Below are 57,671 nucleotides of genomic sequence, written 5' to 3' on the forward strand. Positions count from 1 at the left end.
ACAAGAATTGGTAAGACAAATCAATCGAATGAAATTCATACCGGTCAAGCTTCGTGATAGCTTGGCAAATAAACTGTATCAAAACGAGTTTTTAAACCTGCCTATGTAACTCTGTTTTGCAACTTTATTGCTGTCATTAAAACCGGACAGCGACCTAACCCGTTGAGCTTCATTGCAGCAGTCGTTTGTTCAAGGTGTTGAGCTAACTCTGCTTTATTTAACCCAAGCCCTCTAGTTAAACACCTAGATCCATATAAAAAAAACCATTAAATCATACTGTTACGTATTGGGGGCGATAAACATCCCCCCTGACTCTATAGCTTGTGATGCCATATTTTATGGCAAGCAGTTGAAATTGTTCTAGAAAATGACTAAAACTTAATAGTAGTTAGGCGATTAAACTCAATAAGATAGTTTGAATGGCAACTTAACAAAAGGACGTCTGTGAATGAATCCAACGGTAGCGCCACAAACACCAGAAAATACAGGTAGACCCGCAAATCATGAGCTTGTCGACGAACGTATTCTAGAGCAAATAATTCGTGATACCAGTACGGACATCATCCCAATTTTGATTGGCCATTATGTTGAAGAATCACAAACACGCTTGGTCGCCATCAAACAGGCAGCCGCTCAGAAAGACGCCCAGACTCTTGAGTTCGAGGTCCACACCCTTGGCAGTGCAGCGCTTTCATTAGGGAATCGCCCTTTGGGGGAGTTATCTCGAGCTCTGGAAAAGCAATGTTTAGAACAGAGCCATGATGCCGCATTTCAACGAGTTGATGAATTACTGGAACTCGCAGAGCGTTCGATCAAAGCCTTGCTTGAAAGGAACGAGGTCGGCTTCAGTTAACTTTGGAGGTTCATCATCAGTATCAGTATCAGTATCAGATAAAAACTCAACACAGTCGTTATTACGATACGTTCATCATGATCACCACCGTGACAACTGATATCGGCTGCTTGTTAAAAGATTCCATGCGGTAGATAACAAATACACACGACTCGTATTGATGGTTACAAATCACTATGTTATTGGTTAGTTAGGATAATGTTTCAAAAGGAATTGTACAATGCGTCCTAAAGTATTGTTAGTTGAAGACTCCACCTCCCTTGCCGTACTTTACAAACAGTACGTCAAAGACGAACCCTACGATATTTTCCACGTTGAAACTGGCGCGGAAGCCAAGACATTTATAGAAAGGCACAGCCCACAACTCGTTATCCTAGATTTAAAACTGCCCGATATGCCGGGTGAAGAGGTTTTGGATTGGATCAGTGACAACGATATTCCAACGGCAGTCATTATCGCCACTGCTCATGGCTCCGTAAACATTGCGGTCGACCTTATCCAACGTGGTGCGGAAGATTTCTTAGAGAAACCGATTCAAGCGGATCGACTCAAAACCTCTGTTAGCTTGCATCTAAAAAGAGCAAAACTTGAAAACCTGGTCGATGACATGCAAAGCAAGTTCGATCGTGATCGCTTTCATAATTTCATCGGCTCTTGCCTACCCATGCAGGCGGTTTACAAGATCATTGATTCTGTCGCCCCAACGACGGCCAGTGTTTTTATCAATGGTGAAAGTGGAACCGGTAAAGAAGTCTGCGCGGAAGCGATACACAGAGAAAGTCAACGCCGTGATAAACCGTTCGTTGCGATTAACTGTGGTGCTATCCCTCGAGATCTAATGGAAAGTGAAATCTTCGGCCACGTTAAAGGTGCCTTTACGGGCGCCACGACCGACCGAAAAGGTTCAGCAATGCAGGCGCATGGTGGTACCTTATTTCTCGATGAGCTTTGTGAAATGGAGCTAGAGATGCAGAAAAAGCTTCTGCGATTCTTACAGACAGGCACCTTCACCCCACTCGGCGGTAACCGAGAAATTAAAGTAGATGTCAGAATTATTTGTGCGACCAACCGCGATCCCTTAGTTGAAGTGGAAGAAGGTCGGTTCCGAGAAGATCTTTATTATCGTGTCCATGTCGTGCCTATCGAGATGCCACCACTCAGAGAGCGTGGAAGTGACATCGTCACCTTGGCTAACCACTTTTTGAAACTGTACGCGAAACAAGATAAGAAGAAATTCAAGTCAATCGATAAAGAGACACAGACACTGTTTAGACGTTACCCGTGGCCTGGCAACGTGCGCCAATTACAAAACGTCATTAGAAATATAGTGGTGTTAAACAATGAAACCACAATGACGAAAGAGATGGTGCCGCCACCAATCAACAAAACAGACATCGCCACACCGAATCGTGTTAGCCCAATACGGAATATAACATCGGAAACCGTGCCCCAACCTACCGCGATTCCAGAAGCGAAGTTGCCCCCCTTAACTCCGGAAGAGCTCGAACACGAGAGCCGTCCGCATAGCCCGGCTCAGCAAGCCCCTATCACTCCTCCCTTGACAACCAGCGATGGGGCGATTCGTCCAATGTGGCAAATAGAACGCGAAGCCATTCAACACGCCATCAACCATTGCGATGGAAATGTGTTAAACGCGGCTGTATTGTTAGAACTGAGCCCTTCTACTGTTTATCGTAAGAAACAGGCTTGGGAATCGGAAGATGAGTACAATCAAGCCTAATCAAGGTGTGCTCAACATAAACCTTCATGAGATTTGGCTGTTAATCGACAGCCAAACTTTTGGAGGTATAGAAACGCATGTTTTAGAGTTAGCACAAGGCCTGAGATCGGAAAGTGCTCTGTATTCAGAGGCTATTCGAGTCGTTCTTTTAACGAAATTTACCCCTGAGCCGATCATCGTTGAAAAATTGCATGCGCTGAACATCCCTTTTAGTTACCTCTCCGATTTAGCTTCATGCTCTGGTGGTTCAAACGTCAATAGTGCCGTGCAGCTTAAACGTGCGGTTGAACATTATCAGCCAAGGCTTATACACGCTCATGGTTACAAAGCCAGTTTGGTCAGTAAGCTAATCAAGCTCTCACCGCGTTTAAATCACACCAAACAAATCACTACTTATCACGCAGGTGAAACGCCAACAGGCAAAGTATGGGTGTATGACTGGCTCGACCGTTACAGCAGCTTCCTTTCAGATCAGTCGCTTGTGGTCAGTGAGAAGATTAAAGCGAAAGTACCGAGTAAAACCCATCAATTGAATAATTTTGTAAAAGTGCCCATCGGATTAACAAACGTCTCTTCATCCAGTCCATTCCATGTTGGTTTTGTGGGACGATTAAGCCATGAAAAAGCGCCGGACAGATTTGTAGCATTGGCTAAACAGTTTGCCGATGTTCAGTTTGAACTTTTTGGTGATGGGCCTGAAATGGGAGCGTTAGTTAAATCACCATCTGATAATGTTATCTTTCATGGGCATCAGACCAATATGGACGACGTCTGGAGCCAAATCGATCTGTTAATCATCCCTTCCCGCTTCGAAGGCTTACCTATGGCGGCATTAGAAGCCATGATTCGCGGCATTCCCGTCCTCGCCACCTCGGTTGGTAACTTGCCTCAGCTCATCGATCACCAAGTTAACGGCTACCTCGCGAATACAGAAGCCGAGCTAGCACAGTTTTTATCTGTGTGGATGTCATTGTCGAACGAGCAACGTGACTCTCTCAAGAGTAACGCGATAAAAACCGTCAAAAACCAATACTCGCCACAAGCGGTTGTGCCGCAGTTGTTGGAAATCTATCAACTCGACCGTGAATCCTAGCCTTAGTCAATAACTGATTATTTTAACTTGATAATTTAGCCGTTCCCGTCAGTGTTATAGTGATTCTCAAAATGCCAAAATTCACCCAAGGCTAAAACCTCTTTTAATAATCCAACAGTAAATCAGTCAGTTAAACAAAATGCATAACTGGCACTCACTTTGCAATCTTTAACATCAGGCGTAACGACGTCTTAAAAGATTGCGAGCGAGTCATAAAGCGTTTATTTGCCAATAGAGGTCACAATGGTCAACCCTGAAGCCAACAGATTACCAGTCATCATCACGATCAGCACCTTGTGTGTTGGGCTTGGTGTTGTTTGGTACTTTGTGCCGCATCCTGTTGTCATTGTGGCGCTCGCTCTTGTGCCATTGGCCGGGTTATTCGTGTTAAACAAGACATTCTGGCTAGTGCTACTGTTCGTTGTTTTTTCATTTTTCCGAATTCACGAAGCCATACCTCAGCTTTATTCGTTAAAAATACCGCTGATGCTCTCATTAGGTGCGCTGTCAGCTCTGCTTTGGCATGCATTCATCAGTAAAGAGCTTAAAATCTTCTGGCACCCTTGTTTACATTGGCTCGCCATATTTTGGGTCTTGGTATTCATTGGTATTATCTTCGCGTCTAACAGACCCATAGCACTTGCTGAATTCAAAGGCGTTTATTGGAAAATCATCGTCATGACGCTGGCGATTACATGGCTAGTTAACACCACGGAAAATCTCGCAAAAACCGCGATGACGATTATCTACGCGGGCGCATTAGTCAGTGCTATTGCGGTGTACAACTCAATCAATGGTATTGGGCTTGTCGAGGGCTCACGCGTGACGATTGGCCGCGATTTTGGTTCGATGCTGGGGGACCCAAACGACCTCGCTTTGGTGTTACTTTTCCCACTCGCCTTTGCGATTAGTCAAACCACGACGCCTGGTATCAGCTATTTTAAACGGATAATAAGTGCACTAATTTGCATTTTATTGTTGGCCGCCATTATCGCCACTCAAAGTCGAGGCGGATTACTGGGGTGTATTGCGGTTATTGGTATTTTTGCATGGAAATTAGTTCGTTCTAAAGTTCTCTTAATCTCGGTAGGCACTATCGCCGCCGTGGTACTCTATTTGGTCGCCGGAATATCAGACAGAGCTTCAGGTGGTGCTGCTGAACAAGGTATCGATGAATCGGCCATGGGGCGCATTTATGCATGGGAAGCGGCTGTAAAAATGGCCATAGAAAACCCATTAACTGGCGTCGGGCTGAACAACTTCTTCTCAAACTACTTCTTTTATAGCTCACACTGGGACGGACTGAATCACGCCGTTCACAGCACTTGGTTTGGTGTATTGGCAGAGACCGGATTTATTGGTTTGATCATTTTTGTCTGCCTTATTGTTTCTTTGATCAAAACCGCTCGCGCAACCCTAACGAGGCTAACAAACACGACCACACAAATCGCGCCTGAACTAAACGCGGTCGCCTACGCGATCTATGCAGGTCTGATTGGCACCATCGTGTCGGGGACATTTTTGACTCAAGGCTTCAACTGGCCAATTTATATCCTTGCAGCACTCACAGTTTGCGTTTCAAACGTATCTCAAACTGCCTGTCAAAATGAGAAAATCTAAAAACCATTTTTTAAGTCATTGAATATAATAAGTTTACTTACTGGCACGCAATATGAAAGTAGATCTGTATAACAACAGAGAAGGAATTTCATTATGACGTCAGCATCCATCCATCAATTCAAACATTGGCTTAAGTTTCATCCTAACTCTCGAATTCGGAATGTGTTTTTCATTTTAAAAAATATCAGAAGCGCAGAGCTGCCAACCCCTCAAGTCCTTAATCGCTGCCTATATCAAGTGCACAAGCTTGTGGTGAATTTGGTTTCTGGTTTTACACGGTTCTTCTACTGGACGCCGGCTTTCAAAGGTCGTGTGGCCCAATGTGGCAAACGCTTGTACCTGTATGGTGGTCTTCCTTTTGTCAGTGGCCCGCTACAAATTACGATTGGCGACAACTGCCGCATCTCGGGACACACGACATTTTCAGGCTGTACACAACCTCTCGACGGCTTAGAGCATCCATTACTGTCGATTGGTAACAATGTCGACATCGGTTGGCAATCGACTATTGCCGTTGGAGGTAAAGTCGTTATCTCCGATAATGTACGCATCGCAGGGGGCGCTTTCCTATTTGGTTATTCTGGACACCCGCTTGACGCAAAACGCAGAGCGGCAGGTGAAGGCGATGACCCTCAGCAAATCGGTGACATCATTCTTGAGCAAGATGTTTGGTTAGGCACCAACGTCACGGTTAAAGGCGGGGTAACCATCGGCGAAGGCGCCGTGATTGCCGCAGGCAGCGTTGTAACCAAAAACATAGCACCGTTTTCTATTGCAGCGGGTAATCCGGCTCGAGTGGTGGGTCACATCAAATCCGTGGAAGTCACAGAGTCGGATGTATTTGATTCATTGGAAACTCATGGAGGTGACCATGCGTGATTTGATCGTATTTGGTGAAGACTTCGGTGGGCTTCCCTCTTCAACCCAACACTTAGTGCGTCACCTTGCTAAAAAACATAAAGTACTTTGGGTCAATTCCATTGGCCTTAGACAACCACGATTGAGTGTTAAAGATGCGGCTCGTGCGTTCAATAAGTTGTTTGGCAAAACCAAAGCCGTCACTCAAAACCTGCTCGACTCTGACGGGCTCGACAACATTACCATCGTTAACTTGAAGACCATTCCTGCGCCCGCTTCTAAATTATCTCGCAAACTGGCTCAGCAAATGATGTTACGTCAATTAAAACCGGTTATAGCGGAACTAAATCTCAATGCGCCTATTCTCTGGACTTCCCTTCCGACCGCTGCTGATTTATGCGGACACTTAGGTGAATCCTCAGTGGTTTATTACTGTGGCGATGATTTCAGCGCTTTAGCTGGGGTTGATCATGACACGGTAGCGCAACACGAGTCTGAGTTGATCGATAAAGCGACGCTCATATTCGCGGCTAGTAACAAGCTGATGGATAAATTTCCAAAGCATAAAGCACACTTACTGCCACACGGTGTTGACGTAAACCTATTTTCGACACCGACACCAAGAGCAAAAGATTTACCCAGTCACCATCGCCCTATTGCTGGTTTTTATGGCAGCCTTTCTCAATGGCTTGATTATGAAATGATTGATCACGTTGCGAATGCGATGCCGGAATGGGATTTTGTTTTTATTGGCCCAAACGAGCTTGATACATTCATGCTGCCTAAGTTGAGTAACGTCCATTACCTTGGCCCTCGTCCACATCACTCATTGCCAAGCTATTCTCAACACTGGGATGTCAGTCTATTGCCATTTGTTGATAACGAACAGATCCGAGCGTGTAGTCCGCTCAAGCTAATGGAATACCTTGCGGCAGGCACACCCATTATTACAACGCCTTTTCCGGCTTTGGCTCCCTATCAAAAGCACGTCACGACTGTCAGCAGTGCAAACCAAATGATTTGGGCGCTTAACCATGCGCGCCAACTGAGCAATTCATCGATTTCTGTCGTCGAACAAGACAGCTGGCAGAACCGTGGTAACTTCGTGCATTGGATGTTGGAATTATTATGAATAATCTGAAATTGCGGTTACTAGTCATCATCAATGCGATGTGGCGTCAACGCTACGTTATCGCTCTACCAATGCTTATTTTGCCATTTGTAGGCTTTGGTGTGAGCAAGTTGGCGCCGACTAAATATGACGCGCATACCAGTATGTTGATCCAAGAAACGGCGAAAATGAACCCTTTCTTGGAAGACATCGCTGTTTCAACCATGCTAAAAGATAGGATCAGTGCGCTTCGTACACTGCTTCATAGCCGTCATGTGCTTTATTCAGTCGCTGATGAGCTGCAATTAACTATACCTGATATGCCCGAGGTTAAGAAGCAAGAGATCATCACCGACTTGTCTGAGCGTTTATCGGTGACTCAACTCGGAAAAGACTTTCTAAAAATTAGCTTAACGTCCAACACGCCAACAGGAATGGAAGCCACGCTTCGCTCAGTGAGTGAACATTTCATTGAACAGTTGCTCGCGCCGGAACGTTCGTCGATTGCAGACTCAAGCGACTTCTTGAAAATTCATATCGACAAGCGGAGGGCAGAACTAGAAGAAGCGGAAGAAGCGTTAGCTTTGTACATGAACGAAAACATGCAGTCGACACCTGAAGTTCAAAGTCAAAGTTTAAATCGCTTAGCTTCACTTAAGCAAACACTGGCGGAAAAAGAAGCCGAGTTATCTGGTGTCGAAAAAAGCTTAGGGTCAATCGATCAACAACTTTCAAAAACCAATCCAGTCATTGGCCGATTAGAAGACCAGATCATCGATATCCGCAGTGAACTCACCCTACTTCAAGCCAAATACACAAACAAACACAGTGCTGTACAAGCTAGAGTTCGAGAACTAGACAGACTCGAAAATGAGAGAAAGAGTTTGCTTGAGGTAACCCAGCCAACGATGAACAGCGACCAACTTTGGGATATTGCAAGTAGCACAACATTGAACAAACTTTCAGATACTCAACCTCTTTTAGTCACTCAACTGCACAGCTTACAACTGGTTCGTGCACGCTTTGAGTCTTTAAGTGAAGAGACAAAAAGCCTTCGTACTATGATTTTCGAATTGGAAAACAAAGCAAACAACTTTGGTGAAAATGCAAAAGAGATGTTCCGCCTTAAACGTCAAGTTGAAATCAAACGTCAGCTATCCGATGAGCTGACCGAGCGTTATGAAATGGCTCAACTAACGGGATCGCTTGGTGTATTCGAACAAAACAAGCGAGTTAAAATTATTGATTTACCCTTTACACCGAGTATCAAATCAAACATGCCGACTGTCGTCTTTATTCTTGCCGGTTTGGTCGCTGGGGTTGGTTTAGGCATAGGTTTAGCGGTGTTATTGGAATTGTTCGACTCTTCAATCAAACGCAAAGACGAAATCGAAGATATCTTAGGCGTACCCGTGATTACCGTCATTCCAAAAATGAGCTAATCCGATTTCATTTTTAACCAAGACACCAGCCTAGTGCTGGTGTTTTACTCTGAAGCAGCGTCTTTCGGCGTGTGTCCAATGAAAGCGACGCTTTAGCGGCTTAATTTCCCCCATCATTTCTATTTGACTCCCATTTTGAGAATGTCCCCAAGAGAACGTTTAAAAATCCATAAATTACTGATAAGTAACACTTAATTAGTTGGCATAACTCGTGCAAACATGTGACTAGAAGAAAAAAGTAAAACAACGACGAGCGTTTTATCTCAGGGAGAACATGATGGAAAACCAACTCACAACACATAGAAAAAAGGTCATACATGTTGTTCAGCATCTTGCACCCGGCGGTCTAGAGACACTCACCTTAGACTTACTTCGTCTTGCTAAACCTAGCGATCAAGTATTGATCGTGAGCTTAGAGGGAACAAAGCAACAGGCGATTAAAAACTGGCCTAGGCTAGAACCTTTCCAAAACCAAATTGTGTTTTTGAATAAAGCTCCTGGCGTACAATTCAATATCATTCTCAAATTGATCAAAGCGTTTCAGGGGGTTCAACCGGATGTGGTTCATACCCATCATATTGGTCCGCTGCTCTACGCTGGCTATGCCGCTCGCGTAACGGGGGTGCCAACTCGAATCCATACCGAACATGACGCTTGGCATCTCAACAACAGCAAACGTCGTCGCTTACAAGCGCTTGCTCTAAAGGCTGCTCAACCCACGTTAGTTGCCGATGCGACTCGAGTTTACAATCAACTGCGTTGTGCTTTTTCATACAAAAACATCATTACCATCAAAAATGGCGTGGATTGTGAAAAATTTCAGCCAATGTCGAAAGACCATGCGAGAGCAAATCTAAACCTGCCGACAGACAAACACATCATCGGTTGTGCAGGCCGACTCGAGCATGTGAAGGGCCAAGACCAACTCATTAAAGCACTGACTCTGCTACCTGAAAACATGGTTGTCGCATTGGCTGGCAGCGGTAGCAAACGCAATCAACTCGAACAATTGACTCGCCGCTTGCATTTGAGTGACCGAGTCATCTTTCTTGGCCTCGTTGAAGACATGACCACGTTTTACGGAGCGTTAGATACCTTCTGCCTACCTTCGCGCCACGAAGGGTTACCTCTTTCAACACTTGAAGCTCAAGCGTGCAATATTCCAACCGTCGCGATGGACGTTGGTGCTGTCGATGAAACCTTATGCCCAGTCAGTGGAACACTCGTCAAAAACGGCAGTATCACCGGGTTGGCTAGCGCCTTGCTAGAAAAACAACATCAAGACTCTTCCTCTCCTCGTACTTACGTGCTGGAAAACTTCGATATTGTAAAAATGGTTGCCTCATACAACGACATTTCTGAAGGAGCGTACGTATGATCGATTGGATACTTGCTGGTCTCTGTTTATTGTCGGGCGCTTTGATTGTTTATCATCACGCAGCGTACCCTTTATTGTTACGTTGGTATGCAAAACGCCACCCAACGAGTACCGTGCGCGAAAGCGCTCGTTGCTATAAAGCCGAACAACAAGATTGCACCCTACCCACTATCTCTATCCTTGTCCCTGCGTTTAACGAAGAGCAATGGATTGCTGACAAGATACGCAACCTCTCGGCTCTGAATTACCCAAAGAAAAAACTGCATGTCATTTTGGCCTGTGACGGTTGCACCGACAACACAGTAGAGATCGCTCAAATGACCATTCAAGAAGCTATCTGTAGCGATATTCACTTTGAGATACACGATTATGCGCAAAATAGGGGCAAGGTTGCCGTGCTCAATGACGAAATGGCCCGTATCTCTAGCGATGTTACGGCACTTAGTGATGTTTCAGCCCTGATTTCATTAGATGCACTGTTAATTGCAGCCGCTCACTTTGAAAGAGACACGGTAGGTGTTGTCAATGCCGCTTATCAACTCTGCCCAACAGGAAACGAGGGAGAAAATACCTATTGGCAATATCAAACAGCAGTAAAGCAGTGTGAAGCGTCATTGGGTTCCAGTTTAGGTTCTCACGGTGCGTTCTATCTGTTCAGAACAGCACTGTTTACCCCACTGCCCCTGAACACCATCAATGATGACTTCATTTTACCCATGCAGATCGTCAAACAAGGTTACATCGCTGAATACGAAACACAGATGGTGGCGTTAGAACTTGAGGCGTCAAACCTAAAAAGCGATTTCAAACGCCGCTTAAGAATTTCTGCTGGCAACATGCAGCAAGCGATTCGACTATTTGGGCTATTCAACCCTAAATTTAAAGGCATCGCTTTTGCTTTCTTCTCAGGAAAAGGCTTAAGGCTGTTAACCCCCTACTTAATGATTGTGTGTCTTGTTTGTTCCATTCTTTTGAAAGAACACTTAGCGTTCGAGATCTTGCTTTGGACACAAGTTGCGGTTTATAGCATAGCCGTGTGTGGTTGCATCATGCCTCAATACCTAATCAATAAGCCTATTTCGTTAATCTCCTATTTAATCATTGGTCATTATGCCAACTTCATTGGTGGCATACGTTACCTACTGGGATTTGAAAACATCCCTTGGACTCGCTCGAATCGTTAAGGACTCACCATCATGAACATTAACCAAACTTCAAATCAAAACTTATACCAAAGCAAGATCTCCCGCGCGAAACGCACGTTCGATGTTGTCTGCTCTCTATTGGCGATTGTGATCTTGTCTCCGGTGTTTCCATTTATCGCGCTGGCCATCGCATTAACGTCTCGTGGCCCGATCCTCTATCGCCAACTTCGCGTTGGAAAATCAACGCCGGACAAGATGGAGATCTTCGAAATCATGAAGTTCCGCAGTATGTATGAAGACGCTGAAGCGCGTTCTGGTGCGGTGTGGGCGACGAAAAATGATCCACGAATCACACCGGTTGGTCGCTTTTTGCGAAAAACACGACTTGATGAACTCCCACAACTGTTCAATGTACTAAAAGGTGACATGTCTTTGATCGGCCCTCGCCCTGAGCGCCCAACGTTTTACAGCAAATTAGAAAATGAAATTCCTTACTTTGCTGACCGCACCTATGGGGTTATGCCTGGTATTACAGGGCTTGCACAAGTGAATCAAGGTTACGACACCTGTATTGATGATGTACGTCGTAAAGTCGGTTTCGACCACAGTTATGCATTAAGCCTTTGCTCTATGAAATCATGGATTACCGCGGACCTAAGCATTATAACCAAAACGATTGCGGTCATGGTCGATGGGCGTGGACGCTAATGTAAGATCACGTCGCCGATGGAACGAAACCGAGATCGCTTTGCAGTCAAGTCAGGGTAAAGCGTTAAAGCGCTAGCGTGCATCTTGGTGATACTTCGAACATTCACTCGCATGGCCAATAAAAAATACCGCCGATATTTTCGGCGGTATTTCAGTAAGCGTTGAGAGCGTTCGTTATTGACGAGCGATAAACCAATCCGCAACCTTTGACATCAAAAAGTAGAACGGAATAAATAACAGTAGGTATAACCCTAAATCCATCAAGAATGACAACGCTTGTAAATCAGGGAAACGACTTTCTAACGTTTGCTTCATCAAAGTCGCAAACACAACGGTTATAAATATCACCACATAACGGGAAAGCTGATTACGTTGTTTCGGTTGTACTGGTTCGCGCACCGTATGTTCTCCTGGATAGCTCACGATTAAGTATGAGTTGGTTATCGGTTTTTATCCTATCACCAAAAACACAAAAACCTGCAATGTATGCGCACATAAATTGCAGGTTTATTAAGATTTTCAAATCACTCGCAGTATTACGCCACTTCGAACGCGAGTGCTTTCTTCTCTACCTGACGGAAGATCAGCGTCAGTAAACCATTAACCGCTAGGTAGAATGCACCGGCAATCCCGAACACGGTCAGTGTGTCGTAAGTTTGGCCGTTAATCCGTTGAGCATAGCCCATCAGATCCATGATGGTGATGGTACTGGCCAGTGACGTACCTTTAAACACGAGAATCACTTCGTTCGAATAAGCGGGAACTGCACGACGCAGCGCATAAGGCAATAACACTTTCAGCGTGGCGACTTTGTCCATACCCAGCGCGCGGCAGGCTTCCCATTGTCCGGATGGAATCGCGTTGAATGCGCCCTTGAATAACAGCGTACTGTATGCAGCGGTATTCAGTGCTAAGGCTAACATTGCACAGAACCAAGGTTGGCTTAACCAAGCCCATAGAAAGCTTTCACGAATCCAATCAAATTGACCAGGACCGTAATACACCAAGAAGATCTGCACCAATAACGGTGTGCCAGTGAATAAGGTGATGATGCCACGGGTCAACCAATGTATCGCGGGCAGTCTTAATATCAGAGTGACCGTCATCAACAAAGACAAGATACAACCGACAATGAGAGATGCTCCGGTCAGTTGAAGACTGGTCGCTAAACCGTCAAGCATTTGAGAGAGATATTGTTGATTCATGCCATCGCCCCTTTATTACCCAAACCTTGAATTGAGAACTTACCGTCAATCACTTTAACCAATTTTTGGGTAATTAACGTGATGACTAAGTAGATAGCGGCGGCTGTTGCGTACCATGTAAACGCCTCATGGGTGGCTGCCGATGTTAATTGCGCTTGTTTCAATAGATCGGTTACACCAATCAGTGAAACCAGTGCCGTATCTTTAAGTAGCACTAACCATTGATTGGTCAAACCGGGTAGCGCGTGTCTTACGGCTTGCGGCAATACAATTCTGAAAAAAGCGTACGATTGAGGAATACCTAAAGCCGTCGCGGCTTCTCTCTGCCCTCTACTTACGGCTTTTAATGCACCACGAATGGTTTGCGAAGCGTAAGAAGCGAAAATAAGAGATAAGGCAATAACACCCGATATGAACGGGCTGACTTCAACAAAGTCCCCCGTGAGCATAAACAGTACTTGTGTCGAGCCAAAGTAGATAAACAATACAACCAAAATTTCGGGTAGCCCACGAACGATAGTCACGAACATGGTCGTCGGCCATTTGATCGCAATGTGGCGAGACATTTCACCACCCGCAAATAGGACAGCTAACACCAATCCAACCAATAGACTAACGAACGCAAGCTGAACGGTCATCCAGCTTGCTTCGACGAGTCCTAAAGAGTAACCCGTTAACTGCATATTACTTACCAAAGTACTTATTGAAGATCTTATCGTATTCGCCGTTTGCTTTTACCGTCGCAAGCGCAGTATTCAACTGTTTCACTAACTCTGGGTTACTCTTATTGACAGCAATACCGAACCCGTTACCAAAGTATTCTGGATTGGTGATTTGCTTGCCAACGTACGTTAGATTGTCTTGCTTCTTGAACCATTCCGCCACAACAGCAGTATCACCGAATACCGCATCGATACGACCATTTTTCATATCAATAAAGGCATCTTGGTAGCTTGAGTAAGGCACTGCCGTTACGCCCTTCATTTGTTCAATTATGTAACTTTGGTGAGTCGAACCGTTCTGTACACCAACGCGCTTACCGTTAAGTGACGCTTGGTCTGCAACTTTACCTTCGATTGAGATGAAAGCGGCAGCATTGTCGTAATAAGCGTTCGAAAAGCTCACTTGTTGAAGACGCGCGTTAGTGATATCAATTCCCGAGATGGCCGCATCGTAACGCTTAAATTTCAGCGCAGGGATCAAGCTATCGAATGCTTGATTGTGGAAAGTACAAGTCACTTTCATCTCTTCACATAGCGCGCTTGCTAAATCAACGTCAAAACCTTGGATTTGATTGTTCTCGTCCATGAACTCAAATGGTGCGTAAGTCGCTTCCATTGCAAATTTAATTTCTTCTTGAGCCGCCGCGTTCGCTGACATCAATCCAATAAGTGAAGCTAGTAGAATCTTTTTCATTTTGTTACTCCGAATACAGTGTGATAGCGGCCTGTGGCCATTCTTATAATTTGGTTGTTTTAATCGATGTTGTGTTTAACTAAATCTAGTGAGTCAGATACTCAGCAAACTCAGGTGTCTTAGGATTAACGAATGAATCGCGGGTGCCGTGTTCAACGATGTACCCTTTCTCTAGGTACAGAACGTGGCTAGCAATCTTCTTCGCGAAATCCACTTCGTGCGTCACAACCACTTGAGTGATACCCGTACCGCTCAAATCTTTAATGATGCTAACAACTTGATTGGTGATCTCAGGATCAAGCGCCGCTGTTGGCTCATCAAACAACAACACATCCGGTTTCATCATTAATGCACGCGCAATAGCAACACGCTGTTGTTGTCCGCCAGACAGTTGAAGTGGCCAAGCGTCTGCTTTGTCGGCAAGTTGAAGAGTCTTAAGTACGTCTTGAGCTTGCTTAATCGCTTCTTGCTTATCCAAACCCGCTACTTTTGTTGGGGCTTCAATCAAGTTTTCCATCACCGTCATATGTGGCCATAAGTTGTATTGCTGGAACACCATGCCAACTTTGCGACGGAGTTTAAGACCCTGCTTCTCTTTAATTGGGCTTGAAAAATCGAATTGCTCGTTCGCAATATCCAATTCACCGTTATCCGCAATTTCCAATAGGTTCAAAACACGCAGCAGTGAACTCTTGCCTGCACCACTAGGACCAAGCAACACCAAGGTTTCGCCACTCTCACAGTTAAAACTGATGTCGTGAAGAACTTGGGTATCACCGTATGATTTATTGATGCTCTTTACTTGAATACTCATGCCACAATACTGCATTAATTGTCATTTGTTGGTTATTCTATTCAAGTTGAAAGTTTATGCAAGATAAATGTATAAAAAACTAATTTGTTGAATTTATGTAATAAATATTGCACAAAAAACAGCCGCAATAACTGGTCTTACATCAAAAATTGCAAGTCACTGATAAAAAAGAGCTATAGACAACAAGCAAACGTTTACCTATGAATTCACACATTAAAGACACATTGACCAACGCCCAATTTATGCACTAGCAAACGCTCATCCATATGCATAAAAAGGAAGTGACTCGCCAATTTAAAGCACCAACTTAACACGCTGAGAGTGCGTAATTTCTCTTTTGAACGTTTGGGATCTATTCCATTAGTATTAAAAGCGATTTTGTATATTGAACTTCCTATAGAGCGTCACGCTGCAATTAATGCATCAATGTATTGTTATTCGTAAAGATTGCTTCGCGTCAACGATGCTTGTTCAGCGATTACTGATGAGAGTAACGGTGCCTTCCAAAAGCAAGCATCCAAAACCAATAGTAAACCACCAATAGCTGTTAATTAGTTTCCATAAAAAGCAAACGGGCCGACTTGATTCAGTAGTGTTAATGATTATAGTTATCATTAACACTACTGAATATGGAATCTTGAATAATGAAATTAACGCCACTTATTTTGACGACAACATCCCTTGCACTATTTTCAGGTGCTGTGCTTGCTCAAGAATACCCTGTTGGTCAACCTGTGATTAAGAATGGAATGGAAATACAAGGAGTCTATCTCCAATCTATCACGATGGATTCCCAAGGCATGGAAAATGGACATAGTGTGTCATCTCAAGATTCTGATGTGCATTTAGAGGCCGATATTCACGCAGTAGAAGAAAACTCAAATGGTTTTGCTGAAGGAGCTTGGATGCCCTATCTCACGATAAAATATTCCATCAATAAACTGGGGGATGATACCACCGTACAAACAGGCGAATTCATGCCAATGGTGGCGAGTGACGGACCTCACTACGGTAAGAACATTAAACTCAATGGCCATGGTAAATATAAAGTTACTTTTACTATCTATCCGCCTTCCTATAACCAGAACGCACCGTTTGGGCGTCATATAGATAAAGAAACAGGTGTCGCACCATGGTTTAAACCATTTGACGTGTCTTGGGAGTTTAACTATGCCGGTGTCGGCCGAAAAGGCAGTTACTAAGATTATCTATTCTAGGGGATCTTATGGTTCCCTTTTCTATACTTAATACACTGATACTAAATATGAAAATAAACTCTCCATATCTACTTTTGCTTTTGTTTTTCTCTTTTTACGCGACATCAGCAGAAAAGTTCACCATCGATCTTGCAATAAACAATGGTGTATTTACGCCTCAAGTGCTGAACGTACCAACAAAAAAAATTATCCGTATTAAAGTGTCCAACATTGGCGATCAACCGGCTGAATTTGAAAGCACTCAGTTACGTAAAGAAAAAGTCTTAGCGCCCGGCGCAAAATCTGTTGTGGTTATTGCTCCATTAAGGGAAGGATCGTATGTGTTTTTTGATGACTTTCATCTCGACCTGCCGAAAGGAAAAATCATAGCAAGGGAGCATGAATAGCCATGGGGCAAGTGACCTTTGTTATTTGGCGCGAGAGTATCGAAGCGCTACTTCTTATCAGTATTATTTACGCTTGGCTCAAACAAGGCACAGACACCCACCATGGATTAAAATATTTATGGTTTGGTGTTGTTATTGGGTGTGCAACATCCGTGATGCTCGCATTACTCATTTACGGTGTGTTTAATGTTCTTAACGATACTGAGCAATCTATATTCATGATCGGAATGGAGATAGCAGCCTGCCTATTAATCGTTCAAATGGTTTATTGGATGAATGGACACAGTCAATCAATAAAATCTAACATAGAGTCAGGTTTAACAGCACAAATCGAAAAGCAAAGCTGGTGGGGTGTGACCTTCATCATTGCGATTGCAATTACACGAGAAGGCAGTGAAATCGTAGTTTTCTTATCCAGCTTCATCATGGCATTAAATAAGAATAATGCCGCCGAATTTTTCATGTCGGTATTCAGTGGTATTTCCATAGCTGTATTGACTATTTATTTGTTCTCACTATGTAATCGCTTCATTCCATGGCGCATTTTTTTCAACGTTACCGGCGTAATATTATTATTCCTAGCGGTTTCATTACTACTCAAAGGTATGGAAGAGAGCATTAACCTATTACTCGAAAATGACTATTCAATACCTGAGTTTCTATATTTCACCGCATGGGATACATCAGGGATCATTGATGACTCCAATTTATTCGGTAATTTACTGTTCTCGTTCTTTGGCTACCGTTCTCAGCCAATTTGGCTAAGTGTTATCACATTTATTGTTTTTTGGTTAACGATGGCATGGCTATTTTTACGTGGAGGTAGAAATGAACAACAGAGCTAAAACCCTCATTAAACTCAGTTGTATCGCCCTCTTTTTGACCTCAAGCTATTGCATCCAAGCTAAAGCACTCCGAGCACCGATACAAACAGGTAGCGACGTGATCGTTGCTAAAGGTGATATTCCAACGCCTGATAGATATAAACCTGCAACACATGCATTCATGACTTATACCGTGAATAATATTGATGCGATCATTTCTCTTTTAAAAAAAGTAAGAGTCTCGATTAACAACAATAATTTAATCGATGCGCAAAATGACTATGTAAAGGCCCATCAACATTATGAAATGATTCGTCCTATTGTTGGCTTATTTGGCCATACAGATCGTGTTATCAACGCACGTGCTGACTATTTTTTAAAAGGAGAACGTGATTACCGCTTTAAAGGCTTTCATCTCATTGAATATTTGCTTTTTAAAACGAAAGATACACCAGCCGCATTAGATGCGATTGATGAATTACTTATGCTTATCACCGATCTCAAACAACGAGTTGAGAAAGAGCACATTGAGATCCCGAAATTGGTCCAATCATCGGCCGATTACCTCGAGATGATCCTTGAGGTAAAACTTAACGGTCAAGAGAGTATATACAGCCACTCAGACCTCTCTGACATGGCAGCAAATATACTGGGTTCACAAACCATTATTGACGAAATTGAACCATTTATTTCACCACAAACATTGAAGCCTATTGTTAAAAATTACCAGAAAATCAATCAAATATTAAATCAATACGCAACAGAGCAAGGCCATTTTAGATCCTATGAAAAACTGGCGAGCTATGATAAGAAAAAGCTCTATTCATTATTATCAAATCAAGCTTATTTACTGGCAACGTTAAGATCCAACTTAAACCTCGATGTTTACTATAAATATGAGGCGGAAGCACTATGAACGATAAAAAAACACAATCAAAATATCAACTTTCTCGCCGTCATGTATTAAAAACACTTGCGGTTGGCGGCGCGGTCTTTTCACTTCCCACCTTGGCCGCAAAAACATCCAATTCATCTCATGATTATAGTAAAACCATTGATTATAGAGGGGATCATCAAACTGGTATTATTACCAAGGAACAGAAAAATGCGTCATTTATTGCCTTTGATGTAACGGCAGATACACTCGCCGAACTTGAACAAGTTTTAAAGATATTAACGGATCGCATTGCGTACTTAACCCAAGATCATGAGTTGTCAGCCACCCTAAATGACAAACTTCCTCCTCATGAATCAGGGATCTTAGGACAATCACTAAAACCTGATTCACTGACCATTACCGTCGCGCTCGGTAATACCTTGTTCAACGAACGCTTTGGACTTGGCCCTTTTAAGCCAAAGCACTTACAAGCGATGACCAGCTTTCCGAATGACCGGCTTGAACCAGCATGGTGTGGTGGCGATATCACACTCCAAATCTGTGCTGATAGTCCAGAAAGTGTTATTTATGCCGTCAGAGATATCATTCAACATACCAATAAATACCTTTCTCCACGTTGGAAAATGGATGGCTTTTTACCGTATCGAGATTTAGACAACAAATCGACAGCGATCAATTTATTCGGCTTTAAAGATGGCACAGGTAATGCCCCCGCTGATGATAAAAAGCAAATGGATGATTTAGTGTGGATCACAAACAAAGATTCCGAGCCATCATGGTGTACGGGAGGCACCTATCAAGCTATACGTTTAATCCGCTTTAATCTTGAATTTTGGGACAGAACGCCATTAGAAGATCAAGAAAACGATTTTGGTCGACACAAAGTGAGCGGTGCCCCGATCGGTATGAAGAATGAGCATGACTCACCGGAATTGACAAAAGACCCTCATGGAGATCGTGTTTTATTTAATTCACACATGCGTCGTGCTGAGCCTAGAAACCCTGAACGTCATACAGCCAAACTCCGTAGACGAAGCTATAGCTACTCATTGGGATTGACGGAAACAGGGGCGCTGGATATGGGGTTAATCTTTGTTTCTTTCCAAAAAAACCTTAAAACCGGCTTTATTGATACTCAAAAAAGACTCAATGGTGAACCATTAGAGCGATACATTAAACCGTTTGGCGGGGGATACTATTTTGTTTTACCGGGTATCAAAGCGACTCAAGCCTATTTAGCGAGCCATTTAATAGCGTTAGCTAAAAAATCGTAAAAAACGCAATTGCTCGCTCAAGGTTTCAATGCAACGGCTTCTAGTAAAAAATGGGGAAGAGCTTAAAGGCGTTTTAAATACGCCCGTTCTACTGGTACGAGCCGGTACCGTTCGCTTGAGTGTTTATGCCCAATTCACCTTGAGAGAAAAATACCGTTGAGTGATCGGTTCTCCCCTAACGGGAGCCGATCACATTGACAACATTTCGCACCTAAAACCAACCATGATTTCGACATCGAGTCACCGATTGTTGTTATCATTCTCGGCCTGCTTTAGCACACCTTTGTAAACATCATCGAGAGCACCATATCAAATGATCCATCGTTGAAACGTTTGCGCATTCGCCCCCCCTACCCCATGGGTAAGATAACCACCAACGTGAAGCAAATACAGCCGTACGGATTAGAAAACAACCAGACCAAGCTATTATTCTGACTTATGATTACAACAAACTTAGTTTTCATTAGTGATAAAAATAACAACACCTTCATATTGCACTATTTTGTTTTACATTTATTAGCATAATCAGAATAAACTCCCTTTGAAGTTTTCATGTGAAAAGTGATCAAATACTCCCGCCACGAAAACTGTGTCAAGATAACAAAAAACCCTACAACTAAAGTGAATCCATGAAATTTTTACATTTAGCCCGAATGGGCTTTGTCCTTCTGTCTGCTAGTCACGCTTCTTTGCTGCTAGCACAAACCTCTGACGGTTCATCGTGGTATCGAGATATCGCAATTTCTCCTAGCGGCAACCAAATTGCATTTACTTACAGCGGTCAAGTCTGGGTCGCTAACGCAAAAGGTGGTGACGCGATTCCGCTGACCAGTGAGACTGTTTATAGTTCTAATCCTGTGTGGTCTCCTGATGGGCAGTCCTTAGCATACGAATCTAATCAGTACGGTCCAGGTGATGTGTTTGTTTTGAATATGAACACTCATAACTCTCAACGCATAACGTTCCATGGTCGCAAAGATATCCCCTATGCCTTTAGCGCCGATGGGAGCCATGTCCTGTTCCGGTCTCGTCGAATCGGTAATGGCGAGAGCGAGTTAAATAACGGCTTTTTTGGTCGTTCATATCGACTCTACACGGTTCCGGCTAAGGGCGGCAGAGAACAGATCTTGCTAGAAAACTCAGTGAGCAGTTATTCAGTTTCTCATGATGGTAGTCAGGCTTTGTATACAGATTTGCCCTCTTATACTGAGCAACCATGGCGCAAAGGGTCTCAATCCGATGCCGCAAGAAATATCTGGAAGTATGACGCCAAAACTCACAAACACACACAACTGACGACATTTAGAGGTGAAGACCGAGACGCAGTTTGGTCTGAGGATGGCCAATCAATGTATTTCTTATCTGAACGTTCGGGTAGTTTTAACGTCTGGAAGCAATCTCTGACAGAACTTGAAAGTAAGCCGGTGGCTCTAACTCATCACCAAAAGTTACCCGTCAGGTTTTTATCGATCAGTAACCAAGGCGATATCGCTTACGGTTTTGACGGCGCCATTTGGCTAAAGAACAAAGGCGATAAAGCCGCGCATGAAGTGAACATCAAGATCCGTAAAGCACGAAGCGACAGCAGTACGAGAAACGTGAACTTGGCCAATGAAATTACTGAACTAGCAGTATCACCAACGGCTCCGGAAGTCGCGATTGTGGCACGAGGAGAGATCTTTGTTGTATCGACATTGACCGGTGACTCACGTCGATTGACGAATACACCTCAAGCAGAAAGAAACATTTCGTTTTCTAGTGATGGGACGACACTACTTTATGGCTCTGAGCGAAAAGGGAATTGGGATTTATTTTCAAGTCATATAAGCGACCACGATAAGAGCTTTCTCACCGCCAGTCAGATAACAGAACAACAACTTACGGACACGCCGGTTGATGAGACCCAACCTATGCTGTCGCACGACGACAAACGTATTGCATACAGAGAATCGAGAAATACCTTAAAAGTGATGACGATAGAAGGCGGCGCCACAACGACGCTTCTTAACAGCCACTCTATGTACTCCTATGACGATGACGATTGGAGTTATCAGTGGTCTCCAGACGACCAATATATCGTCTCTCGTGATGGTAGTCTCTTAAGTGCCACTAATATTGTCCTACTTGATAGCACAGGTGAGGACAAACCCATTACTTTGAGCTATAGCGGCTTTAAGCAGTTCTGGCCGAAGTTCTCCAATGATGGGAAAATTGTTTACTGGAGTTCAGACAAAGAAAGTTTGACAGAGTTAGACGGAAATACGGTTAATCGTGATGTATATGCCGTTACTCTGAATAAACAAACGGAAGTGAACCTGGGATTGTCACAAGATCAAGCTTGGTTATTGAAACATGACGAAAAGGGATCTAAAAAAGAAGAGACAACTACGGTCGATATCAATGATCTTCAAGACAGAATCCACCGTTTGACGCCTTATTCCATGACGATCATCGCGAGCTACCTCTCTTCAGATAACACTAAAATGGTCGTTGCTAATCAACGAGATAATACTATCGAATTTGTGCATATAAACCTTATCACAGGTGAGCACAAAGTGATGTTCACACGCTCTGCGAATGACATCCAAACAATGATTGTAACACCTGACAGTTCATCCTTAATGCTTGCTGGTCATGGACAGCTCGAGAAAATCAATCTGGCTAATGGTAACAGTGATGTCATTCATTTTAGGTTGGATGCCGAATATGACTTTGTAAAAGAAACACAATACATCTTTGACCATGTCTGGCGTCTTGCCAAGACTAAATTCTACGACAAGAACTTGCATGGTGTGGATTGGAATTGGTACAGAGACGCTTATGCAAAACACTTACAAAGCATACATAATTATCCCGATTTTGCTCAATTGTTAAGTGAGTTGGCTGGGGAGCTACATGCATCCCATACTGGTTCTATGTATAAGGGCCATCCAAGGAACTGGGAATCGCCAGCGTCACTTGGCATTATTTACGATGACAAATATCAAGGGAAAGGTGTAAGAGTTCGCAGCGTGTTACTTGGAGGCCCTGCAGATTTACCCAATCATACGATTAAAGCGGGCAGCATTATTTACTCGGTTGACGGTGTAGATATTCTACCCGGACACGATATCTATCCATTGCTTAATAACCGAGAAGGTAAGGTAACTCGACTGTCCGTTCTTACGCCCGGGAATAAAAAAACGAAATCAGTCGTCGTTAAGCCGATCTCGTTGTCTGACAGTGCAGCGCTTTCGTATAAACGTTGGGTGAAGGAGCGTGAACAACTGACCGATAAGTTGTCTAATGGGCGTCTAGGTTATATTCATATCAGCGAAATGGGTAACAACTCATACCGTCACCTTGTCAACAAGTTGTTTGGTCAATACCGAGATAAAGAAGCCGTCGTGATCGACGTCAGATACAACATCGGAGGAGACTTACACGATCAAGTGATGGATGTATTATCGGGTGTAAGACACAGTTCAACGGTATCGAGAGATGGCTATTCAGTCGGCGCTTTCCCACTTCGTCGTTGGGCAAAACCGAGTATTATGTTAGCAAATGCATCAAGTTACTCTGATGGTTCAATTGTGCCCTACTTTTATCAGAAAGAAGGGATCGGAAAATTGGTCGGGGAACGTGTGCCGGGAACGGGTACTTACGTGCTCAGAGAAACTCAGCAAGAACCATTGTTAAATTTCGGTGTGCCACAACTCGGTTTTAAAACCGATCAAGGTAAGTGGTTTGAGAACAATGAAGTCAATCCCGATATTTTGGTCTATAACTCACCTGACGATGTCGCTTCTAACCGAGATCACCAATTAAGTGTCGCTATTAAGGCGCTGTTGGCTAGTCTGAAATGATATAAAGCTCTTATCTAAGGCTCTTTTAGGAGCCTTATTTACTTTTCAATCTATTTATATCGAATTTGAATACACCAAAGGTGAAGAATGAACAAACTATCCTCAACTCCACGAGTAAAAATAAGCCATAGCCCAACTCCCTTAGAGTTTTTACCACGTATATCTGAAAAACTCGGGTGCCAGCTACACATAAAGCGCGATGATTGCACAGGGCTTGCGGGCGGAGGGAATAAAGCCCGTAAGCTAGAGTACCTTATCGCTGATGCACAGAAAAATGGCGCCGATACTTTGGTCACCGTAGGCGGTTTTCAGTCAAACCACGCTCGGCAAACAGCGGCTTGTGCTGCAAAATTTGGCTTTGGCTGTGAGTTGGTATTGGAAGATGTTAATGGCACACCAAAAGCAGATTATTACAACAACGGAAATATGCTCTTAGACAGAATCCTTGGGGCAAATATCCATTCAGTACCTGAAGGCGGTGATGCTAATGCGTTTGCCTTGCATTTGATGGAAGAGTTAAAAACACAAGGCCGCAAACCCTATTTTGTGCCTCTTGGGGGATCTAACGTCATTGGCAGCTTGGGTTATGTTCGCTGTGCTCAGGAAATATTGGCACAAATTAACCAGCAAGAATTACACATCGACCAAATAATTTTGGCGACGGGGAGCGCCGGAACCCAAGCCGGTCTACTCGCAGGGTTGATAGCTTCCGGCTCAGATATTCCTGTGTTAGGGATCACTGTAAGCCGTGCACAAGAAGAGCAGAACGCCCTAGTCGACCGATTACTCAGAGAGACGTTAGCTTATCTTGAATTAGATACGGACCTAGCCAACGGACGAGTGAGCACAAATAGTCAATATTACGGTTTGAGCTATGGGGTGGTCACTCCTGCGATGGTCGAAGCCGTTAATCTTTGCGCCCACCTAGAAGGGATATTACTCGACCCAGTCTACACTGGCAAAGCGATGGCAGGGTTAATTAATTTAGTAGAAAAAGGGGAAATAAAAGCCGGCAGTCATCCACTGTTTTTGCATACCGGAGGTAATCAAGGGCTATTTGGTTATAGAGAAGCTTTCGATTAAATAGACGCTGAAATCAGTCCCCCCCCCCTATTTAGGACGGCACAAGTTAATCTGCTCATTAACTTGTGCCTTTCTGGAAACGCTTCGCACTGAAACTTTATTGGCGACTCAACAGCTCGCAATCATCATTAATGAGATCATAAGGAATAACTCTTACTGACAGGGTCTCATTAAATCGAAATTCAGGTAAAGGTTCATTAAAGTGCTCGTATGCTGGATAGATAAGATAGACCACGCCTGAACCAGCTAAATAATTTTGACCATAAGCCAACATCTGATACATATCAGACTGGCTAATACCATACTTCTGTTTAGCCGTACCCAGCTTCTCGTTGATTCGCTTCCACTTAGTATCAGCTACGTAGAACGGCTCATGTGAGTTTGCATCGCTTACAACAAGATCAGGCTTGAGTTTGAACCATTCTTGAGGGTTTCCGCTAAGTGGTGTGTGAGTGACTAGCGAGTGAGTGTTGGCTTGAGTTTTCAATTGAAGAGTATGAGGCAGTGACTTCCCTAGTTGAATGGCAACATAACGCTCAAAGAGACTCTCCATTGGGAAAAGCATCGAAATACCATGATGTTGCCCAGAAAAGGACACTGGTGATTGGGTACTTAAAATCAGCTCGCACCAAGACTTCACCGCACGATAATGAATTAAAGATCGTTCATTGGACCATTGACGAAAATCTAATGCGTGGTTTCCTGAACAAGGGATAGCATCAAGCGCAAACTGCAACTCGCTTCCTAAACGTAAGTTGTCACTATTCTTTGACCACTTCATCACCTGCGCCAATGCTGAGCGTATTAGTCTATTTTCTGCTCTATCTGGTGAAAACTCATCGTAAGCAATGTGAAAACGGTTTAAGCAGCCCGGTCTTTGATTGATTTGCTTTGATGTCTGTAGCTGGCCTTTTAAGTACGCTCTACGAGCCTGAACTTTTGTGTAGTGACTTCGAATCCCTTTCTTAATGACACCAGAAACTTCAGTCAAAAAATAACCCATTAATATTTCAAATAACGGTTGGTTTAACGTTTGTAAGGAAGAGTTTTCAAAGCTATGCATGCTAAGTTTATGAACCGTGGAAAGCATCTTGAGAAGCACTTGCGTTGCGGTTTCCCTCTCTTCCTTGTCCACTATTTTAGGTAGAATTTCAATCCGAGTTCCGCAAGGGGTTTCCAATACCCCTATATAATTAATAACTTGCAATGCAATCGAGCGACCATGCTTTTTTACCTTGATAAGATCGACAGACTCTTGATTGTGACTCTGTCCATTAACCAGTAACCACTCAAACGCTTTACTCGGTAATGAGTGGCAATCAATACTCGACAGTTCGCCGCCATTGACTAATAAGCCAAATTCTCGAACAGTAATCACAGAGTCATGGTTTCGACTAAACATTAACAATAGATGCCGATATACGCTGCGGCAATGCCAAAAGCTTGGAGGTTTCTGACATAAGGCTGAACGCCCATTTGGTCCCAGTCATTTCCCATTAACTGAGCAACCTCGTTCGCGTCAAATTGATTAATGACAAAGCGCAAGCTCTCATCTGCTTTAAGGTGGTCACCCAGAACCATGGCCACTCGTTGCCAATCTTCAAAGAAATACTCTTCCAACAATGGAAGGATCTGCAATTCAAAAATTTCAGCCAGATGCTCGATCGACGGAGTATCTTTTAATGATAAAAAGAAGCTGTGTCCTATCGTATGTTCGCGGTCGTAGAGCAGCTCTATTCGCTTGTTAATGCCTCTAACCATCTGTTCAATATCGATACCATCAATGGGTGGGATGGTTGCAAGCAGATCATAGTTCGTCATCATTTCTACAAACTGAAAACGGCGACGCAATGCAATATCGAGCTGAGCTAATGACTTATCAGCCGTGTTCATCGTGCCAATGATGTGTAAGTTATCTGGAACCGAAAAAGCCTTTTTTGAATATGGAAGCTTCACCGACAGCGCCTCTTTACCACCCGCCCGCTTGCTTGGCTCAATCAAAGTGATTAACTCACCGAATATATTAGAAATGTTGCCGCGGTTGATTTCATCGATGATAAGAACTGACCGGTCAGAACAACCTTCTTCAACCACGTTCAATGAGCGTTCTGATGACTTCGCGCTTCTCTCGACAAGCTTTGGAAGCATGTCTCGATACAACGAATCAAACCCCGTGATTAAGTACGGCTCTAATCTATTTTCAAAGCCTTTTAACCAATATTTTTGTTCCGAATTCAACTCAAACTTGCCACAGGCGAATGCCGTACAAAATTCATCAATAACCTCTCTGGCTATTGGTAACCGATTGCCATTTTTCTTACGGAAAATGATCAATTCATCAGTGATACCTTCAACATCGAAACTTGCGAAACTCTCCCGACGAACAATAAAGTCACTGTAGTTCGATTTATGGGCTTTTTTACAGATACTCTTGAAGATACCGTCTTCAATTTCATAATTAACTTGATTATTTTCAGTCGTCGCTTTCAGCCCCTCTACAAAATCTTCATAGCTGAAACTCTGATGGAAAGTAACAAAACCAATTCGGTTACTGTTTACAAGTTCATCAAATCGCGTCTTAATGGCGACTCGATCATCGCTGTGTAAGTTGTAAAAATCAGGGTCAATGATCTCTAAAGCTTTATTAATCGTGTTATAGGTTTTGCCTGTACCAGGGGGGCCATAAAGGATCGTATTAAGTGGTTGAGGTTTATCATTACTCTTCACGTCATACTCCTGCGCTGTATCGTTGATCTCGTTGATGGACGATGGCTTAGGGTGTTTCCATTTTGAACGTAATGGCTCAACGTAATAGTCAAGCGCTTTAGTCCCAAATTCATCTTCAAATGATCGACGTAATTCAAACAAACTCGAATCAATATCTTTTGTATCGGTTCGATTATATTGAGCACTTGTCATGTCAGTTAAGGTCGTAAGAATCGTTTTTCTATCGGTGTTACCAAATATTCGCTCTTGAGTATCTGGAAACAATAAATACAGAAACATGTGCCGAAACTGCCTCGACCCATTTTCAGGAATGGCTTCTAACCATTGCGGAAGCTGAGTCGAATCACTTAACAGCGCCTTTCTGTCAGATTCGGGAACGGTTAATAGTGACTCAACCAAGCGAATAACATAAACAAGCTCACGCCAGCGCCCTGTGTTATATGCCGTACCCGCACTACCAACGCCAGTTAATGCAATATCTGAAAGGTACTTATCTTTAGCGGTAGGATCAAACTCAAGACCACTCCAAGCGAATACTCGCTCGATACTGGCTTTTTTAGAAGCGGGACCTATATTGCTTGGACATAGGAACATCAACCACAACATCTCTGCTGCAAGGATTTTTGCTTCTGCCGAGGAGCCTGCTAACTGAGTTTCTAGCTTTTGGAAGAAATCGCCTTCTCCCTCATCTAAATTTTCAACAAAATACTCCATGAGCTCACTACACGTTTGTAAATTCCAAACGTTGTTCTCAGTAAACAGTGATCGACCTTGAATCAGGCACGTTTCTTTAAAATCAGATACATTTGAAATTAAAATAGAAGAGTCTCTATCACCACAGTATCTAGCCATTGTCCGTTCCCACCCCTTAAATTCCGACTAAGCATTATGCCCTAAGCATAAAAATAGTAACATTAATTCTTATTAAATCAGCGATATAGATAATAACTCTCACTATACCACTGCAATTAATCCGCCGTTCAGTCGCGAACTATCAATGCTCATTAACGTGTACCTTTCTTATAATTCTCAGCCTGCTCTAGCACGCCTTTGTAAACATCATCGTTGGCAGCGACGGGTGGGAAGCCGTATTTGTGTAGCAGTAAGATTAAATCCACTTTCAATTTGGCTTTGATATCATCGCGCCCTGCGCAGTCGAGACGCTGATGAACTTTAAGAACACAAGGCTTAATACCACGTGTTTGTATTCAGATGACTCAACACTGTCACGCAGCTGATTAGCGGTATCCCAAAGGATCTCTTCAAAGCCTTTGGTCACTTTCTTAGCTTTTGAAGCGGGTTTAGCTTTTGAGGCGGGTTTCTTGTTAGCGGGTCCTTTTGCCATGTTGTTACTTACTCGAATAATGTGGGACTTGGCTCTGAACAGCAGAGCCAAAATTTTTTGCGTGGTATTGTAACGTAAATGCGACTTTTTACATTGATTAAGAGTTACTTATAATAAATAGCAACTAAACTTGGGTAACTTCTCCCGTGATTTCAATATGTTTTTCAACGCTCACTGGAAACTCTTCAGTACTGAAAACGACTAACTTTTGTCCAGCTCTCGTCATTGCTACATAAAGTTTACGCATTGATTCTTGCAATACTTCTTCTCTTTCCGAATCACTCAACTCTAGATTCTTAGGCTGGTTAATTATTTGACCACAGCCAAGAACAAATACCGTACCAGATTCCATACCCGTACAACTATTGATATTAAGTAGTCTAATTTTGCTTCCTACGTTATCCGCTAACTCTTTGGAGTTGTTGTAGTTAATGACCTTGTTTGAACCAATACGTTTTTCAATATCTTGCTTTAGTGTCCATTGATTATACTCTGAGCTGCATAAAACCATGATCTGATGAAGAGCGACGGTTCCCGACTGAACCAGTACTGCGAGTTCGTTCAGGAATCTTTTTTTCTCATCTTGAACGTTTCGGGAATATAGGATTTGAGGTTTGAGTCCTCTGGACATTTTTTCATAGTCAGGCTTCACGTAATCTTCAGGGCTTCCTTCGAGATCATCGAGTAGAGCGTTCGCAGCGACCATTATTTCATAAGTCGTTCTGTAAGAATGATTCAGACGCTTAGTGCGCCCTCGAACATTCAAACCTACACTCTTCCAACTTAAACGGCTTTTTAAGAAACCTTGGTTAGGGTCAGCACAAATAAATAATTGTCCACCCGGTGTCAATGAACGTTTAATTAACTGTAACCAAGATGGCGCGAAAAATTGAGCCTCATCTAGCAGTATGTGATCAAACTGTTCAAGTGGTTTGTCTGATAACGCCACTTCCTTGATATATAGACTCGGTAGGTATTTCTTAACTGACGACAACTGAGCAGAAAAATCGATATACAACTGCCAAATATGTTCTCGCTGGCTTTTTTGTAGTGCAAACCCACGACCTTGTCGATCGAATTCCAAGTACTCTTCTTTGTCTTTAATTAAATAGTCATTGATGTACTCTAGCTCAGACCAAATCTGCTCATCGGTTAACGATAGTTGCGTGTAAGCTTCATTTTTATCACTTAAAACGGTCTTCTTTTCTTCTTTCATGTGCACATCGCCAAATACTGGCGTAACACGTTGATAGCTTTTGCTGTACTGTTTTAATGCAAACGAGTGAAAGGTGGCAATTTCAAGGTTATCAGGTATACCTTTAAGCCAGGTTTCGAATCTGTATTTAATATCTTCTGTCACTGGTTTATTGTGTATCGCAAGAAGCACCTTTTTTTCAGGGTATTTCTTGCAATATAGAGCGGCACGATTAATCAAAATCAGAGTTTTTCCACTGCCCGCCACCCCATTTATCAACCTTACAGAAATGTCTTCTTGAGCTTCTTCTTCAGAATCGACAGACTCAACCATGTCTAGCCTTGTCGCCAATTCTTGATCGTAATCTAAAAAAAATGGGAGCAGCTTGGCGGTATTGTCAACGGAGGCTTTGCCTCGACGAGTACTACACTGTGCAGGAATAACCGACTCTGGAAAAAACGTTCGTTTGATTCGTGAATGCGAGTCGATAGTAAACTCGGTTAATGCTGCATGGATTAGCTGTTCACCACGCTCGATAAACGTTTTGTTCTCAATTATTTGTACATAATCAGAGAGCGAACTAATAACTTGGAGAGAACCGTCAACTTGGAAAGTACTTTCTTCTGCGAAAGTCATATTATCAACGACTGCCAGATATTGGATAGGTTTTAAACCTAACTTCAACATCGAGTCATTAAACTTCATCAATTTAAAAAGGCTCATACTATCTGGTATCTCTGAATGAACCCCAACAAAAACCCAACTATTGCAAGGCCCCTCAATAATACAAGGAGCGACTTGTAAAGCATCTAACAATGATTCACGAATAAAAAATTCATCATTGAGTTTATTGAATACTTTTTTGAAATGACGTCGATGCTTGCGGTCTAAGCCTGTAATTGTATCTATATGTGCCATTAATCTACTTCCACTTTATAACAGTGACGAACCAGAGATTTATAATCTTCAATGTTTTTCCGCACCTTAAGATCATCCACCTGTTGCAGCATGTCTTCTGGAATTTCGGGGCCGACAATAACCAACTTAGTCTGAGGTCTAGTAATCGCGACATTGAGACGTTCCGCTTGGAAAAAGAATTCAGCGATAGCGCTAATATATTGCGGATCTGATGAGCAAAATGAAACTATAATCATTTCCCGCTCTTGGCCTTGCATCCTTTCCACGGTATCCGTTACCACTAATTTTGAGCCAAATATCCCTAACTTATCCTGAAGGCAAGACTTTAAAGCTTTAGCATGACTCCGGAACGGTGTAACAACACCTATCTCTTCAGCAGATAAACCCGCTTCAACAGCAGCGGTTATCACATCGGCCACTAACGCGGCTTCTTTTCTATTTACGCTTCGGGCATTGACCCCTGGAGTTTTAACAAATACAGATGGTCGATCGTGAGAAAGGATATCGGAATACTTGTGAGGTTTTTTAGGTAGAGAAAATAGTGACAGCGATGGTAGTCTTTTCGATTCCAATTCGCCCCCGTAATAACAGTTACTAGGCCATTCAGTTAGGGCTGGAGACATGCGATAAGTTTGGCTTAACAATACCGAAACCTTTTCATTGCCAAGAATCATCTTAGAGAAAGCCGAACTGTCCTCAAGAACGGATTGAGAAAGTATCACAGGAGGAAGCTGCTTATGATCCCCAACGAATACAAATCGACACCCTTTTCTCATTGCCATTAACGCTAATGGAACGGTAATTTGGCTAGCTTCGTCAAAAATGATGGTGTCAAATGTAAAGCTTTCAAGCCGCTCACTACAGGTAGCAAATGGTGTTGCACCAATCACATACCCAGAATCCGGTATATCTTGCCATTTTGACGCGTATTCAAAATGCTGAACCTTATCACTCAGTGATTTCTTACCTCCACTCGAACAAATTTTTGCAACAGGAACCCCTTCCTCTACAATTTTGTTGAGTGCATTATTGATCGCCATGTGGGTATGAGAAGTCATGAAAACTCTCTGCCCTGCCTCTACAAGAAGCTTGGCGATAATACTAATAACTTTTGTTTTACCGGTTCCGGGAGGACCTTGAATACACGCTAAGTATTTAGATGCGACACCAATCCCAACCGCTTCACTCTGTTTTTCATTTAACCCTCGAGATTCGGCATAATCCGCAGCGTCATCAAAGTCTTCGTCATAAATCGTTTCCGTATTCAAATGTCCGGAAAGCATAGGCAGCAAAACGTCTCTACCGACTTTCGATATTGCTACATCAGCCAAAGCTTTATCATAAAACGATTTTAAGTCCATGCCTGAGGGGTCGGCATAACAGCCTTCACTTAGTTGTGGAAGTAAGCTTTGATCTACTTTGAGTTTGAGCAGCCACTCTCCATCGTTTTCAGCTTCAATAGCTACTTGGTCAAATACTTTATAGTTACTTGGTTCACCAAGGTGCAAACAAATCATGTCGCCTTCTCTAAAGCGTGATTCGTTACCACCTAGTACGACTTCCAGATGATTAGAACCGGAACATCTTACTGACTCTATTTGTTGAGTTTCGCCTTTTAATAATTTTTCTTTTAAAGGCTTCTTCCAAGTTTCTAGAAGTTTTTCCATGTTAGCTTCATGCTCTGCATACACAAAAGCTTGCAGTTCTTTTAATACTGGTGTGAGTTCCATAACTGGCTTACCAACGTGAATTTGTACTCAAAAATGAGCATACTCATCAATACGAATAACCCAACCTTATTTTTTGAACGGTTATCACGTCAACTACACATTCGCTAAACTGTTAATTACATCGATCATTTGACATAGATCACCGCTTAGGTTGACTGCATTTAACCGGATCATGGTCGTTTTACAACATGCGATGGGATTGCTTGGAACAAGGAAAAGTCTAAGAGCCTGATAAAGCAAGGAATTACAGGCACAAAAAAGCCCACACTAGGTGGGCTCTTTCGTATAATGTGGTCGCTACTGGACTCTACTATCCACCCTATCTAATTGATTGAATTAAACATTATAAAAATAGAGTTTTAAGATGTTACTTCCGGTGTTACTTAAGAGGAAACTGACATTAAGAGTTCGCTTTAACCAATATATTACCACGAGACGACCATAAAATATCTTCTCACAAAGTATATTCGTTAAATATCCACCATATACGCAATTACTGAATTCAGTTAGTCGCTTATCGCCTTATCTGTCGCTTCCACTAAGCTTTTAAAGAACTTAATGCATTTATCCGCTTCAGGTTTGCTGATTAAATGAGAGCTTTGCTTATCCGTAACAGAACGATGAACAGCGTCTCCACGTTTTTTAATCCATTCGTTCAACTTAGCTCTGGTTCGCTCTTGATCTTCATAACCAGGCCACGACCAAGAACCGGTCACATCAATACCAAGAAAACGTTCAAAAATATCTTTTGTTTTTTTGCTATTCGGCGTATGAAAGAACTTTAGTTCTTTTTCCAATGAATTACTGATGAAGTGACCTATCTGAGAGCCTTGAAGTACCTTTGTCTGCAATGCAACTTCCTCACTAACCTTGTCTTCCACATAAGTTTCCCATGCGGTTAAAGACATTATCAGCGCAGCACGCTTTAATTCTTCAGGGTCACGTCCCAAATCTGGAATACTCTTCATGTGTTCATATGCTTCTAAAATCCTTTCAGCGTCTTGAATAGACACATCGAAGATATTTCTTGCTTGGTACATAACAATCCTTAATTTTTACTAACGTCTTAAGTCAGTCCACTCTGAAAAGTAATGAATGGGTTCACAAATTTTGTTCATTGATGCGTAGTGAGAGTTACCTATTTGAATACCGTGAACCTGTAACCCATGATTTTTCCTTCGGTTGCTAATTTTTCTACTTAATCCCGGAGACACTGGAAATTCGCCATCACTCACTAGCAAGATATCGGCTTTATACCACTCTTCCGAATCACATTTTTGCAGAGCTTTATTAAGAGGCTCGTCGACATCAGTGCCACCACTAAAGGACATGGTTAAAAAGTTAAGTAAGTCATTAAAGCCTGAAGCATCCAATGTTAGGTCAAGCTCACTGACTTCTCCCTTGCTACCAAACAAATAAACGTAGCAGCGACGCTTTTCCTTATATGCGACCTTTAGACATTCCAAAACACTGGCTTTGGCAATATTTTCTGGCAACCCAGCCATAGAGCCCGATGTATCCAAGCAGATCACCATCGGACCTCGGTTCTTATTACTTTTATTGCCCTGCTTTTCACTTATACTCTCTTGCTCTATTAACTCTTCTGTTTCCAGGTTCTCAGTCCCTTCCACTGAGTAAGAAAGTAAAGCATGCTCAGCGCGCTTGGCATGCCAGAGTTTTTTGAGTATAGGATTAGTTAACAGTGAAGCTTCTTGGGGCAACATTCTAGAGATCGAATCTGATCGAGTAATGCCTTTAGTTTCCATAGGGACGAGAGGTGTTACTACATGCTTCTCATGTCTAGTAGCAACACTCATTTTGATCACTATTTCTTCAAGAACTGAGCCATCTGCTTGCTCATCACGCCCTAAGTCTCGAATCAAGCTTTGCAACTTGGGAAGTTTTTTTACAAGCTTGTTCAACCGAACAATATCGAGCCAACCATGGCTTTGGAAAACGCCTTTTGATAAGTCAAAACCTAACCCTGTAATTAAACCTAGCTCCGTAAATACTTCTTCTAGCTCAGACCATACCGCCAGTCTTTCTTGCCATACATCAGGCAAGATCCCGATACCTTCCTCACTAGATAGCAACTGCTGCCAGGTTTCTTCTGAAGCAGTTGCGGCAATTCTTGCTCGCTGTGCGTTGGTTAGAGAAAGAGGTTTAGCTTGCTTGCGCTTGTTCTTTTTCTTCTCTAAAGCTTGCTTGATTTGATTTAAAGCTTCTTCTTCCAACTGCTTAATCAGACCAGTAACTAACGGCGATGCTTTAGATTGAAGCTTATCTATCGTAGTTAGAATGTCAGAAAGCAGCGCATCCGTGACCTCTTCATTCTTTGCACAGTATCGACTTAATCCAGTTTCTTCTATCACTTTACTGATTGCATCTGTCAGTGACTGAGGGGCTAAGGGATTTAAACTAGTCGGACTCCCCCCCACAAGAAGTTCATTTCTGGAATTAACTAGGGACTCGCACCGTTCTACTAATTCACCATTAGTACTTGTAATTACAGCGGGAAGAAACTTCTCCGGCACGTTATCGAGGCATGTAAATTGACTATCCAAGTTGAATAACGGAGATTGAACCTGATATGACTCGCTAATCACACAATTCTCCTTCGATTACGTCACTATTACTTGGATCTAGAATTAAAGTTGGGGATTCTTCTAGAGGAAGGTTTTTAAAATCTGATTCCAACGAAGCAACCCTTTTAAGTAATTTATCACCCTCTTTTATAGACGCTTGAAGAGCATTGGTAACTTCAGACAATAAGCTTTTTTCTAGCCAGAGGTGTTTATCAAAGTAGCCAGAGACTTCTGATAGCTCTTTGTTCACATGATTGTAATTGGATTCTACACTACTTCTTAGACTTTGGATTTCTCTAACTCGCCCTTCAATATGAGCTTTGGAAAAAGAGCTATTCAGGGGTATTGAAGTATTTTTGACCGCCTCCATGATTGGCTCATTCTTCTGTGAGCCAGAGAAATGTCGATTTTGTTCTGTTGTCTCATCTCCGTAACGATCTGTATAAAGTAACTTACCGCGATAATCTTTTTTATGGTATTTACTCACCTCTTTCGTTGTTTCTTCTCCATCTCTGTCGAGGTATAAGGGGCGACCTTTCGCATCTTGTTTATGCGTTTTTTGATCTTCTTTAAGCTTACCTTCCCAAGCCTTTATCACTTTTATTAGTCGTGAAGGCGGTTCTTTTCCATCAACTGTCACCAAGCGCTTATAAAGGTCCTGAAGACCTTCAAACTGTTCAGGTTGTTCCCATAAGCAATGAGGAAGAATCCACGCGTCGTAGATACTCGTTTCGTTATAACCGGAGGTTAAAGCTGATACTTTCATCAACTTCACCAATTTACGCCAACGACGATCAGATACGTAAATCTCTTGTGCGGTTAAGTAATGTCGAAACTCTTTGCAAGCTTCTAATGTCGCGGGAGTTATAACTACTTTCTCGGCGAGATGCTGTACCTCATTTAAATCTTCTATTTTCAAACGGATATTGAGCTCTGGATCAAAACCCACTAATGCACCGCACAATAGTTTGTCAAATGAATCATTAGACACAGGTGACACGTAAGAGCGCAGAATAAATCTATCGTACAGTGCACTTAGTTCCTGACCATCAGGTAGTTCATTACTCGCTGCAACCACAGATACTAAGGGAACATCAACTCTTCGATTTCCATTGTCGAACTGGCGTTCATTCAGCAACGTCAAAAGACTATTTAATATCGCACTATTGGCTTTGAATATTTCATCAATAAACGCAACGGATGCTTCTGGTAAATATCCACTAGTTAACCTGTTGTATCGGTCTTCTTCTAACGATTTAATCGAAAGAGGGCCAAATAACTCTTCAGGTACAGAAAAACGTGTCACTAGACGCTCGAAGTAATTGGCTTCAACAAACGCACTCTTCAGGCGTTTCGCTAATTCACTCTTTGCTGTACCGGGAGGCCCTATCAACAATACATGCTCCCCTGACAAAGCAGCAAGCATCATGAGCTTTACTTGATGCTCTCTTTCTAATAAACCGCTATTCATTTGAGCCATTAGTGTTTGTATTTTTTCTTTTCTATTTGGATTAACTGCACTTACCAACGTTGTCATAACTGACTCCTTCTTATTTAGTTTTCATGCCAAGAGAAACGCATAATTTCTCATTCAGGAAATCACATTCGTAGTTCTTCTTATGCGCGTTCTTAACGAGCATTTCTGTGTACCCGACGAGTAAAGCATTGAGTTGTTATTGTTCTTTTCTCGCTCCCGCCTTCAATGACGTACAACTATAATGGCATCAACAAACATGCCAACGCTAACACTATGATTTCATTGAATCTAAGTGGAAAATCACAAATCTTTGTAGTAAATAAATTTATAATTCGTAAAAATAATTACCTAATCATTGATTTGTTTTGGGTATAAAAAAAACCGCCAGGTACAAGTACCTAACGGCTGAGGAGTTAATCTACTAGTGAGCTATGAGCCAACTACAATTATTGGGTCACCTTGACGCACGGCTGTATTTGAAAACTTTCGATACTCAGACTGGCGGGCCGTTTCTGCCACCCTATTAACATTGACATCAATGGCCCCTTGATAAGTTGCTTCATCCAAACCATGCCCAAACGAATACCCCGCTTGTTTAGTTAACACAAATCGGTCATGCATTAGATTCGGCGGCCATAGAGACAGCTCCACTTCAAACCCAGCAGGCAATAGAGGTTGCACATGTTCAGTTAAGCCTCTTTGCAAATCAGATCTCGTTTTTCCTTCATGGATTGCTGTATACACCAACGCTCTTCGACATGGCCGGCGGCCCGCAGAAAGGCGGTTAACAAACTCAATAAAGGGTAGCCTGTATCTATCATCTGAGGGATGAAAATATGGGTCGATAAACATAGCGACTTCAGCCAATGAAAGCGACACTGAAATTGCGTCTGCTAGCGATTGTGCATTTCTTGGTACGCTAATGGTTTGGTCAATATTCCAATTTTGCGGCTCGTTAAACATCAACTCAGCGTAATTAAATTCACCGTTTGGTTCGTCGGCATTGCATGTAATGATAGCCTCTGTACCCAACTCCCCCTTGACATGTCTTGCCTGTTCTATCCATAAATTTAGGTTTGCTGGTATTTGTATACCAGGCATTAACGAGCTACTTGCCAATTCAGAAACTTTGTCAAAACACTTTCTACGTTGTACTGGAGGTAACTGCATAGCTCTAATACTATCTTGTTGCGCCCTTACCCAATTACGCGGCAAATTTGGGATTGCGGTAACAACTCGTCCTTTTTCTGCTCTAAAGTCTGTAAAGAAACGCTGTAAAGCATCTAAGTTTCTAGTGTACGCATCAGGGTCAACGGCATATTCTCGGATCATTCTTACACCTCTCCGTAACGCTCTTCAAAGAAACCTTCTGGCCAGTCAAGTTCGAAGTCCCCACTGTCTGTAATACGCTGGCGTTGATAGTGGATTTCATCGTCATGCTTAAACACATTAATAACACTAATCTTATCAGGCGTTATCGAGAGCGTCCCTTCATCAATCGTTCTTCTTAGAAGGCGTAACATCAAGTGCTCACTGTGAGTTTCGATGAGAAACATTCTATCTTGGTTATGTTTGACTGCTTCAATCATCATGTCCCCTAAAGCCAACTGCCATTTAGGATGAATATGCAGTTCGGGTTGCTCGCACGATACGATAAGGTCTTGTTCAAGTGATGTGGCAACAACGAATGGGAATACTTGTGATATACCAATACCGACGCTTGACGGCAATAAAGGGATGTCAGTATGAGAGTCCTTAAGAATGACTGATTTTTCACTCAAACTTGCTTCGCCGTAAGCTGGAGACTCAAAACAATAATTGGTGCCAAAGAAATCATTGTTTGTAAATTTCTCATTGGTCTTAGCTTTAACACTTTCATTCGAGTAAGCGAACGTCTCCCAACCCGCAGTCCCATCATACCAACGTTGTGGACTGGTTTTACTGTTTAACACTATCGAACGATTTGGCACAACACGTAGTGGCCCGATATGAATGAAGTCTTCTAGCTTTTTCACCAACAATTTCATGGGCGCTAATATCGCTTGAGAAGATGTAGCTTCTGCAAACAACTTTGCAGCTAAAGGATGATCAGGAAAAACTTTATTCCAAGAGAATGGAGCATTAGATAGATCTAGACGAGTATAGATATTAGGTAATGCGTCCTGACCTTTCAGGAACATTTCTTCCCATTCTCCCGAATCAAATAAGTTGTTTAATGAGAACGATTCATCTACTTCCCAATGAGGTAACGGTTGATAATGAGTGATGCTACTTTGCTGTTTACCTGGTTGCGATTCTATGCGACATAACTCATTTCCTTTACTGTTACACTCATAACGGCTGACGAATGTCTTCTGTTTAAGGTGATCCCATCTAATATCTAATTCGAAATTAAATTCATCCGCTTCTGAATCAGGAGTAAAGCCTAAATAAGATTCGAGTAACCAACGCTCAGAATCAGACAAGTACTCATCCCAAATATCCGATGCACCATCCCTAAAATCAAGAGTGGCACCTATAGTAATAGTGCCATTTAAGTCTTTGCCATGAACTAGGTTTTGAAATCCACCAAAATAGAGGGCCTCGCCCGCTATTGAACTATGTTGAGCATCAAAGTTCCGCTTCGCGACTACTTCGTACAAATATAACAACGCATGCAAAACAGTACTTTTACCCGTACTGTTCGCACCAAAGAAAAGCGTGATAGGTGCCAACGGAATGACAGACTTTGTCTTTATTCCCTTAAACCCACCAACAGTCAGTGACGTTATTTTCATATTTTACCTTTTAACATTTGAAATGCTTACAACACGTTAACTGCAATCCAAGTAGACCAACTGGCACTATTAGACACCTTCGCCAATTTATAAACCTCAATTAGCCTCTTTATCTGATCGTTTGTATCTCTCATGAAATCAAATCGATGCATCCCGCCAGCGAGATCTAAACGCCAATATCCAAAACCTTGATCTAGAGTTACTTCAACGATATCACCAGTAGAAAAATGCAATTGTATTGCTCTTCGGTGCGGTACTTCGCGTTTATTATCAATTATGTTGGTATTTACTTTTTTGCCGGCCATATGAGTCAACCACGCATTAAATATAGCGTCATAATCGTAGCGATCGTTCCAATCATGATTAACAGCAAATGGATTTCTATTTTGTTCATCAAAGCAGCTGTTGACTTCTATTTGGCAATCCGATGTTTCTCCTAGTACTTTGAGAACCTCAGCTAACAACAACAAAGAAACGGGACTTTGGAGATACCTATCCGAATATGAAATACTGTTCAACTCACCTTCTTTAAGCAGCTTTGCTAATCGCTCATCATTACTTTTCAATAGCTTAATAAAGCCACTACCGAAGTTTGATAGCGGTCCATTTAATTCAGTCGTGAGATCAACATGAACAGCTCCTAACAAGTGAGTTGGCTCCATGGAGTCTAATTCGAAAGGAGTTGTCGCTATTTCTGGTTCACTATAAGAAATAATGGAAATATCTTCCGCTGTAAGCCAATACTCTCCAGGGGTGGTTGCTTTAATATCAAGGTTAGCGAGTGTTGACCAACCGCTACCAGTTAAGCCTTGAAAAACAATCGCCCCACACTCTTTTCCATATCTAAGTTGAACCCCGATTTTTTGTATGTCCCTTAAAAAACTCAGAATTTCTTCTGTAAAATCAACTTTCGGGACGACTATTGAAACAGCTATATTCTTCGCCAATAGTTCATGTAATTTCGATTTCATCAAGACAAGAGATGTATCCCAACTTTCGACTTCAGAAGAAAGAACAAACAAACATTCCGATACTTTCTCATTGAGTAAATCGGTTAGTTGCGCCTCAATAGTTTGAGGGCAGTATTTTCCATCATTGATAAGGTTTTGGTGCTTAGTAGCTAGTGATACGTAGTGCTTAAAATCATCTCCTAACCATTCTATTGCTAACATGCGATCGAGTTTATCGGTATCGTGTCTCGAATCCGACTCTAAAAGACATTCAGGACAAAACGCGTCACAATGCTTCCTACAATCAAGTTTTCCAACTAATCCATTTAATATCTTAGAGATATGAAATGGCGCGGAAGTCGAAAATCCGGCACCGCCGCCCACGCTGTCGAACAGTTGTAGCACTAATGCGTGTTGATTCTCACCAATAACTGTTGGCCTAACGCTATACTGGACCTCATTTGTAGACACTCCAAGTTGTTCGATTAAACACTTTCGTAATGCCACAGCTAATGTAGTCGCTACTTTCCGACCCTGCTCATTATCAGGTATGTATTCACCCGTTTTGGGGTTTTTAATCACAAGCTCAAATACATCGGTTCGAGAGTTAATACCTAAATGAATTGAAGACATTATCTTGGCTGACCCATCACAATCAGCGTGTCGACCTACTTCATCTTTATCGAACTTACTAGGACGCGGGGGCTTATGTGTTTTTTCAAAGTTAAGCGCATTTGGCAACTCACCTTTCGCTGTCATCGACTCTGCGCGGCCACAAGCCATACATAACGCGTATCCTTTACCGGACAACCCAGAACTATGATGGAAGACCTTTCCATTAGTATCCGCCACCATATAACCAAGTGCAGGCATGGGTAATGGTGTCGCTGTACCGGATGCAATAACCCAAGAAGGTTGTACTGGAACATAATTATTATTCGAAATATTATTTGTTGGCTCTCGATAATAATCAGTGACAAAACCTGTAGGTTGAATCACTTTTTTTCTACAGTCAGTATTATCAGGAATACTTTGTCCACAAGCGATATTGGTACACACGAGAGAATTTGAATCAGATTGTATTCCCAGATCCGTTTCGTAACCTGTCTGGCCACAACCTGGACAACGCCAAGCTAAGTCAAATTTCTGTGAATCCTTCGCGCCATCAACGTGAATTTTCTGCCAGTTAAGAGAAATGCCAGCCGCCCGATGTACTCGCCCATCAAGAACTATTTCTGAACCTGGGGCGTATTCTCGAATTGCAACAGCTAGATTTCGGCTTGGTAACCCTCGATTGATAGAAACATTATCCTCTCGATCAAGTTTGCTTAGATTCCTAAATTGAAGCTGCCTTCTAAAATCGACGATATTATCGGTATCCAAGTTTACGACATCAGTAGGGAATCCATATCCAGGCAGGAACGCCCTTGTCGCTAAATCCCGTAATAAGTACTCTCTGCATAAACGGGACTTTTCACTATTTAGCTTAAAAGCGTAAGGTCCATCTGGATCAACACCGACTAATTCATTTTCTATGTATTGATACTCTTTTAGCCAACGCGTGGTTATTTCCTCTATTTTCTTTGCCGAGCGCTTACAGATTTGTGTCAAAGGAATTTTTTTCAACTCAGTACCTTCAATTAGAGTAGATAAAGCTGATTCAAATCTCTTATCACACGTTTTTAGCCAATTAATATAACGTTCTGCTATAGATTTTTCACCATTAAGCTTCGCATTAAACCACTCAAGATCTAAGTTAAATTTCTCTTTATTCGTTAATCCAACCTCTTCAATTAAGAAGCGCCCCATCAAAAATGAATTTACATGGCGCTGCACCAATTTCTCAGACGAAAATTCAACATGAGGAGCTGGTATAACGGTAGTAAATGGCCATTTCGGGTTATTAAAAACCAACGTATCATGAGGGTTACTTTTACACAGCGTATAACTTATCGCTCTAGATTCTTTAGATCGACCAGCGCGACCTGCTCGCTGAAGATAGTTCGCAGGGTGTGGCGGCACATTGTTCATCACTACCGCTGTAATACCCCCGATGTCAACGCCCATTTCCATTGTTGTTGAGCAATTGAGGACATTTTTCCTGCCAACTTTAAAGTCATCCTCATAGATTTTAAGTCGCTCAGCGGATTGTTGCGCAGAGTGTTCTGCTGAAGCATAGTAAAAACCACCCTCTACTGTTCGGTCATTAATGTCCGTCCACAAATTCTGCTCTCTAAGTGATCTCACTTCCGATGATTTTTCAATATCCTTGCGCGTTAGAATCAATGAAAGTAAGAAGTCGTCACTTCCTTCAAAAGCCCATACTGCGGGAAGTTTCACTTTTTCACATAGGTTGCTATCTAACTGGCCTTTAAACGGAATATAAGGAGTGATCCCTTTAAACGTAGTGTCCAACAGCTTGTTCGTAATCGGGCATATATAAGCCGAATTCATCAAAGAAAAGCTGACATTAGTCAGGTTCAAACTATATTGTTTGTCTGCTGTTGAATCTTGTAAAATTTTTGATCCAGTTAATGCATTCCATGCAGAAATCAACCAACCATTAACCGTGTCTTCCCCTAATGTACTCGTAATATCAATTCCTGTGGCAACAGTGAGCAGAGTGATTATACGTTGTTGACGTTTACTGCCTTTTCGCACTAACGGCCAACTCTTCGCTCTGTTTTCATCGACATCACTAGCATCTGGCCCTAATAATGTTTTAGGTGAAAAGTGCATACCGATCCAACGAATCCATTCACGATCAATGGTTATATAAGAGTTTTCGCGGACAAAAAAATCCAAACAAACTTTAAGGTAATCACGCCAATCTTTTACCGTTAGGCCGTAATTCTCCCAAAGCTCCGGAACAACATCGATTTTATCCAATCCTGGGTAGACTATTTTGACCAACCCCTGAGTCTCTAGACTGTTTCTATTTTTTGGCCGTCTCGCAAACTCTCTCGTCAATAGCATTTGAGTGAGTCGTAAAGGTCCGGTCGAGTCATCGAAAATTTCTGGCGATAGCCGCTTGTTCTCTTTTAACATCGACTCTTTTAGATCGTTATCTTGCTTAATAACAGCTGCCAATTCAGACCAAGGGATCGTTTGAGGCAAAGGTATAGCAACAGAACTACTGACAACATCAATATATTCTTTTAGTGCCTTTGCATCTTCAGGCATGGATTGTTCGATGGATGGCAACATGACTCGTAATTTGTCGATAGGCATACTCAAGTAGTCCTTTACGCTGTCGAGTAACGCCTCATCTATAACGACTTTCTCTTCAACATGCCTGCGAAGCTCCTTAAATACTAAACCTCGCAATCGAGAGCGCTCTGCTTCTTGCTGCATTCGAATGGACATTTTTGCCGTTCCTTGTCGGCTATCGGTAAAAGTAATTAACCGACGCCCTCGACCCGGGACAGAATTAGGACCTATTTTGGATTCTTTATCGACTTCAATATCCGGACAGTATTCTAATACTGTTGGTACCGCATTTGCTGTATAAAATGGTGCACCCAACAGCCCTCTTCGTAACGCTTTACTGTACTGACCTCTACCTGAGTAACCACATTCGCAACATTGTTGTGATTCATTTATCGACTTCGATAAGTGAATTGAACTATTATCCAAAAACTCTTCACGGCCTGCATTATCAAAGCCTGTTAATAGGTAATCATCATTCTGCTTTGAGCCAATAACGACTTGAGTATCACTTGCCGTTGTCTTTTTGGAAAACTGATCTGAGCGCTCCTCATCTACCTCTTTTTCTTCTTCATCAAGTAGCGAAAATTCATCGCTTATTTTCCCGGTACATTGTTGCAATTGACCATCTTGGTCTATGGCTAATAGGTGTGGTTCATTACAATCATTACAAAATGTCAATTCAAGTACTGCAGACCCACAATGACATTTCTGACGATGTTCACTATAAACAAGACCAAATGGCCATGTGCCATTCAGTTTAGACTGTTTCTTATTCTCACAGTTTGGGTCAATACAGCACCACAAACCATGCAATGTACGCTGAAAATAATGAGCTCTAAGCTTTAAAAATGCCTCACTGCTATGAGACTGCTTGGTTCCGGTACAGATATCTAGCCATCGACATAATTCTGCTTCGTTTAAATCATAAGGTTTTAATTTATCAAGCAATTCAGCGTAATGTACCGGACCTATATTGTCGCCAGCTAACAACTCTCGTATTCTAACGGCTAGTTTGGAACTCGCTAAAGCAGAGTATCGACGCTCTGATACTTCCGAATTTTGACTTAGCTTCTTCTCTTTAGGTTGTTCACCTTCTGGATCTATCGCTTCTATTTCACTGATGGTTAGGTTTGCTGGTGTTACTTTGGGTAAGCTCGGAACAACGCGTCTCCCCCCAATGACGGCTACTTGCTCTACGCCGACATTAGCTAGCCTAGCGAGGTATTGTTTAAGTTGCGTTTCTGCTTCAGCGCCCGCAATTGTTGCGGACGTAGCAATAAATCGAATATCCTCTGGCTTAACATCAAAAGCTTGCATCACACGTCTTAGCTGCAAAGCAAGTTCAGCGGCTTGGGAACCAATATACGTATGCGCTTCATCTAATACGATCCAACGAAGCTTGCCCTGCGATTGCTGGATAATGGGAGCATCTGCTTGCCTCACCAACATATACTCCAACATGGTTCCGTTGGTGACCAAAATAGGAGCCGGGTTGTCTCGCATCAACTTTCTCGAAAGCACTTCCTGAGGCTGATTTTTTTGCCTTTGCCTATCTTGAGCTTTAAGGTCATTAGGCGTATTACCGTTATACAGACAAAAACGAATATCACCGTTAAAGTGTGTCGTCCAAGCACTTAATCGTTCTTTCTGCGAGTTTATTAACGCATTCAAAGGATACAAAAATAGCGCTCTCACCCCGGTTAGCGAACTGTTGGTCTGTTGTGTTTCTCGATACAAATCTTCGAGAACTGGTACCATGAAACACTCTGTTTTACCCGAACCTGTACCACTGGTGATAATTTGGGATTGGGGGCGAGGGTCAAGCAAACCTCTCCATGCTTCTAGTTGATGTTTGTACGGCTTTATCTCTCGACTCAGAACATACTTACACTTGCAGCTACTGTCTTTTTTACACCCCTCTTTATGCGGTGCGACATCTAACGCGTCTAGTAGCTCTGGGCTGAGTAGGTTTTTATATTCGGGGGTAGAAAGGTCTTCTATCGTTATTTCGTCTGCTTCCCAAGAGAACATTTGCTCAAACACCGGGCCGTGAACAAATTTTTCATCCGTTTCCATTCTCTCGCTTAAATGGTTTCTAAGCGCCGGGTTATTGATGCCCAAAATACTTAAAGTTGACTCTTTTGCTCGGCTATTAGCTTGTTGTTTTAGCGTGGAAAAATATTGCTTCATTTAAGCTTCCTCTTGGGAAAATACGCACAATGCACTCTGAAATACGGGGTTAAACCAATGACGGTCAAACTCGACAATCTGTCGTAGATGGAAATAATCTATGGGATAAAGTGACGGAGACAATTCTTCCAGTTGCACTTTTCCACACGCCACTGCAGCGGCAAAAATAGGGAAATAAAGCACACTTTTGTGTGAACTTCGGTTTACTTCAAAATGAATAAGCGATTCGCAATGTTTCTGGCACCATGTTTCTAAGTCATAGCCAAATGCTTTAGGCCATTCACGATCAGACAAGTGAACTCGCATCAAGTCCTGGCTCCATTTCGGTAGAAAGTATTGAAACACAGCTGATAAATTGGTTGTTTGCTGAGTAAATTGAACGTCAATTAGTGCTCGGCACTGCTTTTCAAACAATGGGGTAAATTCAGAAAGAGTTTCTAGCTTGCTCTTAACTTTGTTATCAACCACTTTTTCAGGCAGCCCTATATCTAGCAACATCTGGCGATACTTAACAGTATGTGACCGCCAAATACTCAGCGGTATAAGCTCCCAAATAACATTGAACTCAACTTTCAAACGTTCCATTAATTGAGCGGGGTTATCGGCTTTAAACGCAAGAGCCGATAAGCAAGTCGTATTCGTCACTATTGCCTTCCACACTTCAAAGGTCGCCATCGGAAGATGCGAGTAATTAGCAAACAAATCGTTGATAAATCGCCAGCTACTGTGATTAAAGTCATTCGCTAACATTGGGAGCACATCGGCTATCGCGTTTGGGTTAGTTACTGGATGAAATAACGCAACCGCCTTATTTAAAGTTTTAACATCACTAGAATGTTCAATAGGCTCACGACTCGGAATAAACTTCGCGCGAAAAGCCAGCTGAGTCTTGTTTGAAGGAACGATTAACGCCGGCTGAGATAACCTTGTATTTAGCTCGAATACGCCTGTCGCTACGCCATTGGAATATCTTTGTTGAAGGCCGTGCGGTTTTTCTGCTGGGTCAGCCAAATTAATCAATTCTGGCTTAATAATGAGCTCTTTTTCCAGTTTTACATCAAAGCTCACAGTGTCATTTAGCTGTTGAGCTTCTGTGGCATATCGTCCAATGATCGTTTGTTGCTCTCGACAACCCGCCCCCCCAATAACCATTCGGATTTCATCATCAAGTTCACCAGATGCTGCCAATAGTTCGCGAATTCGATGGCGAAACTCATATAAGCTGACCTCTAGCACCTTATCTATAACCTTGTACTCCCAATAATAAGACGCATCACGAGACCTCGCAGGCCCTTTCAATTCAATATGATAACTTGCCGCTACATCTACACGTGGGAAAAACTGAATACGCGCACCTAATAAATCATCGATGGTGATACGATTGGCTAGACCGTTACCATGTTTGTCAAAGGTTAACGCTCCTGATGCTGGAAAAGGTACCCGTACTTTTATCGGGTCAGCCATCAAGTTAGCACTGATAGAGAGAATAATATCCGCTGGCGGTGACCCTTCAGCTGTCACCGTTATTCTCTTGCCACCTTCTATATTGCTTTGTTTATAGGAGACCTGTTCGCCTTCTATGGATACAAATAAGTTCCTTTCACAATGAAGTTCGACAAAACCACTATTAGCCTGCTTAGACGGCTTAAGTTCAATGCCGAATGATTGCGGAAGAATAGCGAGGCGTTTACGAAGCATTGTTCGATTACCACTAGCCTTTAAACGTACTGATTGGATACCAAACAAGCCAGCTTGATGCGTTTCTCCTAGTGGTTTATTACCTAACCATAATTCTGTATGCGCTTCTTGGCTGGTAATGGTTGGCAACCCCAGATAGATAGGTTGTCCAGTACTTGAGTAATATTGTAACTTGACACCTCGAACGCTCACTTGCTCTGCTAACACTGCAGACTGTCGCGTTGATATTACATAAGTATCATGCTCATCATCTTCAGTATAATAATCAACCTTAATTTCCCCACTAAAGTGGACAAACTGGCAGTATTCTGTGGTTACTGATGTGCACAATTCTGGAAACTCGGCAGTGTACGTCGAACTTTTTGATAAGATAGCCTTCAGTTGATCTGCTTTAACACTTACACTTCCTTGTCCAACGACCCAATCATGTTCACCGTCTGACTTAAGCACAATGGGCATCTCATTAATAGCGAGATCAGAATTAGCGATTTCTTCACGATGAAGCTCAACACCGGCTTGCAATACGACTAAGTACAGATCTTGCTCTGTGGCTTGGCGACGAAATTCACAAGCAGGGGTTCGTAAAATAACCTTCGTCGTTTCCCCTTCAAAGGTTGTATGACCAATGCCTAGCTCTGCTATTACTTTATTGCCTTCTTGTATGAACAACTCAACTCGACTGTTAATCAATGCTTCGCGTTTAAAAGGCATAGGTATCGCCTTCATCAATTTAATTTGAGCAACAAAGCCCAAATCACCATTATTGGAAAGCCTTTGTCTGCAAATAATTCGTTTTGTTTGTTGTGATTTGTCTTTTCGCTGAACGGAGGCTGAAGTCAGCAAGCCAGTGAGAAATTCACTTCCGGTGTCTACATCAAGTGGAATTGGAAATAGGTCTCTCCAATTGGGTAATTGGGTGTCTAAATGATCGGCTGGTTGCTCTTGTTGTTGCAGGTTGTATTCGTCGGTTAAACGCAGCAATAGCTCCGCCATATTAGTGATAAGATCAACCGTCGTTTCTTGTCTAAATGCCTCAGGTAAATGTTCAAGGCCCTCCGACACTAACTGAAAAGGCGATTGACCAAATTCCTGAGCGTCGTCAAAAACCCTAAGAATACGTTTAAAGATTGTTTGGAAACGGCCGCCTTCACTCGCTAGCAACCCATAGGGCAAACCGCCCTCTCGAAATACTGAACCAAGAAAACTATGCCTTTCATCGTTATATTGGCTAACCGTACGTTGCCAATATTTAAAACCTGTTTTTATTACCTTACTACGTTGGTTAGCATCTAACTCAAACTCTAAGCTGCTTGATATACCACTCCAGCTCCATCCACCTTGATATTGACGTCGATACCATTCAGCACTAAAAAGGCAAAAAGCGGCACACCAGCTACTATCTCCGTGCAACCTTGTTGGCAATTTTTGTTTTTTTAAACTGGTTCGTAAGTGATGATATTCGGATTCTGATAGCTGATAGGTAAAGAGCGGCTGACCTGTTGGCTGAGATAGTTCTCGCTTCGTCAAAATGGCTCGTAGGCAACCATTAACCGAAGTAGAGCCGAGTATCGCACTTGTAGGTTCAAGTGCGCTGGGGGACGTAGTATCCATTAATAACCTAACCTTATTTACTTAACCTTAACTGTAAGCCGGCCAAATACTTCGCACTTAGCCATTTTTATACAAGCCAATGCATTGCAACAAACATTCCGATTAGTAACAAGTTGATTTATCAAGGAATAAGTCGGTAATCACACTTTAACTTTGGAAGTTAAATTACCAAGGTGTAATTAATTTTACAGTTAAGTTTAGAGGAAAGGGGTTATTTGAATAACCACTGATATGATAGGAACAATTGGGATCTCAACTTGACTTTTATGCCGTTGAAACCACCAACGGAAAGCAATGTTGTTTAACGATATTTAAAGTAGAACAAGCCTAACCTTTGAGCAAAAAAAAGGCATCCGAAGATACCTCTTAAATTTATAGTTCGCCTGAGAAAGCTTTTTGGGAAACACTATCAAAAAGCTCATTAAACTCAGTTGCTTCATTTGTTTGATACTGGTTATAGAGTCCAGCAACAATTTTAGCAAACGTTCTTTGAAGAGGTAATGGTGGTAATGGTACGTCAGTATTGTTCAAAGAACCCACGTTAAAGTGCTTTTGAACCTGCCCTCTCTGTTCTGACAAAACAATTTTTTTTCCACCATCAGAATTCATAAAAAATGCGAAGAATTGTGGGTCTATCAAATCTATTTTTGGCGTCGCAATAAGAATATCTATAGCATTAACTCCATCAAATTCTTGACAAACAACAGCTGTTTTTCCTGGTTGGCCTGATCTAACAATAACTAAATCACCCTTATAAACTCTCGTTTTTGAAAGTATTGATTCATTATCAGATTTCGATACATAGACTAAGTTATCTGGCCGGATTCCATAGTACCCAATATTCAAAGATCTTAGCGCTGGTACACCAGCTTCAACATAATATGACGATGGTTTAACGACAATACCAACGGTAATTCTATTAAATAGATCTTTGCATAATCTAACTTCCCACCCCTTCGGGTTCGTTACCGGATCACCAAACATATCCAAAAACACGCTGCGTAAGAACTCATCAGCAAGGTCAATGGCTTGCTTGCGTTTCTGGCGGATGGCATCGGCTTTATCCAAAATGGCAGCGATGCGTTTTTGTTCGTCTAATGGTGGAAGTGGGATTTCTGTGTCATAAAAGTCATCACGATTTAAACCTGGAATCGAAGTAGTGATTGTCTTCTTTTCTAATTGAGCAACACTAAGGGCATAATAAAGGTAGCGCCAATCAAGTTGCTCTGACTCTTTTAACGTTAGGTAATATGCCGTATCAATAACCCAACCACCATCTGGTGCCCAAACGACTTTTCCAACAGATCCTTTTCTTCCCACTATTATGGTTTGGGAGTGAACTAGAGATTCGTTATGATTCCCTACAAAGCCTGCGCTACCAAATACTTGATTATCTCCATTTTCATCACGATTTTCTTTTTTAAGAGCTTTACCATAATGAGCAGTGACGAGCTCTCTCAGAGGGCGCTTGAGCCAACTCATAGCATCGACTCCAGTTCATTGAGGTCAGCCAGGATCTCGTTTTCTAGCGCTTTGAGTTTACCTAGAATCACTTTTGGCTCTTCATACCTTTCTTGCTCGTACACCACTTCTTTGTAACGGTTGATCGACAGGTCATATTTGTTCGACTTGATGTCGTCTTTCGCTACCAAGAACGCTTTTTGGGTTTTGTCTGACCACTGCTCAGTAGACTGACCTTCGGCTACGGCCGCTTGATAGGCTTTGTACTGCTTAACGAGATCTGGTAAGTCGTTATCTTTGATTAGGGTACGCTTATCGTCTAACGAACGGCCATCGGCTTGCACGTCGTAGAACCAAACCTTGTCTGTGCTGCCACCTTTGGTGAAGATTAAAATTGCAGTCGACACACCAGCGTATGGCTTAAACACGCCACTTGGTAGTGAAATAACCGCTTCTAACTGGTTATCTTCAATTAGGTGTTTACGCAGTGCTTGGTGTGCTTTAGAGCTACCAAATAGCACGCCGTCAGGCACAACTGTTGCGCTACGACCACCGGTCTTAAGCATGCGTTGGATCAGAGCAACAAACAGCAGTTCGGTCTTTTTAGTTTTCACAACTTTTAGAATGGCTGGATCGACGTCTTCTTCATCTAGGCTGCCCTTAAATGGCGGGTTGGCTAGGATGATATCGAAGCCATTTTTTGCCTCAGTAGGATATCGTTCAATAAAGCTCTGGCTAAGGGTGTCTTGGTAATGAATGTCTGGTTGTTTTACGCCGTGCATTACTAGGTTCATTGCCGCGACACGCAACATGGTCGAGTCAAAGTCAAAACCGTGGAACATGTCGTAATCGATATGGGCGCGGTTTTCAAGCTTGTCACCTGCGTACAGATAGTTAAAGATCGGATTGCCGTTAATGTCTAATACTGGCTTGCCTTCTTCATCAAACGCTTGCTCTTTCTCTGTACCTTCTGGTGAAGAGTATTTCTCTAATAGGTATTCGTACGTCGATGAAAGAAAGCCGCCAGTGCCACAAGCAGGGTCACAAATACGGTGTGTTTCTTCTACATCGAGCATTTCTATCATCGCTCGAATGATATGGCGCGGTGTACGGAACTGACCGTTAATACCTGCGGTGGTCAATTTTGAAAGCAAGTACTCGTACAAATCGCCTTTTACATCTTTGTTTTCTAGCGGCAGCTCGCTCACCAACTCTACCGCTTTGACTAATAACGATGGCTTTTGGATCATCAACTGCGCGTCTTTCATAAATTCAGTAAACAAAGTGTCATCGCTGGTCAGCTCTTTAAAGAATGGAAATAGCTCATCTTTAACCAATGGGTAAAGCTTTTCCGCACCTAAGTGACGGAAGTTTTCCCAGCGGATATGTTGCTTATCCTTCTCTTTGTCTTCGCTCATAGGGAAACGACGTGCAAATGGCTTACCAGTACGAGCGCTACGCTTCTCATCATTACGCTCATTCATGTCTAACATACGGGCGTACATCAAGTAAGTGATTTGCTCAACGACGGTTAGAGGGTTGGTAATGCCTCCCGTCCAAAACTCTTCCCATAGTTTATTAACTTGGCTTTTTAATGGACCTGATGTAATCATTATTTATTCTCTTAGCTTTTCGCTTGACTGCTTGCTTCATTCTTCGGCAAAGCTAGTTAGGGAGCAACCAGCGGCGTATTCAGAGCCTTAATTCAAGGTAGTAGCCGCTGGTTTTTAATGTGTGTAGTGTAATCAGCTTACTATGTTAACCAAAGGGCTAATTCACTGCTTTCTCGACGCTTGATTGTTTATTACCCAAATGCACGCTAAAGCGACGCACAAATTGTTCAACTACATCTGCTTGTGCAGGGTTTGGGAACACGCCGTCTAATCCCGCATCGTCAATTTGATTAAATGGTGCGTCATAAAGAGCTTCAATATCAACGCTGCCATAACGACATAAGTGATTCTTAAGCATACCGATAAAACGCTGCTGTCTTGAATTCAAGTGAGTATGGACTTGTTGAACGAATGCAGTAAATTCATGCTCAATTTGTTGTTCATCCATCCCTACAATCGTTCGTAAAATCTGGTCTAGTTCGGCAGTTGATTCAGGGAAGAACTCTTTGAGTGTATGTAAATCCACATTTGGGTTTTGTGTATGCACCAGTGCATTCAGTGTTGATAAATCAGCTTCTGTCACCGCTTGCCCGCCACGTATTTTCTGAAGCACAATGTTAGATTCAAACAGTGGCGTCAGTGTTTTTTCAACTTCTTGACGGTAGATCTCGTAATCCACAGTGATGATGTCGGTTTTAATCTCTTCTGTTTCATAGAGCGTTGGATCTTCACGTAGGTCAATAATAGGCGTTTGCGGTGCAGGAGGCGCTACGCCTTTATCACGCAAGTGGATAACCGTGCGTAAATTATGGCGACACGCTTCTACCGCAAAATAATCGGCATCACTCAAATAGCTGGGTTGTTGAATCTGCTTGATCGTTGCCGCTTTACTACGCACTTCATTTAGATGCATCGACAGACTGATGACTTTGTCTAAGATCGGCGGTGCCTCTAACTCAACTTTACTTGGCTGCTGCAGTTTGGTGAGTTGCAATTGTAAGAATTGCAGGTCTAAACGCAGCGCTTCACTTTCACCAGTAGTCTTCTTCCACTGCATCAGAGGTGCCATTTCGTCAAAGAGTAACGCTTTAGTATCTGGCGCCATCTGCATTAAACGTTTTTCTTCACTCAGCTGTGCTTTTAGTTTCCATTTCTCGCGTACCGCGATGGTTTGATCATTTAGAGAGTCAATGTCTGCCTTAATCTGCGGTATAACGTCGGCAAAGATCTCCATTTCTGCTTTTTTAAGCGCTTCGACGGCAAGCACTAATTTGGCTTCAAATACTTTTTGTGCCAAAGATTTACTTTGCGTTCCTTCATCCTCATCAGGGTTCATTTTGAAATGCTCAAAGTTGCCCCAGTGGTCGAAGATGAGGAAGTGTTTTTTATCTGAGCCAGGTCCGTACAAGTTTTCACATAAACGTGTACCACGCCCTACCATTTGCCAAAATTTCACTTTTGATTTTATAGGCTTAGCAAAGATCAAGTTAACGCATTCAGGTACATCTATACCGGTGTCTAACATATCAACTGAGACTGCAATGGTAACTTCATCATCGTTACCTTCAGTACTTTTGAAATTGTCGATAAGCTCTTCTGCTCTCTCATATTTTGAGTGGATAACTCGGCAAAAATTTCCACCCATATCTGGGTACATTTCACTAAACAACTCAGCTAGCAGTTCGGCGTGAGCGATGTTTCTTGCAAAGATAATCGATTTACCAGGAAGTTGGTCATCCACATCTTTTAAACCCTTTTCCATTAGGTTGCGGATGATTGCTCGGTTGGTATCTTTATTGAATATGGCTTTATCAACCTGCTTCGCATCGAAATCCAGAGTGTTTGGATCAATACCTTGATCTTCTAGTTCTGCAATCTGCTCATCCGTCAGTTCGCTTGCCTTAATGCCGTCACGTAAGAATTGAGTTGTGTGAGTAACGACTTTAAATGGAACTAAGTTTTTCTCTTCAATCGCTTGCTCAAGTGGGTAGTTCGCCGTCGGCATTTTGTAATCACAGCCGAATAACTGACTGGTTGAGCGCGAAATCATCTCAACAGGCGTCGCGGTTAAACCCACTTGTAATGCATCGAAATATTTGAATAGCTCGCCGTACTTGTTGTAAATCGAACGATGCGATTCATCAGCAACGATCAGGTCAAAGTGGCCAACATCATACTCTTCATAATTTTGGATCATACCCGGATAGGTCGCGATAACAATACGCGCCTTTGAAGCTAGTTCTTTCTTACTTTTACCTTTGATGAAAAGCGGCTCTTTAGTGTGCTCATTAAACGCATTACCAGCCTGTTTACGTAGCTCTTTTCGGTCACATAAGAACAGAATACGTTTCGCCCAACCTGCATCTAACAAGCGCTTGGCTAAAGCAATAGAGACTCGCGTTTTACCCGTCCCGGTTGCCTGTACAATAAGGGCCTTTCGATGCTTGTTTGAAAAGCGCTCACAAATACGGCTGATGCTTTCCATTTGATATAAACGACCCGCAACTTTTGTATCAATGGGTGTGCTGTTTAGATCTTTCTTTAACTCTCGTTGAAGAATCAGATATTGAAGGCTGTCTTTTGAGTAATAGCCAAAAATCAGTCTAGGTGCGTAGCCCTGAGCATCATCCCAAATATAGATTTCGTAGCCGTTAGTGTAGAAAATGACTGGGCGCTGGCCGGTACTTGCTTCTAGAGCGTCTGCATATAATTTTGCTTGCTCACGACCTGCATTAGCATCTTTTCGAGTTCGTTTAGCTTCAATGACAGCCAGTGGCTTTCCATTGTCATCCCACAGAACATAGTCGCAAAAACCTTTACCTGTTGTAGTAGGCTGCCCATCGACTTCATACTCTTTTGACACCTGTTCCGTGCTTTCATTATCAAGAGCGACATCCCAACCTTCACTGCGTAATTCAGCATCAATGAGACGCTTACGAGTTTCGGCTTCATTAAAGTCAAAACTGCTTTTTAGTGACAGGGTATTAGTGCGAATTTTATCGGCTTTAACGTGATCAGTTTGCTGTTTCAGCTGAGCGGCTTGTTTCTGAGCTTCTAACTGCGCTTGCTTTACTTCTTCTAATTCTTTTAGCGCTTTCTTAAGAAGATCGTCATTTTGGTTAAGCTTCTGCTGTAATAGTTTGTTCTTTCTCTTGAACTCAGCTTTAGACTCTTCACCCGTTGGCGCATTGTCTGGGACAGTAAATTTAGGGCAACCTTTTATATCACCGTCGCCATAGGCCATATAGAGCCAGCAACCAATAAAGTAAGACTCTTTCAACAACCAAATTGAATCATGTTGTGAGACTTTCCCTTCATGGGCAGCCTTGTTGCCCCCCTTGCGGACAGCGTGAAATTTATCAGCAATGGTTTTATCAACAACCGAGGTAAAAGCGCCACTGACGAGTTTGTCGTGCATTGAAGCATTGGGAGCAACAGGTAGGTGAAGTTCTTGGTATAGATAACCAACAATTTTTTCAACATAACAACGTAGCTTGACGAGAGCACTTTGCGGATCAACAACGGCATACGTTTCAGCAAAAGCACCAAGCTCAGCTAACTCTGGCCACTGTTCTCTCAAATGTTCAAAATTCATAGACTTCTTCACCTTTCTGTCTCCTAAGATGAGTGATACTTTGCAACGTTTACGCCAATTTCAAACTTGGTTGTTTTTATTATTCCAAACTAAGCGTTTTCAGCCAGTTATTCAGCGTTTGATGATTATTTAAACCCAACGATTTTGCAGCTTTAGATTTGTTTCCAGCAGCATAATCCATCGCAGATTCAATTGCACTTTTCTTTATATTATCAATATGTTGCTGAAGGTCACCAGGGACCCTAAATTCACCATTGTTCACCGAAGTTAGGTCACGACTTATTATCGCGACCTCCAAATCTTGTTTAGTGACCTCTTTACCTTCCGACCATAATACGGCTCGGTTTAATGTGTTCCATAGCTCACGAATATTACCCGGCCAGCTGTATGCTTCTGCAAATTCTATTGCAGACTTGGAAATATTCTTACTCTCAAATAAGGGATGAGTCTTCATCTGCTGGTTTATCTCGATCATCAACTCTTCGATCAGGAAAGGGATCTCTTCTGAACGCGCCCTTAACGAAGGCAACTCAATCACTCCAACGGCTAGCCGATAGAAAAGATCTTCACGAAAAGACTCGTCAGAAACCATTTTAAAAAGGTCACGGTGTGTCGCAGCGATAATCCTCACATCAACACTTTTCGTGGCAACGTCTCCCACCTTTGTAATTTCCTGCTGCTGCAATGCCCTAAGTAATTTAACTTGAACGGTTAAAGAGAGTTCACCAACTTCATCAAGAAATAATGTTCCACCATTTGCTTGCTCAAATAACCCTGCATGATCTTGGTGTGCCCCTGTAAACGCACCTTTTACATGACCAAACAAAATGGAATCAACCAAATTTTCAGGTAAAGCACCACAGTTAACAGCTTTAAATGGCTTATCAGCACGAAGACTGGCTTTATGAATACCTTTTGCCATCACTTCTTTACCGGTACCACTTTCTCCGAGTAGCAAAGCCGGTAGATCAGCATAAGCCAATCGTTGCGCTTTCTTGATGACGTTCTGCATGACAGTAGATTTGGCCGTAATCGAATCAAAAGCACTATTGAGAGACGGTGTTTTTGAAGCAAGTTGAGCAATAGCTGTTGACGAGGATTTTTGATATTCAGCAGAAAAGTCTACAGGTACATCAACTTCGATTAACTGACCTTGAGGGGTAGTTTGAACTAACTGACATTTCGCAATACTCTTTCCAAGTAGAACAGAAACGACTGTCATTGCAGGCGTACCAGAGGTCAGGTTTAGAAAAATACCATCAGCCTGATCAGAGACATAAGCCAGTTGCTTGTGCATGACTTTGGTAATTGCAGTGTAATCAATTGGAGATGATAACCTGATACGTTGAATCTTTACTGAAGTATTGGAACGCCCGGCACAAGCAAGCTTTTTTTCAAGCCACTCTTTGTAATCATGCCATTCATCTTCCCATGTACTAGCCAGAATCACGACATCATCAATTGCTGGCGCTTTTAACGCAATAGTCGCAATTGAAGCTGTTTTATCTAGCTTCATCTGATCAAGGTCTGTTCTTCCAAGCCAACTAAGCAAGGTTGCCATTCTATCTTCCGTAATTATCTTTACTTATTGATAAATACTTTACAGCAATAGTCTCTTAGTTGATATTCAACTGCTCTAGTTTCTGCGTATAACCACAATTTTTATCTGCATTTTTTC

At 42.4% G+C, this 57,671-nt stretch carries 39 protein-coding genes and 2 pseudogenes (2 of these 41 running past the window's edge); 18 read left to right on the plus strand and 23 right to left on the minus strand.

What is annotated here, in order from left to right:
- From OCU36_RS06990 to OCU36_RS07040, 11 genes are all read left to right on the plus strand, one after another.
- On the plus strand, positions 1 to 109 hold the final stretch of the coding sequence (locus OCU36_RS06990) for a P-loop NTPase family protein (RefSeq protein WP_261837353.1). Its footprint begins 581 nt before the window's first position; 109 of the gene's 690 nt are visible here — the last part of the coding sequence; its start codon lies beyond the left edge, outside the window; its stop codon occupies positions 107 to 109.
- 339 nt (positions 110 to 448) lie between these two features.
- Positions 449 to 853, plus strand: coding sequence for an Hpt domain-containing protein (locus OCU36_RS06995; protein WP_261837354.1), 405 nt, complete (start codon positions 449 to 451; stop codon positions 851 to 853).
- 220 nt (positions 854 to 1,073) lie between these two features.
- Complete coding sequence (locus OCU36_RS07000) at positions 1,074 to 2,594, plus strand: sigma-54-dependent transcriptional regulator (RefSeq protein ID WP_261837355.1); 1,521 nt, start codon at positions 1,074 to 1,076, stop codon at positions 2,592 to 2,594.
- Complete coding sequence (locus tag OCU36_RS07005; protein WP_261837356.1) at positions 2,575 to 3,687, plus strand: glycosyltransferase family 4 protein; 1,113 nt, start codon at positions 2,575 to 2,577, stop codon at positions 3,685 to 3,687. The genes OCU36_RS07000 and OCU36_RS07005 overlap by 20 nt, the downstream gene beginning before the upstream one ends.
- A gap of 243 nt (positions 3,688 to 3,930) precedes the next feature.
- Complete coding sequence (locus tag OCU36_RS07010) at positions 3,931 to 5,307, plus strand: O-antigen ligase family protein (protein ID WP_261837357.1); 1,377 nt, start codon at positions 3,931 to 3,933, stop codon at positions 5,305 to 5,307.
- A 93-nt stretch (positions 5,308 to 5,400) separates the two neighbouring features.
- On the plus strand, positions 5,401 to 6,186 hold the full coding sequence (locus OCU36_RS07015) for an acyltransferase (RefSeq protein WP_261837358.1): 786 nt from the start codon (positions 5,401 to 5,403) through the stop codon (positions 6,184 to 6,186).
- Positions 6,179 to 7,297: a glycosyltransferase gene (locus tag OCU36_RS07020; RefSeq protein WP_261837359.1), complete on the plus strand. Its 1,119-nt coding sequence runs from the start codon at positions 6,179 to 6,181 to the stop codon at positions 7,295 to 7,297. The genes OCU36_RS07015 and OCU36_RS07020 overlap by 8 nt, the downstream gene beginning before the upstream one ends.
- Complete coding sequence (locus OCU36_RS07025) at positions 7,294 to 8,718, plus strand: GumC family protein (protein ID WP_261837360.1); 1,425 nt, start codon at positions 7,294 to 7,296, stop codon at positions 8,716 to 8,718. Before OCU36_RS07020 ends, OCU36_RS07025 begins: the two co-directional genes overlap by 4 nt.
- A gap of 277 nt (positions 8,719 to 8,995) precedes the next feature.
- On the plus strand, positions 8,996 to 10,096 hold the full coding sequence (locus tag OCU36_RS07030) for a glycosyltransferase (RefSeq protein WP_261839704.1): 1,101 nt from the start codon (positions 8,996 to 8,998) through the stop codon (positions 10,094 to 10,096).
- Entirely contained in the window at positions 10,093 to 11,280 is a 1,188-nt protein-coding gene (locus OCU36_RS07035; protein ID WP_261837361.1) for a glycosyltransferase family 2 protein, read from the plus strand. The genes OCU36_RS07030 and OCU36_RS07035 overlap by 4 nt, the downstream gene beginning before the upstream one ends.
- Before the next feature lie 9 nt (positions 11,281 to 11,289).
- Positions 11,290 to 11,949: a sugar transferase gene (locus OCU36_RS07040; protein WP_261839705.1), complete on the plus strand. Its 660-nt coding sequence runs from the start codon at positions 11,290 to 11,292 to the stop codon at positions 11,947 to 11,949.
- Positions 11,950 to 12,123: 174 nt separating this feature from the next.
- Here OCU36_RS07040 and OCU36_RS07045 read toward each other — a convergent pair whose 3' ends face one another.
- The 5 genes from OCU36_RS07045 to artP form a co-directional block, all read right to left on the minus strand.
- Positions 12,124 to 12,348 carry a hypothetical protein gene (locus tag OCU36_RS07045; protein ID WP_261837362.1) on the minus strand — a complete coding sequence of 75 codons (225 nt, stop codon included), beginning with the start codon at positions 12,346 to 12,348 and terminating at the stop codon, positions 12,124 to 12,126.
- A gap of 137 nt (positions 12,349 to 12,485) precedes the next feature.
- The gene (gene artM / locus OCU36_RS07050; RefSeq protein WP_261837363.1) at positions 12,486 to 13,154 is read right to left on the minus strand and encodes an arginine ABC transporter permease ArtM; all 669 of its coding nucleotides are present in this window, start codon (positions 13,152 to 13,154) and stop codon (positions 12,486 to 12,488) included.
- A complete protein-coding gene (gene artQ / locus OCU36_RS07055) occupies positions 13,151 to 13,837 on the minus strand; it encodes an arginine ABC transporter permease ArtQ (protein ID WP_261837364.1) in 687 nt (228 codons plus the stop codon). The genes artM and artQ overlap by 4 nt, the downstream gene beginning before the upstream one ends.
- Before the next feature lies 1 nt (position 13,838).
- Positions 13,839 to 14,570 carry an arginine ABC transporter substrate-binding protein gene (locus tag OCU36_RS07060; RefSeq protein ID WP_261837365.1) on the minus strand — a complete coding sequence of 244 codons (732 nt, stop codon included), beginning with the start codon at positions 14,568 to 14,570 and terminating at the stop codon, positions 13,839 to 13,841.
- A gap of 85 nt (positions 14,571 to 14,655) precedes the next feature.
- Positions 14,656 to 15,384 carry an arginine ABC transporter ATP-binding protein ArtP gene (gene artP, locus OCU36_RS07065; protein ID WP_290334871.1) on the minus strand — a complete coding sequence of 243 codons (729 nt, stop codon included), beginning with the start codon at positions 15,382 to 15,384 and terminating at the stop codon, positions 14,656 to 14,658.
- Positions 15,385 to 16,028: 644 nt separating this feature from the next.
- On the opposite strand from artP, the gene OCU36_RS07070 reads away from it, so the two are divergent.
- From OCU36_RS07070 to OCU36_RS07100, 7 genes are all read left to right on the plus strand, one after another.
- Entirely contained in the window at positions 16,029 to 16,586 is a 558-nt protein-coding gene (locus OCU36_RS07070; protein ID WP_261837367.1) for an iron transporter, read from the plus strand.
- A gap of 62 nt (positions 16,587 to 16,648) precedes the next feature.
- Positions 16,649 to 16,987 (plus strand): cupredoxin domain-containing protein, encoded by a 339-nt coding sequence (locus OCU36_RS07075; protein WP_261837368.1) that lies wholly within the window; start codon positions 16,649 to 16,651, stop codon positions 16,985 to 16,987.
- A 2-nt stretch (positions 16,988 to 16,989) separates the two neighbouring features.
- Positions 16,990 to 17,832, plus strand: a complete 843-nt coding sequence (locus tag OCU36_RS07080; protein WP_261837369.1) for an FTR1 family iron permease — start codon at positions 16,990 to 16,992, stop codon at positions 17,830 to 17,832.
- Positions 17,816 to 18,727 (plus strand): EfeM/EfeO family lipoprotein, encoded by a 912-nt coding sequence (locus OCU36_RS07085; protein ID WP_261837370.1) that lies wholly within the window; start codon positions 17,816 to 17,818, stop codon positions 18,725 to 18,727. The genes OCU36_RS07080 and OCU36_RS07085 overlap by 17 nt, the downstream gene beginning before the upstream one ends.
- Positions 18,724 to 19,983 carry an iron uptake transporter deferrochelatase/peroxidase subunit gene (efeB, locus tag OCU36_RS07090; RefSeq protein WP_261837371.1) on the plus strand — a complete coding sequence of 420 codons (1,260 nt, stop codon included), beginning with the start codon at positions 18,724 to 18,726 and terminating at the stop codon, positions 19,981 to 19,983. Before OCU36_RS07085 ends, efeB begins: the two co-directional genes overlap by 4 nt.
- A 629-nt stretch (positions 19,984 to 20,612) precedes the next feature.
- The gene (locus tag OCU36_RS07095; RefSeq protein WP_261837372.1) at positions 20,613 to 23,828 is read left to right on the plus strand and encodes a S41 family peptidase; all 3,216 of its coding nucleotides are present in this window, start codon (positions 20,613 to 20,615) and stop codon (positions 23,826 to 23,828) included.
- A gap of 87 nt (positions 23,829 to 23,915) precedes the next feature.
- The gene (locus OCU36_RS07100; protein WP_261837373.1) at positions 23,916 to 24,911 is read left to right on the plus strand and encodes a D-cysteine desulfhydrase family protein; all 996 of its coding nucleotides are present in this window, start codon (positions 23,916 to 23,918) and stop codon (positions 24,909 to 24,911) included.
- A 97-nt stretch (positions 24,912 to 25,008) separates the two neighbouring features.
- Here OCU36_RS07100 and OCU36_RS07105 read toward each other — a convergent pair whose 3' ends face one another.
- The 18 genes and pseudogenes from OCU36_RS07105 to OCU36_RS07190 form a co-directional block, all read right to left on the minus strand.
- Complete coding sequence (locus OCU36_RS07105) at positions 25,009 to 26,313, minus strand: McrC family protein (RefSeq protein ID WP_261837374.1); 1,305 nt, start codon at positions 26,311 to 26,313, stop codon at positions 25,009 to 25,011.
- The gene (locus tag OCU36_RS07110) at positions 26,313 to 28,490 is read right to left on the minus strand and encodes an McrB family protein (protein ID WP_261837375.1); all 2,178 of its coding nucleotides are present in this window, start codon (positions 28,488 to 28,490) and stop codon (positions 26,313 to 26,315) included. Before OCU36_RS07110 ends, OCU36_RS07105 begins: the two co-directional genes overlap by 1 nt.
- 152 nt (positions 28,491 to 28,642) lie before the next feature.
- Positions 28,643 to 28,795: pseudogene (locus OCU36_RS07115) on the minus strand (type I restriction enzyme endonuclease domain-containing protein); the annotation flags it as partial.
- Positions 28,796 to 28,800: 5 nt separating this feature from the next.
- Positions 28,801 to 28,983, minus strand: a pseudogene (locus OCU36_RS07120) (type I restriction-modification system subunit M N-terminal domain-containing protein); the annotation flags it as partial.
- Between the two features lie 124 nt (positions 28,984 to 29,107).
- Positions 29,108 to 31,096, minus strand: a complete 1,989-nt coding sequence (locus OCU36_RS07125) for a UvrD-helicase domain-containing protein (RefSeq protein ID WP_261837377.1) — start codon at positions 31,094 to 31,096, stop codon at positions 29,108 to 29,110.
- A complete protein-coding gene (locus OCU36_RS07130) occupies positions 31,096 to 32,826 on the minus strand; it encodes a DEAD/DEAH box helicase (RefSeq protein WP_261837378.1) in 1,731 nt (576 codons plus the stop codon). The genes OCU36_RS07125 and OCU36_RS07130 overlap by 1 nt, the downstream gene beginning before the upstream one ends.
- 506 nt (positions 32,827 to 33,332) lie before the next feature.
- On the minus strand, positions 33,333 to 33,866 hold the full coding sequence (locus OCU36_RS07135) for a HEPN domain-containing protein (RefSeq protein ID WP_261837379.1): 534 nt from the start codon (positions 33,864 to 33,866) through the stop codon (positions 33,333 to 33,335).
- A gap of 18 nt (positions 33,867 to 33,884) precedes the next feature.
- Entirely contained in the window at positions 33,885 to 35,198 is a 1,314-nt protein-coding gene (locus OCU36_RS07140; RefSeq protein ID WP_261837380.1) for a VWA domain-containing protein, read from the minus strand.
- Positions 35,199 to 35,424: 226 nt separating this feature from the next.
- Entirely contained in the window at positions 35,425 to 36,948 is a 1,524-nt protein-coding gene (locus OCU36_RS07145; protein ID WP_210447804.1) for an AAA family ATPase, read from the minus strand.
- A gap of 369 nt (positions 36,949 to 37,317) precedes the next feature.
- Positions 37,318 to 38,220: a hypothetical protein gene (locus OCU36_RS07150; RefSeq protein WP_048611334.1), complete on the minus strand. Its 903-nt coding sequence runs from the start codon at positions 38,218 to 38,220 to the stop codon at positions 37,318 to 37,320.
- Positions 38,221 to 38,222: 2 nt separating this feature from the next.
- The gene (locus OCU36_RS07155) at positions 38,223 to 39,665 is read right to left on the minus strand and encodes an AAA family ATPase (protein WP_261837381.1); all 1,443 of its coding nucleotides are present in this window, start codon (positions 39,663 to 39,665) and stop codon (positions 38,223 to 38,225) included.
- A 26-nt stretch (positions 39,666 to 39,691) separates the two neighbouring features.
- On the minus strand, positions 39,692 to 46,015 hold the full coding sequence (locus tag OCU36_RS07160; RefSeq protein WP_261837382.1) for a DEAD/DEAH box helicase: 6,324 nt from the start codon (positions 46,013 to 46,015) through the stop codon (positions 39,692 to 39,694).
- Entirely contained in the window at positions 46,016 to 49,324 is a 3,309-nt protein-coding gene (locus tag OCU36_RS07165; RefSeq protein WP_261837383.1) for an STY4851/ECs_5259 family protein, read from the minus strand.
- Between the two features lie 372 nt (positions 49,325 to 49,696).
- Positions 49,697 to 50,806 carry a restriction endonuclease subunit S gene (locus OCU36_RS07170; protein ID WP_261837384.1) on the minus strand — a complete coding sequence of 370 codons (1,110 nt, stop codon included), beginning with the start codon at positions 50,804 to 50,806 and terminating at the stop codon, positions 49,697 to 49,699.
- Positions 50,803 to 52,398, minus strand: a complete 1,596-nt coding sequence (locus OCU36_RS07175) for a class I SAM-dependent DNA methyltransferase (RefSeq protein WP_261837385.1) — start codon at positions 52,396 to 52,398, stop codon at positions 50,803 to 50,805. The genes OCU36_RS07170 and OCU36_RS07175 overlap by 4 nt, the downstream gene beginning before the upstream one ends.
- Positions 52,399 to 52,555: 157 nt before the next feature.
- Positions 52,556 to 55,993 carry a DEAD/DEAH box helicase family protein gene (locus OCU36_RS07180; protein ID WP_261837386.1) on the minus strand — a complete coding sequence of 1,146 codons (3,438 nt, stop codon included), beginning with the start codon at positions 55,991 to 55,993 and terminating at the stop codon, positions 52,556 to 52,558.
- 79 nt (positions 55,994 to 56,072) lie between these two features.
- Positions 56,073 to 57,509 carry a sigma-54 interaction domain-containing protein gene (locus OCU36_RS07185; protein WP_261837387.1) on the minus strand — a complete coding sequence of 479 codons (1,437 nt, stop codon included), beginning with the start codon at positions 57,507 to 57,509 and terminating at the stop codon, positions 56,073 to 56,075.
- Between the two features lie 100 nt (positions 57,510 to 57,609).
- On the minus strand, positions 57,610 to 57,671 hold the 3' portion of the coding sequence (locus OCU36_RS07190) for a UvrD-helicase domain-containing protein (RefSeq protein ID WP_261837388.1). Its footprint extends 2,830 nt past the window's final position; only the last 62 of its 2,892 coding nucleotides appear in the window; its start codon lies beyond the right edge, outside the window; the stop codon is at positions 57,610 to 57,612.

Origin of the sequence: Vibrio artabrorum (assembly GCF_024347295.1) — a bacterium.
Taxonomy (GTDB): Bacteria; Pseudomonadota; Gammaproteobacteria; order Enterobacterales; family Vibrionaceae; genus Vibrio; species Vibrio artabrorum.

What these genes read in the sequence shown, in the direction of transcription:
- OCU36_RS07155 (WP_261837381.1), bottom strand. Translation starts at nt 39,665, where the DNA reads ATGAAAATAACGTCACTGACTGTTGGTGGGTTTAAGGGAATAAAGACA.
- OCU36_RS07130 (WP_261837378.1), bottom strand. Translation starts at nt 32,826, where the DNA reads ATGGAACTCACACCAGTATTAAAAGAACTGCAAGCTTTTGTGTATGCA.
- OCU36_RS07030 (WP_261839704.1), top strand. Translation starts at nt 8,996, where the DNA reads ATGGAAAACCAACTCACAACACATAGAAAAAAGGTCATACATGTTGTT.
- OCU36_RS07185 (WP_261837387.1), bottom strand. Translation starts at nt 57,509, where the DNA reads ATGAAGCTAGATAAAACAGCTTCAATTGCGACTATTGCGTTAAAAGCG.
- OCU36_RS07085 (WP_261837370.1), top strand. Translation starts at nt 17,816, where the DNA reads ATGAACAACAGAGCTAAAACCCTCATTAAACTCAGTTGTATCGCCCTC.
- OCU36_RS07135 (WP_261837379.1), bottom strand. Translation starts at nt 33,866, where the DNA reads ATGTACCAAGCAAGAAATATCTTCGATGTGTCTATTCAAGACGCTGAA.
- OCU36_RS07110 (WP_261837375.1), bottom strand. Translation starts at nt 28,490, where the DNA reads ATGGCTAGATACTGTGGTGATAGAGACTCTTCTATTTTAATTTCAAAT.
- OCU36_RS07175 (WP_261837385.1), bottom strand. Translation starts at nt 52,398, where the DNA reads ATGATTACATCAGGTCCATTAAAAAGCCAAGTTAATAAACTATGGGAA.
- OCU36_RS07070 (WP_261837367.1), top strand. Translation starts at nt 16,029, where the DNA reads ATGAAATTAACGCCACTTATTTTGACGACAACATCCCTTGCACTATTT.
- OCU36_RS07025 (WP_261837360.1), top strand. Translation starts at nt 7,294, where the DNA reads ATGAATAATCTGAAATTGCGGTTACTAGTCATCATCAATGCGATGTGG.
- OCU36_RS07020 (WP_261837359.1), top strand. Translation starts at nt 6,179, where the DNA reads ATGCGTGATTTGATCGTATTTGGTGAAGACTTCGGTGGGCTTCCCTCT.
- OCU36_RS07060 (WP_261837365.1), bottom strand. Translation starts at nt 14,570, where the DNA reads ATGAAAAAGATTCTACTAGCTTCACTTATTGGATTGATGTCAGCGAAC.
- OCU36_RS07095 (WP_261837372.1), top strand. Translation starts at nt 20,613, where the DNA reads ATGAAATTTTTACATTTAGCCCGAATGGGCTTTGTCCTTCTGTCTGCT.
- OCU36_RS07145 (WP_210447804.1), bottom strand. Translation starts at nt 36,948, where the DNA reads ATGACAACGTTGGTAAGTGCAGTTAATCCAAATAGAAAAGAAAAAATA.
- OCU36_RS07075 (WP_261837368.1), top strand. Translation starts at nt 16,649, where the DNA reads ATGAAAATAAACTCTCCATATCTACTTTTGCTTTTGTTTTTCTCTTTT.
- OCU36_RS07100 (WP_261837373.1), top strand. Translation starts at nt 23,916, where the DNA reads ATGAACAAACTATCCTCAACTCCACGAGTAAAAATAAGCCATAGCCCA.
- efeB (WP_261837371.1), top strand. Translation starts at nt 18,724, where the DNA reads ATGAACGATAAAAAAACACAATCAAAATATCAACTTTCTCGCCGTCAT.
- OCU36_RS07180 (WP_261837386.1), bottom strand. Translation starts at nt 55,993, where the DNA reads ATGAATTTTGAACATTTGAGAGAACAGTGGCCAGAGTTAGCTGAGCTT.
- artM (WP_261837363.1), bottom strand. Translation starts at nt 13,154, where the DNA reads ATGAATCAACAATATCTCTCTCAAATGCTTGACGGTTTAGCGACCAGT.
- OCU36_RS07170 (WP_261837384.1), bottom strand. Translation starts at nt 50,806, where the DNA reads ATGAGTTGGCTCAAGCGCCCTCTGAGAGAGCTCGTCACTGCTCATTAT.
- OCU36_RS07150 (WP_048611334.1), bottom strand. Translation starts at nt 38,220, where the DNA reads ATGATCCGAGAATATGCCGTTGACCCTGATGCGTACACTAGAAACTTA.
- OCU36_RS07125 (WP_261837377.1), bottom strand. Translation starts at nt 31,096, where the DNA reads ATGGCACATATAGATACAATTACAGGCTTAGACCGCAAGCATCGACGT.
- OCU36_RS07165 (WP_261837383.1), bottom strand. Translation starts at nt 49,324, where the DNA reads ATGGATACTACGTCCCCCAGCGCACTTGAACCTACAAGTGCGATACTC.
- artP (WP_290334871.1), bottom strand. Translation starts at nt 15,384, where the DNA reads ATGAGTATTCAAGTAAAGAGCATCAATAAATCATACGGTGATACCCAA.
- OCU36_RS07010 (WP_261837357.1), top strand. Translation starts at nt 3,931, where the DNA reads ATGGTCAACCCTGAAGCCAACAGATTACCAGTCATCATCACGATCAGC.
- OCU36_RS06995 (WP_261837354.1), top strand. Translation starts at nt 449, where the DNA reads ATGAATCCAACGGTAGCGCCACAAACACCAGAAAATACAGGTAGACCC.
- OCU36_RS07160 (WP_261837382.1), bottom strand. Translation starts at nt 46,015, where the DNA reads ATGAAGCAATATTTTTCCACGCTAAAACAACAAGCTAATAGCCGAGCA.
- artQ (WP_261837364.1), bottom strand. Translation starts at nt 13,837, where the DNA reads ATGCAGTTAACGGGTTACTCTTTAGGACTCGTCGAAGCAAGCTGGATG.
- OCU36_RS07105 (WP_261837374.1), bottom strand. Translation starts at nt 26,313, where the DNA reads ATGTTTAGTCGAAACCATGACTCTGTGATTACTGTTCGAGAATTTGGC.
- OCU36_RS07005 (WP_261837356.1), top strand. Translation starts at nt 2,575, where the DNA reads ATGAGTACAATCAAGCCTAATCAAGGTGTGCTCAACATAAACCTTCAT.
- OCU36_RS07000 (WP_261837355.1), top strand. Translation starts at nt 1,074, where the DNA reads ATGCGTCCTAAAGTATTGTTAGTTGAAGACTCCACCTCCCTTGCCGTA.
- OCU36_RS07015 (WP_261837358.1), top strand. Translation starts at nt 5,401, where the DNA reads ATGACGTCAGCATCCATCCATCAATTCAAACATTGGCTTAAGTTTCAT.
- OCU36_RS07080 (WP_261837369.1), top strand. Translation starts at nt 16,990, where the DNA reads ATGGGGCAAGTGACCTTTGTTATTTGGCGCGAGAGTATCGAAGCGCTA.
- OCU36_RS07035 (WP_261837361.1), top strand. Translation starts at nt 10,093, where the DNA reads ATGATCGATTGGATACTTGCTGGTCTCTGTTTATTGTCGGGCGCTTTG.